Raw genomic sequence first — 46,943 nt, forward strand, 5'->3', positions numbered from 1 at the left:
ATTCCGGGGTTACTCAAGGCTTTAGAAGACTCTTATGAGTATGTTCGTTGGAACGCAGCCGTGGCTTTAGCTAAAATTGGCTCAGAAACAGCCATTGCGTGGTTACTCAAGGCTTTAGAAAACTCTTATGAGTATGTTCGTATGTACGCAGCCGTGGCTTTAGCTAAAATTGGCACAGAAACAGCGATTCCGGGGTTACTCAAGGCTTTAGAAGACTCTAATAAGGATGTTCGTTGGAACGCAGCCGAGGCTTTGGCTAAGATTGGCTCGGAAACAGCTATTCCGGGGTTACTCAAGGCTTTAGAAGACTCTAATGAGTATGTTCGTATGTACGCAGCCGTGGCTTTAGCTAAAATTGGCTCAGAAACAGCCATTGCGGGGTTACTCAAGGCTTTAGAAGACTCTAATAAAGATGTTCGTATGTACGCAGCCTTCGCTTTGGGTGAAATTGGACTAGAAGAAGCTATTCCCGCCTTAATCAATGCCTTATCCGATGCAGAAGATAGCGTTCGTTTCAGTGCCACCGATGCAATCGGTAAAATTGGTTCTCGTTATGCCTTAACCTAAAATGGCAATCAGTCCTGACAATTTACCTTGAGATTCACATTGAAAACCTTCATCGTGCCAAGCTTCTAAATCAACGGAATTTAAGGGAATGACTTGCCAACAGCGGGGATAGATTAATTGTCCCACAAAAGCCCAAATTATACTTCTAGTCACATCTAACCCAGTTTTTAGCTTTGATTCGTGATTACCGGGGATACCAATTTCTCGGACTGCATCGATTTCTACTGCTATACCATGGGATTGCAAGTGAATTTCTGCTAACCATTTAGCGCGGGGTAAATGAGTAGGAGAGGTGACAACTTTTACTTTATGTACTCCCCATTGTTTTAAAATTGGCACGGCAAAGAAAAAATTGCCGAAGGTAGAATCAGCACACTTTTCTAACCAGACGTTAGTTTTTGGCGCTTTTGCCCGTTCAAATAGTAATAAAATACAGGGGTCTTTCGAGCCTTGGGAAATTAAAATCGGTATATCGGGGTATTGCTGGGCTAGATTGGCTACATAAATTTCCCGACGAATGCTGCCCCCCAAAACTAAGATGGCATCAATGGGTTTTTGTTGATTAATTGGCCAGCGGATGGCTAAATTAATCGCTAAATTAAGGATAATAAACCCAAAAACCAGAATCGGAGTTATTTTTAACCATCTTTGCCAATTTCGGTGTTTACGGGCAACATTTTTCGTTTTTTTCGCCATTGTTAGAGACGGTGTAACAATTGTGCTTTGATAATTTTTTCTGCGGGGTTGAGTTTGACTAATTGTGAACCTGTCCCGTCTTTACCCGTAACTGTCACAGTCTCTACCTCTAAGGGTAGTTTTCGATTCTGATTGGTACTTAATAACACTATACTCCCCTCCCGGGCCGCTACCATGGCCGCTAAACTATCCTGTTTGTTGACGAATTGTAAAGCGGGTGAACCAAGATCGCCTAATTGTGATAGACGTAAATTCTCGATCGCCAGTCTTTTCCCGTAACCTAATCCCGAAATCAGCAGCAGATTTTCCCGATGAGGGAGAGAAACACAGCCGGCTAGATTTTCCCCGTAGCGCAATCGCAAAATTGCTAAACCCTGGGCAGATTTACCCATAATTGGCAATAATTCCTCGCGCACGGGATAACGCAACACCCGACCGCTACTGGTGGCGATCGCCAAGTCCAGACCCTCGTGAGTAAAAATAGCACCATATAGGCGATCGTCTTCTTTCAATTTCATGAGGGACAAACCCCGACTACCAACCCCCTCTAATTCATCGATGGAAAGCCGCTTTATTCGCCCCTGTTGACTCAGTAAAAGCAATTCTTGATTTTTTTGAGGTTCCGTCAAGAAAAATTGATTTAACACGGCTTCTGAATCTTGTTGGGCGGTTTTGGTCAGCAGACGGTCGATTAACACCGGTTGATTGTCTTTTGGAGGAACTTCCCGGGTAGCAATCGGGTAAGCTTTAGCATTATCGAGGATAACTAGGAAATTTTCCCGTTTTTCGATCGCCTGTTGATAGATAATTAAACCTCGGTCCGGCGCTCGCTCTTCTGGTGTCGTCCAACTAATTTTATCTTCGGCATCAAGCAATAAAATCGCATTTTCTGGGGGTTCTTGGGGCGTAAATAGGCTTAAACTCGGTGCATTCTCACTCTCAGACTTTTTCTTAACTTTATTCTCCTGTTTTTTAACTTCTGCCTCGAAAGAGGGTGTGGGGTGTGGGGTGTGGGGTGTGGGGAAGGAAACCTCTTTCATCTGTGGGGGTGAAAAATTTTTCATCGGGACTGACTCCTGCTTTTTAACCACAGAATCCTGTTTCTTCCCTGCTGACTGCTCCTTTGTCCCCGCTCCCTTCTGACTGCTCCCTGCTCCCGACTTTCCAGTGCGAATTTTTGTCCGTCTGCTATCGGCGAATTTTTTCTTTAAAGAGCGCAATTCTTTTTTCAGAGACTTGAGAAACTCCTGACGGTTATGGAGGAGGGTTTCCAACTGTTGAATTTTTGTTTGTAATTCCGTCGCTTCCGTCTCTAATTTTTGTCTTTCCAAACCGGTTAGACGACGTAGGGGCATAGCCAAGATAGAATCAGCTTGAGCGTCACTAATGCCCAATTCTGCCTGAAAACGGTACTTAGCCGTCGTACCATCGGGGGCATTTTTGAGAATATCCACCACTCGATCGATATTCTGCAAAGCTAATAATAAACCCTCGACTAGGTGTAAGCGATCGCTGGCCTGTTGCAACTCATCGCCATACTGACGGGTGAGAGTTGTTTCTCGAAAGCGCAAGAATTCCTGTAAAACTTGTTTTAAAGATAACTGCCGGGGTTGATTATCGACCAAAGCGAGGATAATCGCCCCAAAATTAGTCTGTAGGGCCGTTTGTTGGTATAAAGCCGCCAAAACCTGCTGCGGTTGACTTTCCCGCTTTAATTCAATCACCACCCGAATGCCTTCGCGATTGCTTTCATCGCGGATATCGGCAATTCCCTCCAATTTCCCTAAATTAACTAATTCGGCGATTTTTTCAATCCATGCCGCCTTATTCACCTGAAAAGGCAACTCAGTAACCACAATTGCCGTCCTTTCCCTTCGGCGCTTGCCCTCAATGATAATTGTTTCAGTTTTCGCCACTCCGCGCACGGGAATAATCCCCCTACCGGTGCGATAAGCCTCCCGAATGCCGGTATCATCTAAAATCTCGCCTCCCGTGGGAAAATCGGGCCCGGGGATAATTTCTACTAACTTTTCCTCGCTTAAATCGGGATTATCAATCAAAGCGATTAAACCTTCCACCACTTCCCCTAAATTATGGGGAGGAATATTAGTCGCCATCCCCACCGCAATACCTGAACAACCATTAAGAATGAGTATCGGTAACTGAGCGGGTAAAACAACGGGTTCCTGTTGAGAATTATCAAAATTACTGTTGAAATTAACGATAGCTTCGCTAATTCCCCCCAAAACCGCTTGATCACCGATGCCGGCCAAACGGGTTTCTGTATAACGCATGGCTGCTGGGGGGTCGTTATCGATCGAACCAAAGTTACCATGGCCCGATAAAAGTGGGTAACGACTGGAAAAATCCTGTACCATACGAACCAGTGCCTCGTACACTGACTGATCGCCATGGGGATGATATTTACCCAAGACATCCCCCACCACCCGCGCACATTTGCGAAAAGGGCGATCGGGGGTTAAACCCAGTTCGTGCATAGCGTATAATATGCGACGATGTACTGGTTTTAAGCCATCCCGTACATCCGGCAACGCTCGCCCCACGATCACACTCATGGCATATTCTAGATAGGAGCGTTCCATCTCTTGGTGTAAAGCCGTGGGTATAATTTGACCACTAGCTAAGAAATCCAGTTGTTTGGCCATGAGTCTCTCGTTTTCAATCTGTCTAGCTGTGAATCATAAGGCATTTTGCCCGTTTTGACCTTGTTTATCCCTGAGCATCCCTATGACGACTGTTTTGATTGTAGAAGACGACCCGATTAATTTTCGCGTTTTTGCCAAAATTTTGACCAAACGAGGTGGTCTAGAGGTTAAAGGGACTGAAGACGTGGAGGAAGTGCTTCGTATTGCTCGGGACAAGGAAGCGGACGTGATCTTAATGGATGTCTCCCTCTCCCATAGTGTCTATGAAGGGAAAGCGGTAGATGGTATTAAAATCAGCCAAATTCTCAAAGCTAACCCCGAAACCGCCGATTTACCTGTTATTCTCGTCACCGCTCACGCTATGGAGGGCGATCGAGAGAATTTTCTCAAGCAGAGTCAGGCCGATGGTTATATTTCTAAACCCGTGGTTGATCACCAAGCTTTTGTTGATCAAATTTTGGCGATCGTTGATCGGGAGTCGGTGTAAGCTTTGAGTCTTCTTTTGTTAGTATATCAGTATTTATCTAGACCGGTGGCTTTGAGTTTACCCCCAACAGCTATCTCCCTAATCCTCCACTCTGCCATAGATGGCGTAGGCTCGATCGAGCGACCAGGCCCACATCTGATCCCCTAGGGAAAAATGCCACCATTCCCCCTTATGTCGGCTAAATCCCGCCTCCTCCATCACTTTAGCCAATAAAACTCGTTTTTGATGATAACTCTGTTCTCGCGGGCTTTTTGCGGGGATATAATAATCGGGATGCGATCGCTCTCCGATCTCATCGATTTCTCCCCCCATGTCGATGGCTTGTCCCTTCTCGTCAACTAGGGTAATATCGATCGCCGCTCCGGTACTATGGGGAGGCGGGGTGGCGGCATTATCGCTGGGAACCGCCCAAATAGTGTAAACTTCTGTTAAAATCCCTTGACTTTCTGCCTCCGATAGTTTCTCTTTGGCTAATCCTCTTGTGTCTAGGAGAGTCTGAAAACTGTAATCGACCATAAATTGTTGCACTTCCAGCGGTCGATAGGCATCAAAAATCAAAATTTGCCAACCAGGTTGATAGACTTGCAGACGGTTTTGAGCCTCAATCAGAGCATTTAACACCCCTTGTCGCAAAAAATAGGGAGATTTACCCCGATAATTAGCCCCTAATTTCTCGTAAGCGTGGGGAGAAGGTATAACAAACTTATCTGCGGGTATAGGTACTAGGGGTTCCCCGCATTCACGAATAGGAATTTTTTGGTAGGGTTTCATCGCGTCGTCGGGAAACAGTAATTTTATTGATTGTCAACTCGAAAGACTAGATAGGGGAAATGCGGCCGGGAAAATCCAGGGACGTTTACGGGTAAAATAAACCCGTTATTCCTCCTCCTCATCGGTTGTAGGGAATTTCATGCTGGCCCAAGTTAACTGTTTTTGCGGGTCTTTTTCCGGTTCACTAAAACTCTCTTTTAGTTGTTCTTTCACCTGAGCAATATTGCCACTTTGAGCGGCATTCTTTAGATCATAGACATAACGGGCATTTTCGATCGCTTCCTCTTTACTACGAGAACTAGATTCAAAGCATTTTTCTAGATCTTTGTAAATACCCTTGCGAGAGATTTTGAGAAAATATTGACGTTCCGTATCGATCAGTTTAGCCAATAATTCTAGGTGCATGGAATCCTCGGCACAGATATCCGCGAGTATATCCCATTCTTCACTCCCCAAAAGATTATTATCCGCTCCCGGTCGCGGGTCTTGAAAAGTTTCTCCAGTCACTTGTTTATAAATCTTCGGTAATTGGTCATCAAATTCGTGCTTTTCTTCCCTCCAAATCCGGCGAATTTCGCTGAGTTCCTCCGTGGTAATTAGGGTAATATCTTTCATGTCCTCCGGTGCATTAGTACGCACGCTCTCCTGAGCCTCTAATACCCGTCTTAGCCAATATTCTCGCCATTGTTTAGTATAAGGGCCCGGTATGGGTTCGATCGATATTTCTCCATTTAAGTTTCTTTCAAATAATTGTACTTTCCCAACAAGACGACGAAAATCCCGTTTTGGTCGGTCATCTTCTATATCTAATTCGTTGCGAAGGTCTAAAAGCGGTTGCAACCATTCTTTTTCTTGGTCATTCTGTATCATTGCCTCCATCGATTTATCTTTATTTACCAACGTACACACCCAACAACCTAAGCGCGAATCTCCACAGCTAGGGGTTGAGGTGTCCACCACTAAGGGACATTCATTATCCGCAGTCGCTCCCCGATACATTGCTAATAATTCTTTGTTATCTCCTCCCCAGGGATTTTCCCACTGCATTAAGTACATCCATACTTCATCAGTACGCCAATCTTCTAGAGGGCTATAAATAATTGCATTGGGAAGGCTACCACTATAGCGTAATGGTTTACTAATATTCTCCTTGAGATTAAGTTGTTCTTGAAAACTATTAATTTCATATTTATTCATTGTTGAAGCACGTTTATTACTCTCAGCCTTTCTTGTACCAAGCATAAGAATAACTTCACCATTTTCTCGAATTTGCTGACGAATAAAATGATTTGTTGGTGTTATCTTCAGTCTTTCAGTACACCAGCGAAATCCCTGGCGAGGTGCAGGATAGCCTTTACCAATTAAACAAGTCCAAAAAGTATCTTTTATTTCTGGGTGTAATAAATAAGGTTCTACAGGCATCTGCTGCATTTTAGCTTCATTTTTCATTCTGGCTAAAGATTGTTTAACCCAAGTAGATACAAGAGGATTTTCAACTTGAGTATCTGTAGTCATTACATAAATTTTTTTATGACGCTCCTCAATGGAAAGCTTGCTGATTGCATTCCAAATTAATTGAACAACAGCACTACTATCTTTTCCTCCTGAGTAACCTATAACAAATGGAATACTGTTAGAAAGATATAAACTTTGAATTTCTTTTATAATTATTTCAATGTCTATAACAAAGTCATCAACGGTTCTAGAAGGAAAAATACTTATCTGTGTTGGCTCGCCAAAAATAACATTATTTATCATAAATTCAACCTTTAAATATATTATCTCTATGCCATTTTACGGATTCAAGATTGGGCAGATATTTGTTATTATCAGGCAGTAAAAGATTCTCGCCATGAAAATCTTTTATAGACTTTGCGTTCGGTGAAACTTCTTCAAAATCTTTTGTGATAATAATTTTGTATTGATCATCAATTGTGAATAATCCTTGATCAAATGCCCAATGATGATTTTTACAAAGAGATAAACCATTGTTTATCTGGTTGTCATAGAATTTAGCAAAAGGTTTAATATGTGCGCCATCGACAATACTTTGTGTCAAGGAGTGAATTACTTTAAGACCGCAAAAAGAGCATTGATAATTATATATATAAACGACTGCTTTACGAAAGAAAGCACTTCTTATTAAAGATTTTCGTAAATAGAATTTTTTCTCCTGTTCTACATTATCAAATAATGATAATTCTTCCCTAGTTACATCTTGCAAGTTATTATTAATAGTCAATATTTCACTAATTTCTTTTTGAGATGATGAAAACCATACTGATATTAAAGTATCTATTAATTCTTGACGATAATTTTGATATTGAAGCAAATCATATAATTCCTCATCTAAAAAGGCATATTCTACAGCTAATTTGAGTTTTTTCATTGACTTTGGCTGTAGCCCATTAAAATCTGGCTTTAATCTTAAATACCAGAATCTTTCGCTTTGTAAATGGAAAAATGGATAATGAAAACCTCCATCATATTGAGACGATAAAACATTCCAGTATTTATTAAATGTATTAATTAATTCATCAGAAACAAAAATTTTATTTTCTGTGATTAATCCCTGTGAAATTAGATCGATAACTGATAAAAGTAAAATTGGTTTATATTGAGCATTACCTCTTTTTTTACTAACATTCAAAGAAGCGAATCTTTCACAATAATATTTTAAATTGCGGAGGGGAAGACTATCGACCATAGGGGGGGGAGATATGCGGGTAAAAAAAGGAAACTATTACCAGCATACAGAAAAACATCCCAGCGAGAGGGAAAAATATAGAAAGCCTACAGAGGTCGTCATAATAACATCAATCGAGCGCAGCTAACGAGCGATCGCATACTACCGAACTTATGTACTATGATCAACCCTTAATGCAACTTTAAAAACCCACTTCCCACTCCCCCCTAGACCTTTTAAACAGGATTTAGCATCACTTTCCCGGGTTGAGGGTCGAAATCCCGTTAGGGATTAAAGAGTAACTCCACCGTCCACGGGTAAAACCACACCTGTCATATAGGGGTTGATAATCAAACTCAATACTGCTAGGGCGACTTCTTCGGGTTGCCCTAAATGTTCGACAGGTAGAGCAGAAACCGCCCATTTGCTCAGGTCGGAGCGTTCCGAATCACTTTGACTGCTCCAGATACTTGTATCTTCTATTAATCCGGGGGCAACAACGTTAACGCGAACAGGAGCGAGTTCTAGGGCGAGGGCGCGTCCAAATACTGCTACGGCACTATTAGCGGCGGCTATGACAGAAATTCCGCCCATTTTGGAATATTTGAAGATAGTGACGCTTGATGTCAGGGTAATAGAACCGTCCTTGGCCAAAGTTTTCAGGGAGCCACGCACTGCTAAAAAGGTGGCCCAGAATTTATCCATACCTCCCTGGGCCGTTTCTGTGGTCATTTCAGTTAATAAGGCTCGCGGCATATTTCTGTCTCCCAGAGAGGTTACTACTAAATGGTCAAAGTTGCCAATTTCTGCAAAAAAGGCATTAACAGAATCTTCTTCTAAAAAATTAACAGTTTTGGCTTCAATCTCCCCGGAAATTAGGGCAACAGCCGCAGCTAATTTCTCTTGAGAAGCATGGGAAAGCACCACTTTTGCCCCCAGGGAGAGCAATTTTTCGGCAATCGCTAGGTCAATCCCGGAGCTTGCACCAATAATAACGACTTTTTTACCCGATAAGGAATCAAACATTTTTTTGTCTCCAAAAATTTCAGAAAAACTTACAGCTATTACAGCATATTGACTGGCTTTTGGGCAGCAACTAACCAATAAGTTATGGACGAGGAACTTAGCAAATTATCCAGAGGCTTAATGTTTAAATTATAGGTTTCTTCGTCTAATTTTCCTGATTGCAATTCCTCTGTTAACCAAGACTTAAGATAGCGAAAATGTCTGAACCAGCACTCCTCCGTCACCTCGACAAATTGAACATCTTTAAACCCTGCCTGTTGATAAAGATTTTGATACTCTGCAATATCTTTGACCCTGTTTGCTTGGGGAACTGTCCAATCCCCTAAAAGTTCTGTTGTGGCAAAACTCAGATCTGAGAGAATTAAGGTTCCCCCCGGCTTTAATACTCGCCAAGCTTCTTGTAGGAATTGCTGTCTAGTATTAAAATAAAAAGCCGCTTCTACACAAATAATTTGCTCAAAAGAATCATCGGCAAAATCCATCTCTACTGCGTCCATTAACAGAAATTTACCCTCGGGAAAATTCAAGAGACTTCTGGCAATTTGTGTGGGAGAAATGTTAATGCCTACAATTGCTGTCAATGGGTAATATTTGAGAAGATAATGGGTAGTTGCTCCTAAACCACAGCCAACGTCAAGAATTGTTCCCTGTTTGTTGGGAATAAATTCTAAAAGTTTCTCCATCAGAGTAGAGGATGCTTCCTGTTGATCTTGGGTATGGGAGAGCCAATAACCGACATTAAAAAACTCTCTTTCACCATAAAACTCTCGAATCGAAGGACTACAAATTAAATCATCGAATCTAGCAATCCATTCATTTTTATCCATTTTTAAACTCACTTAACTCTTTCGGCAAAAAACTACATTAGTTTAACACGATTTGGCTTAGTAGAGCGGGAAGTGGGAAGTGAGAAGTGGGTTATAGCAATGCTTGCCAAACTCCTGTTAAGGCACTAGATATTGACCGCGTGGCTGAGGCGATAGAAAAAAAGGAGCCACAGCTTTTTGCTTAGATACCGATAAATTTCCCTTAGAGGTTCAACTAACAGCCCAATTTAATGGTAAAAAAAGTTTTTATCAATTAACCTATAACCATCAATCTATATTATCATATCTGGTGAGGGACAGAAGTTATCGCTTTTGAATTAGGAATGGGGAGCGGGGGACAGGGAAGAAAATCGTCGCACCTCATGACTCTGAATACCGCTATAAGTGTCACCCATGAAAGTGCGGGTAAGGTGAGTATTTGACTTGAGTAAGACGGCAATATATGTTACTATCACAGGGTAATCGCAGCTATCTTGAAAAAGCTGCCACTCAAAACTAGGAATGACCATGAATTATCCTAATAGCGAACAAAGTAAAGCAATCCCCTTCTTTGCTCGTTTTTTATCGGCGGACCAAGACGAGGCTCCGACCCCCGATTCCCCCCCCGATTCTGAACCCGCTCCCGTTTGGACTTGGAAATGGCCTTCTGACTGGGAAGATAGTTAATTAATTTCAAGATTGCTTTCAGTAATTCAGACAGAAATAAACCACCGCCATAAGTCAAGCAGGAGTAAGATTTATGGCGGTTTTTTGTTGTATTTAGGGTTTGCTAAACAAGTCAATTGGCTGGTGGAGACAGCCGGGTAGAGGAGGGAGAAAGTGCTTAGTTAAGTTAAAACTACTCTTCAGCAATTTCGACTTCTTTGGGAGCAACGGGTTCTTCGGCAGTAATTTCGACTTCAATAGCCTTTTTCAGGTTAAGTTTTAGAACTTGAGAAATTGGTAAACCTTCCACCTCATTGATGAGATATTCTTGAGTTTCTGTTTCACGACGTTTGAGATAGACCGTTTTAAGCAGTGCCTCAATGCCATAACCTGTCACAATGTCGCCAATAATGGTAGAGATGCCTAAGACCCCAAGTCCACCAATTAGTCCCAGCGGACCGCCTAACCCTAAAAGTGCGTAAATTGCAGGATAGGCAGTAGTGCTGGATGCGGCAATAGCAATAATGAAAATAATGCCGGGGAGTCCCAGAGAAGCAAGTTTTTGAACAACTTCATCTAGAGAAATTCCCCAGGAGACAAGTTTTTTGTTGATTTCTGTGGGATTAATTCCGAGAAAATCATTGGGAATGGCCGTTTCAGTAGTTTCCGTCATTGATGAGACTCCTAAAATCACTAAGTTGGATTGGTTGGTCGGGATTTCAGTCATATAAAATCCATGGTAAGGCAAAAGAATACAAATCGGCTGTCTAGCAATCAGATGCCTTGCAGCATTCTACATTAGTCTTACCGTTCACACAACTTGTAGAAAATCGTCAGTTCTTAGATTAAATCCTGTTTAAAAGATAGAGGAGATTGGGGAGAAACAATTGATAAGTAGTCTTGCAAAATAAATTTCCTAGTGAAGATAGGCACTCATGCAAGAGGCAAAAGGCAAAAGCTTTATCGAAATGTGTAACTAATTTTGCTTAGGTACTTAACTGGGTTTTTCAAGTTGGATTGGGAGTTAATCATAGTCTTAAAAACGGGTTTGGTATCACATCTCAAGGCAAACTTTTAACTCTTCGGCTAAAATCTGGACATGGGGTTCCACCATAATCGAGACATGATTTCCTAGGACGAAATGAATCTCAACTGGCTCTGTAGAAAATTCACTCCAGCCTAAAGAGGAATCCTCGCAATCTCCAGCTATTAAATCTTTATTTGGATCATCAGATAATTCCTCACTGGCCCGTATAATCGTAATTTTACCAGGATAAATCTGTTTAGGGAGATAATCAATCAGACATAAACAGCTAGTTTTATAGGCTTGGACAATTTTTTCAAGCTGCCTAGTTTCCGCATTGGGAGGAAGCATATTAGCCAGTTTAAAAAAGTTTAAGGCGTATTTTAATTGTTCCTCCACTGTTAAGAGTTGAAGAGTTTCATGGGAAATATCGATGGTTTTATCTAAATAAACTTCGATACCTTTGCTGACTTCAGCTAACCATCGCACATGATCCCAATTAATATAATCAAGCAAAATTTGTTTGTCTTTATAAGTGGGTGCTGAAGAATCAATGATTGCTAGTAATGCCACTTGTTGACCCTGATTAACCAACTGTTGAGCGATTTCAAAAGCCACATTACCACCGTAGGAATGTCCTCCCAAAAAGTAGGGTCCTTGGGGTTGTAAATCCTGCATGGCTTTAAGGTAAATACTGGCTATATCCTCAATACGAGTGATTTCTCCAAACTGTTGATAGAGATCATTTTCAAAACTATAGAAAGGTTGATCTTTTCCTAAATAACGTCCTAAATGGTAAAAATAAAATGGTCGTCCCCCGGCGCCTGGAACACAGAAGAAAGGTGGCTTTGAACCCTGGGGTTGAATGGGAACCAAACAAGACTGGTTAGAGGAATCTGAATCGGTTTGGATAATGGTCGCTAACTGTTCAATAGTTGGGTTTTGAAACAGTGTGGTTACGGCAATTTCCTTGCCTAACTGTTCTTTAATTTGGGTGATTAAATAAGGAGCTAAAAGGGAATGACCACCGAGGTCAAAAAAGTTATCCTGCACGCTAATTTTGTCAATCTTTAGCACTTTTGACCAGATTTGCACGAGGTTTAATTCTAACTGATTACGCGCTTCAATAAATCTGTCTGAATCACTGGTATTACTAGGAGCTTTTAACCCACGACGATCAATTTTTCCGTTAGCTGTTAAAGGCAAAAACTCCAGCAGCACAAAGGCACTCGGAACCATGTAACCAGGCAATTTATGGCTAAGAAATTGACGCAAATCGTCACTTGTTAGCTTTACTCCTAGCTTAGGCACAATATAGGCAACTAACTGTTTTTCCCCCGGATTATCTTCACGAACAATCACACAAGAAGACTGTACCATCTCATTGTGACTAAGTACCGCCTCAATTTCTCCCAATTCAATGCGGAAGCCGCGAATTTTTACTTGATTGTCAATCCGTCCTACATATTCAATATTACCATCGGGTAAATAACGCGCTAAATCTCCTGTTTTATAGAGACGAGAATCTGGGTAATTACTTAAAGGATTAGGGATAAATTTTTCTTGGGTTAATTCGGGACGGTTAAGATAACCTTTGGCTAATCCTGCACCAGCAATATGTAATTCTCCGACTACACCAATCGGGACAGGTTGGAGATAGTTATCTAAAATGTAAACCTGTGTGTTGGAGATTGGACAACCAATGGGAATTGACTTTATTGTTGCCTCTAGTTGTGTAGGAATAGGATAGCAACAGGTAAAAGTTGTACTTTCTGTTGGTCCATATCCATTAATAATTTGCGTCAATGGCAAAGTTTCCAGTGCTTTATGAACATGAGCAGCCGAAAGTGCTTCTCCACCAATTAGTAGCTGTTTAATTCCTGATAAAGCTTGGGAATTATTGTCAATAATCGTATTGAACAAAGCAGCCGTTAGCCATAAAATAGTAATGCCATGTTTGTCTATTGCATTTCTTAAACTTGTAGCGGTAGGAATATCTTCCGTAAAAATCACACATCTCGCACCATGTAATAAAGCACCCCAAATCTCAAAGGTAGAAGCGTCAAAAGCAATGGGAGCCATTTGTAAAAATCTTTGTGTTGCATCTAGATGTGCGTAATTTACGCCCAACAAAAGACGATTAACGCTACGATGAATAACCTCAACACCTTTAGGTTTACCTGTAGAACCAGAAGTATAAATGACGTAGGCTAAATTATCCGCAGAAACCGCGCTGTTAAGATTCTCCTGACTTGCTTGATTAATTTGTTGCCAATCTTTGTCTAAACAGACAACAATAGCCTGATGATTTGGCAAGGAAGTCTGTAAAGATTCGCAGGTTAATATTATTTTAACTTGGGTATCTTGGAGCATAAAGCTAATGCGTTCCTTGGGATAATCGGGGTCAATCGGAACATAAGCACCACCGACTTTAAGAATAGCTAATAATCCCACAATCATCTCTAAAGAACGTTCTAGACAAATCCCCACTAATTCCTTAGGTTTTACGCCTAATTTTTGCAGGTAATGAGCTAATTGATTAGCTCGATTATTTAATTCTGAATAGGTTAAGGATTCATGGTCAAAGACCACTGCTATATTATTAGGAGTCCGTTCTACTTGTTCTTCAAATAACTTATGAATACATTTGTTATTGGGATAATCTGTTTGAGTTTCGTTCCACAATGATAACAATTGATAACGTTCTTCATCACTTAACATCGGTAACTCAAAAATTCCCGTTTTGGGATTATCTGCGATCGCAGTTAAGAGATTCTGAAAATGTTGCCCCATTTGCTTAATAGTGCGAGCGGCAAACAAATCCGTACTATAACACCAAACCGCCTCTAACCTATCAGCAACCTCCCAAAAATTAACCTCTAAATCAAATCGCGCTTTAAGCTCAACAGATAAAGGCAAACTCTCCATCTTTAAGCCAGATAAACTTGCCTCAGATTGGGGAGTATTTTGCAGTGAGAACATTACCTGTATCAAAGGATTATGACTTAAATCTCGGTTTAATTGTAATTTTTCTACTAACATTTCAAAAGGCAAATCTTGATGGGCATAAGCTGATAAAGTCGTTTGCTTTACTCGTTCTAATAACTCCAGAAAACTCGGATTTCCCGACATATCACCCCTTAAAGCCAAAGTATTGGCAAAAAAGCCCATTAATTTCTCAATTGCCGAACTATTACGATTAGCGATGGGAGAACCCACCAAAACATCTAATTGACCACTATAACGAGAAATTAGGACAAAAAAAGCCGCCAGTAAAGTCATAAATAGTGTTGCTCCTGACTCCTGACTTAACCGTTTGAGGCGTTGCGTTAAGTCTTGATTCAGTCGAAAAACCTGCCCATCACCCCGGAAACTAGGAATTGGGGGACGGGGATAATCCGTCGGCAATTCTAAAATAGTAGGTGCATCTTGTAACTGTTTTTGCCAGTAATTAAGTTGACGTTCCAGGACTTCACCGGTGAGCCATTGACGTTGCCATACGGCAAAATCGGCGTATTGAATCGATAATTTAGCGAGAGGGGAAGGCAACCCCTGGACAAAGGCCGCATAAAGTTGAGATAATTCATCAAAGAAGATGCTCAAAGACCAACCATCGTAAATAATATGGTGCATCTTCAACAGCAATACATACTCTTGAGAACCCAGTTTAATTAACTTAAATTGGACTAATGATTCCTTGGCTAGATTAAAGGGTTTTAAGGAGAAAGCAATCGCTATTTCTTGCAGATGTTCTGTCTGTTCATTCTTTGATAAACCTTGTAAATCTTCCAGGGGTAAACTGACGGGTGAAGGGGGAGCAATGCGCTGAATGGGTTGCCCTTCTACCATGGGAAAAGTGGTTCTTAAAATTTCGTGACGGCGAATCAGTTCACTGAGACTTTGTTCTAAAGCTAATAGATTGAGGTTTCCTTCTAACCGCAAAGCTTCCAACAGATTATAGGAATGACTATCGGGAGAAAGTTGCTGCAGAAACCAGAGTCGTTGTTGAGCAAAAGAGAGGGGTAAATCCTGATCCCGTGACCCGGGAATAATCTCTAAATCAACAGTATTAGTTGGGATTTTTGCCGCCTTTAAAAAGTCCAAAATTTCAGTTTTTTGGGCAGCGATTTCTTCTTTAATTTCTGGGGTCATAACCCCTTTGGGAGCCTGAAAACGAAGTTTTTCGCCTTCCAGCCATAGTTTAATGTCTAAACCCTTTAAATAGGCTAAAAATTCTCCTACTTTCACTTACCAATTGCCTCCCAAAGTTGTTGTTTAATTAGGTCTAAATTACGAGGTTCACTCTTAGGAGCAAAAAGTCCATCAGATTCCCATTTACTAGCATTTAGACTAATTGCCCAGGCATTTAACCAAGAATTAGAGCTAACTTTTGGTAACATTTCTGGCATAGTATCTTCTAGAGCTAGGTGAAACATAACTTGAGCTACCTCCTCTAACAATTTTAAGCTACTGAGATAGTTTTCAATGATTTCTGACTCGGTTTGGTTGTATCTTAAATTTCGTGATCGCAGTTCCTCGACAAAAGGAATTGCTAAATAGTCAATAAATTCAAAATTAACCCGATGTAAAGATTGATTCGCCCAATCCTTAAATAACTGCTGCATTCGATAGGAAAGGGGGAAAAATTTGCTATTGATCTGTTGAACTTTCGTTCTAAATTCTTGGTCAAGGTAGATAGAATTAAACATCATCAAACCACTAAATGTCCAGCCTGACAACGTATCCCAGATAAATTTTGTTGCCATCACCATGCCATTACCCAGACAATTGTAGGCGTTTTGAATATTCAAGGTTACTCCATCGCTATAGCTTAGATAAAAGCAATTTGCATCTTTGACTTTTTCCTGCGTCAGTTTACCTTCTAGATCAAGGGTAATCAACTGAGTTGTTAAGGAATTACCAAAGCCAATATTATCGGTACCTGGAGAATAAAAAGGATCGGGAAATGTCCCTGCTTCACCGACACAAGCCCAACGATTGTAGGAAAATACTTGTTTAGATGAGTAGCTATATTTGGGCATTTTCCTAAAGTCTTCCGGTTTTTTATCGGCTAAGTGAAAAGCCAAAGTCGGCTCATTTTTCTGTAACCATTGGTAAGCCAGTTCGTAGTTATAATAATTCTTTAAAGGATGAATATCTTGGCGAGCGACAATACCAATACTGGTATGACCTGTGGATAGAGGAATTGTCCAAACCCAGTAACCTTCACCGCATAAATGATTGGTAGAATAGTAACGGTTTTTATTGGGAACACGATTATGCCATTTTTCTTCACTACTAGGGACAAAATCGCTGATATCAAAGCGACCCTCAATCCGAAACCAAACAGCACCAAATTGAGCATTATTAGGTTTATCTAAGCCTAATTTTTTTTGCAGAAAACGACGGCGACTCATTGCATCAACCACCCATCTAGCTTGAATGAGTTTAGTTTTTTTATGATTTCCTTTTTCTTGAGTATAAACAACTTTATGATGTTGCTGTAACCCAACGGCGAGTTCAATCTCATTAACTGAACAATTTTCGCGTAATTCTACTCCTGCTTCGAGATTAAAGGCGCGTAAATCATTCTCTAATTTACCCCGATCAATTTGATAGGAATTAGGAAGATGAAACTCTGATAAACCTAGTTCGGGTCTATCTTGAAAATGAGTAGCACTATTGTTAAAGAAATATCGCAATCCTAGTTTAACTAAATGTTGCTTTTCAAGGTAATCTGTTAATTGAAGCGTATTGGCTAAATAGAAAGCACCCACTTCAACTGTTGACTCTCCCACTTTAAAACTGGCTTCTGGTAAAGGACGAGCTATTTTATCGAGAACAATGACAGAAATATTCGGCTTTTGCAGTTTTAACTGTCTTGCTAAGGTTAAACCAGCTAATCCACCGCCACAAATGACGACATCATAAACTTCTGCTTCACTTAAATCCTCAGCTTTTTGGCGCAATAAAGCAATTAATTGCTCTTTCCGCTCTTTTAACTTTCCCAATAATTCTGGGGTCATTACTCCTTGGGGTGAACGATAGCGTAGTTTATCATTTTCAACCCATAGATTAATTTGTAAACTGTTGAGATAAGCTAAAAATTCAACTGTTTTCATAGTTCTCCTTCCTCATAATCTTCTAAGGTTTCAGTCATAGATGTTTCTCCCGGTGCAACGCTAAGAACTTCAATGATTTCGGCTAAATTAGCGATAGTTGGGTATTCCAGCAGATTTTGTAAAGACAATTCCACCGAGAAAAGATCGCGGGAACGAGAGATAACCTGAGTTGCTAACAAGGAATGTCCTCCCAATTCAAAGAAATTATCCTTAATTCCAATACGTTCGACTCCCAAAACTTCACTCCAAATTTGAGACATTTGAGTTTCAATCGGGGTACGAGGTGCTAGAAATCCCGTAGCCAAATTGCGCGTAGCTGTATCGGGTGTAGGCAAAGCTCGCCGATCTACTTTACCATTAGGAGTCAAAGGTAGGGTATTAAGCAAAACAAAAGCCTGGGGAACCATATAACTAGGTAGCTTTTGTTGGACAAATTCCCGCACCTGTGGCACCAACTTCTGGACTAATTTACCGTATAGGGGATTATTCGTATAATCAGTCCAGGATTTGGGAATAATCGTCCCATCATCCCAAAAATTGGGGTATGGTTGTTGATCAACTTTACTTATTATCGGTTCTAAGATGGCATTCTGGCGACAGAAAACTACATCGAAAGAACCATCTTGACTACCTTCCCACCAACTGAGATGAACAGTGTAACCTAACTGTTCTCCCAGTTGCCACATTTGCTCAGGATTAATCCCTATCCCGGTATTTTTTCCTAACAATTGCCGCAATTCTCCCACCGTTGTTACCCCAGGAGGATTTTCTAAACAGTCTAAAATTTGTAGCGCCTTTTGTAATCGTTGATTTGGCACATCCCTGATACCTAAATATTCTGGTTGTTCCAGTTTCAGTTTATCTTGTAGTTGCCCTAAAGAAAACCGATCTCGTTGCCAATTTAGCCAAGGAATTGTCGTTTTTTGAACATCAGTATCCAGATGTAAAGTAACATCATAGCGGAATTGGGTTAACTCATTTTGAGCCTGACCCCGTTTCGGTGCAATTTCTACCCAAGAAATTCGCGGAAAACGTTGTTTAAGAGCGATAAAGAACTGAGGTTCAATTAGCAATTCTTCTTCGGTAGCTACACTTTGATTCACCTGTTTTTGCCATTGTTCAAGGGGTTTATTAGCTTCAGCGCGAGCTAACTGTACCGCGGCGTGGTAAGGCTCTAGTAAGGGCAAACTACGGATATCACCTAAGAAAATTTGACCCTGATCCGCAATCGTCTTGACTGCTCCTGCGATAACTTGTAATAGATAATCGACACTAGGGAAATACTGAACAACAGAGTTAATTACTACTCGATCAAAAGTAGCTTGGGGAATACCGGTAAAATCATCGGCTGTTCGGTGTAATAATTTTACTTTGCCCTCTAAACCCTCAATTGTGCTACATAAATGTTCTAGGTTATTAATGGTAGCAGAGGAATAATCGGCTCCCCAATATTCCTGACAATGTTTCGCCACACGGAATAGCAATAATCCACTTCCGCAACCAATTTCTAATACTCGTTGCGGTGGTTGATTTCCTAAAATTCGGCTCACCGTCTGATCAACCCATTCCTGCATTTCTGCTGCCGGAATAGCTTGTCCAGTATAACTACTATTCCAACCACTAATATTAAAAGTGGGGTCCTCGGTTTGAGGTTGGGGTTTACTGTAGGATTCTTCGTAAATTTTTTGCCAATCACTAACATATTCACTCTGCCATTGAGCAAGCTGTTCAGGCAATACTTGATCCTTGAGAGCCGGAACTAAGTAGGCTACTAAATTAGTATTAAGCTGGTCATGATCATGATCACTTGTCTGATCAGCGCGAGCTATCACAACCGCTTCTTGTACTAGGGGATGTTGGCTCAAAACTGCTTCAATTTCCCCTAATTCGAGACGGAAACCCCTTACTTTAACCTGATTGTCAATTCGTCCCAGATATTCAATTCTTCCATCAGGTAAATAACGAGCTAAATCTCCTGTTTTGTATAATTTTGACCATTGATTGCCCCCCTTATTAAGGGGGGTTGGGGGGATCAGACCCTGCTCCTCAAAAGGACTAGGAATAAATTTCTCTTGTGTCAATTCTGGACGATTCAAATAACCTCTGGCTACCCCTGCTCCTCCGATGTGTAATTCCCCGGGTACACCAATAGGAACCGGTTGTAAATGAGAATCTAAAATATAAACTTGGACATAAGGAATTGGCCGACCAATAGTTATTTTTTCATCAACCGGCGTACATTTAGCTATCGTTGCACAAACACTTCCCTCCGTTGGGCCATAACCATTAAAGAAATTTCGTCCTTGTGACCATTTTTTCACCAATTCAGGAGAACAGGCTTCCCCTGCAACAATAATAGTTTGCAGAGAGGAAAGATTGTCCCACGGTAGCACTGCTAAAGCTGATGGCGGTAGAGTAATATGAGTAATCTTATTATCTCGTAATTGCTTGATTAAGGGTAGGCCGGGCATTAAATTGTCTTTATTTGCCAAATAAAGTGTAGCGCCTGCTCCCAAAGCCATCAAAACTTCTGAAATACAGGCATCAAAACTAAAAGAAGCAAATTGAAGCACTCGACTCTGAGAAGACACAGCAAAAGTATCAATTTGTGCTAGAGCAAGGTTACACAAACCCTGATGTTCAACCATCACCCCTTTAGGTTTACCCGTAGAACCAGAAGTATAAATCACATTAGCTAAATTAGAAGCTGTCACTTTCCCTGTCAAATTATCCCGGTTCATTGGTTTAATTTCTTCCCAAGTTTCAGCTAAAAATACAGTTTTAGCTTGATGATTAGGGAGTTTATCAATCAGTGAACTTTGGGTTAGTAATAAGGGTACTTGACTATCCTCTAACATAAATTGTAGGCGTTCTTGAGGATATTCGGGGTCAAGGGGGAGATAGGCCCCACCTGCTTTAAGGATGCCAAATAATGCCACAATCATGTCTAAAGAGCGCTCTACACATAAACCGACTATTACCTCGGTTTCTACGCCTAAAGAGCGTAAATAGTGAGCTAGTTGATTGGCCCGACTATTTAATTCTGCATACGTCAACTGTTGACTTTCAAAAACTACTGCTACTGCATCAGGGGTACGCTCTGCTTGTTCCTCGATCAATTGATGAATACACTTGTTATAGGAGTAATCAGCTTTTGTCTCATTCCACCCTTCTAATAGTTGATAATTTTCCTCTGGAGTTAATAAGGGAAGCAAGGCCACTGATTGCTGGGTATTTTCCACAATTGCCGCTAATAAATTCTTAAAATGATTCATCATACGGACAATAGTTTCAGCAGCAAATAAATCCCTGTTATAAGAGCAAAAACCGCCCAATCCTTCCGGTGCATCCCACAGGTAAACTTCTAGGTCAACCCTGACTGAATCAAGTCCCGATGGTATCTCCTCAATGTTTAGTCCGGGTAAATCCCAGGGAGAACTAGGAGCATTCTGAAGGGCAAAAACTATCTGTGTTAAAGGATTACGATCTAAATGACGCTCAATTTGTAATTTTTCGACTAACATCTCGAAGGGTAAATCTTGATGGTCGTAAGCGTCTTGAGTCGTTTGTCTGACTTGCGTGAGAAAATCCTCAAAGTTCGGGTCTTGAGATAAATCAAATCTTAACACTAAAGTATTGACAAAAAAGCCGATTAACCCTTCAATTTCGGTGCGGTTACGATTAGCAATTGGTGAACCAATTACCACATCTGTTTGTTGACTATAACGAGATAGTAACACAGCAAAACCCGCTAGTAATGTCATAAAGAGAGTGCTACCGGACTCTTGACTGAGTTTTTTCAATTGTTGCGTTAGTTGACTATCTAGTTGCAGTCGCTCCGTCCCACCGCGAAAACTTTGGATTGCTGGCCGGGGACGGTCTGTGGGAAGTTGGTGTAGTAGGGGAACCCCAGTTAATTGTTGCTTCCAGTAGCTTAATTGACGGTCTAATACTTCATTGGTTAACCATTGACGCTGCCACACGGCAAAGTCAGCATACTGTATTGATAAATCAGGTAAATCTGCTTTTGTCCCGGTGCAGAAACTTCGATAATAGGCTGATAATTCGTCGATTAAAACACCTACTGACCAACCATCGGCTGCGATATGATGAATGGCTAATAATAGGACATATTCATCTGTCTTGACTTGCCATAATTTGACTCGTAATACTGAACCATTAGCTAAATCAAAGGGTTCGGAGGCCGCTTCTATCAACAGTTGCTCTACTTGCAGAGGCTGGCTTTGTACTACGGGTAAGGTAAAGTTGACATTGGATGCGATCGCTTGTATTGGTTGATTATCTTTGAGTTTAAACTGAGTCCGTAGGGGTTCATGGCGTTGAATAATTGCTTGGAAAGCTTTTTCTAAGGCTTTAATATTGAGATTTCCGCGCAAACGCATCGTTAAATCAATAGTATAAGCACCACTTTCTCCTTCTAATTGATTCACAAACCAGAGACGTTCTTGCGCCCAGGATAAGGGAATATCATCCTCTCGATTAACGGGTACAATTGATGGTAGCTTTAACCCTAAACCTGTTTGCAGTTCTTTTAAAATTACCGCACTTAACTGAGCAATGGTTGGGGATTCAAACAGATAACGTAGGGGTAAAGCAATTTCAAAAGCTTCCTGACACCGAGAGATAACCTGGGTAGCTAAGAGGGAATGTCCCCCCAGTTCAAAGAAATTATCCTCAATACTGACTCGTTCTAATTTCAGTACCTCGGCCCAAATCTGCGCTATTTTTTCTTCAATGGGATTACGGGGAGCGATATATTCACCTTGGCTCTGTAAATCGGGAACAGGTAAAGCACGACGGTCGATTTTGCCATTAGGAGTTAAGGGGAAAGTATCAAGCAAAACAAAAGCCGTTGGGACCATATAATCAGGTAATTTTGCTCGCAAAAATTGCCGTATTTCGTTAATTGTCAGGTTGATTTCGGGTTGCAGTACAACGTAAGCAACTAGACGTTTATCCCCTAGATTATCTTCACGAACAATCACACAAGAAGACTGTACCGCCTGATTTTGACTAAGTACAGCCTCAATTTCTCCCAATTCAATACGGAAGCCGCGAATTTTTACTTGATTGTCAATCCGTCCTACATATTCAATATTACCATCAGGTAAATAACGCGCTAAGTCTCCCGTTTTATATAATTTACTCTTTCCTGTTTTGTCAAAGGGGTTAGCAATAAATTTTTCTTGGGTTAATTCGGGACGGTTAAGATAACCTTTGGCTAATCCTGCACCAGCAATATGTAATTCTCCTACTACACCAATCGGGACAGGTTGCAGATTTTTATCCAGCAAATAGATTTGGGTATTGGCAATCGCTTTGCCAATGGGAATAGTTGTCGCTGTAGAAGCTACTTTTTCCACTAAATACCAGCAAGAAAACGTTGTATTTTCCGTTGGTCCATAGACATGAAGCAACCGTTGTGGCGCACCTTTTTCTAGTACCTCTTCTACCCATTTTGGTTCAACTGCTTCACCCCCAAATAGTAAGCAGCGTAAGTTACTAAAAGCTTGGGGAACTAAATTGGCTAACTGATTAAAAAGTGCTGTGGTTAAAAATAAGACACTAATCTGATTTTCCTTTAAGCTTAGTGCCAATTCTTGGGGTGAGAGCAAAACTGATTTAGCGATAATAATAATCTTAGCACCGTTAAGTAAAGCCCCCCAAATTTCAAAAGTAGCGGCATCAAAAGCAATATTAGACGCTTGCACAACGCGGTCATCAGGAGTAAACTGGATGTAGTTGGTATTTAATACCAGTCGATTAACTGCCTGATGAGTGACGATAACACCCTTGGGTATTCCTGTAGAACCAGAAGTATAAATGACGTAGGCTAAATTATCCGCAGAAACTGTGCTGTTAAGATTCTCCTGACTTGCTTGATTAATTTGTTGCCAATCTTTATCTAAACAGACAACAATAGCCTGATGATTTGGCAAGGAAGTCTCTAAAGATTCGCAGGTTAACAGTATTTTAACCTGGGTATCTTGGAGCATAAAGCTAATGCGTTCTTGGGGATAATCGGGGTCAATCGGAACATAAGCTCCACCGACTTTAAGAATAGCTAATAATCCCACAATCATCTCTAAAGAACGTTCTAGACAAATCCCCACTAATTCCTTAGGTTTTACTCCTAATTTTTGCAAATAATGGGCTAATTGATTAGCACGACAATTTAACTCATTGTAGGTTAATTGTTGGTTGTCAAAGACTACGGCAATTGCATCGGGAGTCCTTTTTACCTGTTCCTCAAATAATTGATGAATACACTTATACTCAGGATAGTCAACTTGAGTATTGTTCCACTCAATTAATAACTGATTAGTTTCGCTTTCTGTCAATAAGGGTAATTGGGAAATCCGCTCTTGAGGATTGGCTACAATCCCCTCTAATAAGTTAATAAAATGCCATGATAGTCGTTCAATAGTGCTACTGTCAAACAAATCAGTATTATATTCCCAGACACCTTTTAAGCCATCATCCATGTTAACCATGGCTAAGGTTAAATCAAATTTAGCTGTGGTATTTTCCGGTGGCAAATCTGTCACCGTTAATCCCGTCATTGCAATCTCAGACTTGGGTGTATTTTGCAGTACAAAAGCGACTTGAAATAGGGGAGTATGGCTCAAATCCCGTTCCGGTTGCAACGCTTCGACTAACATTTCAAAGGGTAAGTCTTGATGCGCGTAAGCATCCATGGTCACTTCCCGAACACGGGTTAATAACTGACTAAAACTCGGATTATCTGATAAATCCGTCCGCATCACTAAAGTATTCACAAAGAAGCCGATTAAACCCTCAATTTCGCTGCGATTACGGTTAGCAATGGGAGTTCCTACTAAAATATCACCGGAACCTGTATAACGATACAGTAAAGCATCAAAAGCAGCCAACAGCGTCATAAATAATGTCACCCCTTGTTGGTGACTCAATTCAGTCAAAGCTTGGCTAAGTTTGGGGGAAAGGGAAAATTCTTGCTGAGTACCGACAAAGCTTTGCACCGCAGGTCGAGGATGGTCTGTGGGAAGAGATAATAAAGGGGGTGCAGCTGTTAGTTGATTTTGCCAGTAATTTAATTGACTTTGCAGGACATCCCCTTGTAACCATTGTTTTTGCCAGAGTGCAAAATCTCCATACTGAATCGGTAAGGGAGCTAAATTTGCGGGTTGATTCTGCACATAAGCATTATATAAGCTGGTCAATTCGTGAATCAACACTTCGATTGACCAACCATCACTAATAATGTGGTGCATACACACTAACAAGAGATGTTCCGTCTCAGATAGCACCACTAAAGTGATTCTGATTAAGGATTCTTTGGCTAAATCAAAGGGTTGAGTCGCTTGTTTTTGCTTTAATTGCTGTGTTTTTTCTGCTTGTTCATGGATGGGTAAATCTTGTAAATCAACGACCGATATTGTCTCCCTTGTTGTTTGAATAACCTGAGTCGGTTGTCCATCAATCGTGACAAAATTAGTCCGTAATACTTCATGGCGATCGCAAATTTCTTGTAAACTTTGTTCTAAGGCCTTTTGATTGAGGTTGCCTCGGAAATGCAACACCATCGGTATATTATATAAAGCGCTATTTGGTTGCAATTGATCTAAAAACCATAAACGCTGTTGAGCAAAAGATAGAGGTAATTCTGTATCCTTAGTTCTCGGTAAAATGGGGGGTAATGTTAGAGTGAGATTTTGCTGCTGTAGTTGTCCAATAAGATGCGCTAATTCGGCTACCGTAGCTGCACCAAATAAACTCCGCAAAGGTAGTTCTATTTTAAATAAACTCCGAATCCGCGAGACTAATTGAGTTGCGAGGAGAGAATGGCCGCCAATTTCAAAGAAATTATCATAAATTCCCACTTGCTCTACTTTGAGTATTTCTGTCCAAATTTGCACCAACATCTCTTCAATTCCATTGCGTGGTGCTACATATTGATCCCGGCGATTCCCTATCTTATCTGGTGCGGGTAAAGCGCGACGATCTACCTTACGATTAGTAGTAAGGGGTAAAGATTCCAGAAAAACAAAAGCTTGAGGAACCATATATAGAGGCAATTTACTGGACAGAAACTGACGCAGTTCACTAATCATCGGTATCCGTTCGTAATGAGCTACTATGTAGGCGACTAAATATTTATCCCCCGGAGTATCTTCGCGAATAATCACACAAGATGTTTGTACATCAATATTTTGGTTAAGTACCGCTTCAATTTCTCCTAACTCAATACGGAATCCGCGAATTTTAACCTGATTGTCAATCCGGCCAAAACATTCAATATTACCATCGGGTAAATAACGCGCTAAATCTCCCGTTTTATACAACCGATTGAAAGCTGCATTAGCAAAGGGATTGTTAATAAATTTTTCAGCAGTTAATTCGGGACGATTCAGATAACCCCGCGCTAAACGAACACCGCATAAATGCAATTCTCCCTTAACTCCAATGGGTACAGGTTGCAGATTTTGATCCAGGATATATGCTTTTGTGTTAGCAATGGGACGACCAATCAGCACCGAATTGATTTTCTCTGACTGATAATCTAGCAAGTCATGAACTATGGCGGTTACAGACGCTTCTGTGGGTCCATAGACGTTGATACATTGAACCCGTTTTCCGACCATTTGTCGCCAAATATTGACGGTTTCTGGTAACACTGCATCCCCTCCCACAGCGACAACCCGCAGACTGGATGGTACAGTAGCTAATGATTGGGAAACGGCGAGCGCCCATTCATGCCAATAGGCGGGGGTAATATTTAAAACGGTGAGCCTTTCTTGTTCGATAAAATTGGCAAAATCAGTCAAAGTTGCAAACATTTGCCCTGGTCTTAAAACCACTGTGCCACCTTTTAACCAGGTGGGAAAAATTTCTTCCGCAGCGACATCAAAACCAAAGGAAGCAAACTGTAAAACGCGATCAGATTCTGTTAAACCGAATACTTCACTAATGCCCCAACTATGATTAACTAAGGCTGCGTGAGTTAACATCACTCCTTTAGGTTTACCCGTTGAACCAGATGTATATAATAGGCATAGTAGATTTTCTGAAACCACTTCACTGAGGGGATTTTCTGGACTTTGAACTGTCAATATCTCCGCTAATTTATCTAAGACAATTACCCCCACATCTTCTACGGGCAAAGAATCGAGTAAACTTTCTTGAGTTAGCAGTAGAGAAATTTGGGCATCTTCTGCCATGTAAGTCAACCGTTGCTTGGGATAATCTGGGTCTAAAGGTAGATAGGCTCCTCCAGCTTTGAGAACTGCCAATAATCCGACAATAACTAACAGCGACCGCTCTAGATAAATGCCAACTAAAACTTCTGAATTTACTCCCAAAGATTGTAAATAATGAGCTAATTGATTTGCCTGAATATTTAATTCTTGATAGGTTAATTCTTGACCTTCAAATACCACTGCTACTGCATCCGGTGTTCTGGCTGCTTGTTCTTCAAATAAATGATGAACACACTGATGGAAAGGATATTCTTTTTCGGTGGCATTCCAGTCTTGTAATAATTCTTTTGCCTCTACTTCAGTTAATAGTGGTAGTTGGAAAATTTGCTGTTGTGGATTAACAACCAATGCTTCTAGTAAGGTGATGAAATTTCCTGTTAATCGCTCAATGGTACTGCGATCAAATAAATCGGTATTATATTCCCATACCCCTTGTAATCCTGCACCGGTATTCTCCATAGCCAGGGTTAGATCAAATTTGGCGGTGTCATTTTCTGTGGTGAGGGGAGTGGCAGTTAATCCTGTTAGTTCTAAGGGAGACGGAGGACTATTTTGCAGCAGAAAATCCACTTGAAATAAAGGCGCATGACTTAAATCTCGTTCAGGTTGTAGGACTTCTACTAACATTTCAAAAGGCAAATCCTGATGAGCATAGGCATCCATTGCCATTTCCCGCACTCGACCCAATAACTGATTAAAATTGGGTTTACCTGACAAGTCAATTCGCAAGACCAAAGTATTGACAAAAAAGCCGATTAAACCTTCAATTTCCCTGCGATTACGGTTAGCAATGGGAGTACCAATTAAGATGTCTTCCTGTTCTGTATAACGGTAAAGTAAGACAGCATAAGCTGTTAGCAGGGTCATAAATAAGGTGACACCCTGTTCCTGGGTTAATTGGGTCAGTTTTTCGGTTAATTCTAGGGAAAGGCTAAAAGGTAGATGTCCCCCAGCAAAACTTTGTTGATTGGGTCGAGGTCTATCTGTTGGTAAAGATAGAAGGGCCGGTGCGTCTGCTAACTGTTTTTGCCAGTAGTCTAGTTGCTGTTGCAATACCTCTCCCTGCAGCCATTGTCTTTGCCAAAGGGTAAAATCTCCATACTGGATAGATAGGGTATTTAGAGGCGAAGATAAACCCTGAATATAGGCATTATAGAGGGCGGTTAGTTCCTGAAGAAATACTCCCATTGACCAGCCATCACTGACAATGTGGTGCATACAGACTAATAAGAGGTGTTCCGTTTCAGATAACACCACTAAAGTGATTCTGATTAAGGGTTCACTTGCTAAGTCAAAGGGTTGAATCGCTTGGTTTTGTGTTAACTCTTGGGAGGCAATTACTTTTTCACTGCTAGATAAATGCTGTAAATCAACTACCGTAACTGTCCAGGTTCGTGTTTGTATAATCTGGGTAGCGATACCATCAACGGTAATAAAGTTGGTGCGTAAAGCTTCGTGGCGATCGCAAATTTCTTCTAAACTCTGGATTAAGATTTGTGAGTTTAAAGTTCCCTCTAAACGCAAGGCTAGGGGGATATTATAAAAAGAACTATTCGACTCAAATTCAGCCAAAAACCAAAGACGAGTCTGAGCAAAAGATAAGGGTAATTCTGCTGCTTTGTCCCTGGGTAAAATCGGCAGTTCAGTAATTTGTTCTTGCTGCGAAATACGTTTTATTACCTGTGCTAATTCGGCGATTGTCTGTGCAACAAATAACTCCCGTAAGGGCATTTCTACCTGAAAAGCCTCACGGATGCGCGAAATTAGTTGAGTTGCTAATAATGAATGTCCACCCAACTCAAAGAAGTTGTCGTGAATCCCCACCTGTGCAACTTTTAACACTTTTGCCCAAATCGAGGATAATATCTCCTCAATCGGGTTACGCGGCGCGATATACTGCTCTTGGCTTTGGAATTCGGGAGTCGGTAAAGCACGGTAATCAGTCTTACCATTAGGCGTTAAGGGTAGGGATTCCAAAATAACAAAAGCACTAGGAATCATATACTCTGGTAACTTAGCTTTCAGGAATTGCCGCAGTTCAGTAACATTAAGCGAATTTTCCTCTTTTTGGGGGGAAATAATCTCTACTTGGGGAATAATATAGGCGACTAAACGTTTCTGATTTGTCTCATCTTCCCAGGCAATAACAACAGCCGTTTTTACCGCACTGTGCTGACTAAGAACAGTTTCAATTTCCCCCAATTCAATGCGGAAACCGCGAATTTTTACTTGATTGTCAATCCGTCCTAAATACTCAATATTACCATCGGGTAAATACCGACATAAATCCCCAGTTTTATATAGACGTTCCCCTTGTAACTGTCCCCCATTCTCTAAATAAATAAATTTCTCTTGAGTTAATTCGGGACGATTAAAATAACCCCTAGCTAACCCGACACCGCCAATATGTAATTCTCCGGCTACCCCCACAGGAACAGGTTGTAAGAAAGCATCAAGAATATAAACCTGAGTATTACTGAGGGGTCGCCCAATGGGAACATTGGTTATAGTTGGTGAAGTAAATTCGGAGAAAGTCGCCGCAATGGTTGCTTCTGTTGGTCCGTAACCATTGAATAGTCGAGGAAGAGGGGAATATTGACCCGTAATTGTTTGCCATTGCTGTACTTTTGCCGGTTGAATGGCTTCCCCGCCAATGAAAATTACTTTAATCTTTGAGAGAATTGGCAGGGTATCAGGGGTTAATTCAGAGGCTAATTGATGCCAATAGGCAGTAGGAAGACTCAAAACTGTTAATTGCCATTTTTGACAACATTGCCAAAAATCCTCACTAGAGCGCAACATATCTTCTGTTCGCAATACCAAGGTCGCACCCGATAACAAACTAACAAAGATTTCTTCAACGGAAACATCAAAGCAGATAGAAGAAAATTGTAGAATTCGATCATCTGCTGTAATACCATACTCTCGAATAAGAGTCAGGATATAGTTGACTACTGAGCGATGTTCAATCATTACCCCTTTGGGTTGACCTGTGGAGCCAGAGGTGTAGATAATATAGGCTAAATTGTGCTGCTCAACTGCTACCAAAGGTTTAACTGTACTCTGTTTGGCGATTATTGACCAGTCTTGATCTAAACAGATAGTGTTCGGTGGAAATTGGGGAAGTTGCTCAACAAATTTAGATTGGGTCAAGAGAATACTAAGTTGAGTATCTTCAAGAAGATAGGCAATTCGCTCTGGGGGATAATCAATATCTAAAGGAATATATGCTCCCCCAGCTTTAATTATTCCCAGGATTCCGATGATCATATCTAGGGAACGTTCAACAAAAATCCCGACTAAACTATCAGCTTTTACTCCCAAAGATTGTAGGTAATGTGCCAATTGATTAGCACGATTATTTAATTCTTGATAGGTAAAAAATTCATTTTCTAATTTAACTGCGATCGCTTGTGGATTCTGTTTTACTTGTTGTTCAAACAACTGATGCAGACACAAATCATTTTTGTAGTCAATTTCAGTCTGATTCCAAGTAAATAATAACTGATTACTCTCACTTTCTGTTAGTAATGGTAATTGACTAATTACTTGTTCTGGATTAGCAATAATCCCGGTTAATAGGTTAACAAAATGCCCTGATAGTTGCTCAATTGTGCTTTGATTAAATAAATCTGTATTATATTCCCAAATTGCAGTTAATCCAGCTTCTTTTACCTGTATAGATAAACTTAAATCAAACTTAGCCGTCTTAGATTCTAAAGGCTGAATAGTAGCTTTTATTCCCTCTAAATCTATTTGATTGAGAACTTGAGTATCTAGGCCAAACATTACCTGAAATAAAGGAGTATAACTCATATTTCTTTCAGGTTGTATGGCCTCTACTAACATCTCAAAAGGTAAATCTTGATGGTCGTAAGCATCCGTTGCTGTCTCTCGTACCTGTTTTAATAACTCGGTAAAACTGGGATTTCCTGCTAAATCTGTTCTTAAGACTAAGGTATTGACAAAAAAGCCGATCAACCCATTCAGTTCACTACGAGTACGGTTGGCGATGGGAGTACCAACCAAAATATCTGTTTGTCCCGTATAGCGATAGAGTAGTACCTTAAATGCGGTCAGGAGGGTCATAAATAAGGTGACACCTTGTTCACGACTCAGCCTATTTAACCCCTGACTAAGTTCTGGGGAAAGAATACCATTGATCCGATCTCCCTCAAAACGTTGTTCCGGAGGCCTTGGACGATCTGTCGGTAGATGTAATAAGGCGGGTGCTGCTGCTAACTGTTTTTGCCAGTAATTTAACTGATTTTGTCGGATTTCTCCCTGTAAATACTCCCTCTGCCAAATTGCAAAGTCGGCATACTGGATCGGTAACTCTGGTAAAAGAGGCTCTAAACCTTTAGTATAGGCATTATAAAGGGTTGTCAATTCCTCAATAAATACCCCCATTGACCAACCATCAGAGACAATATGGTGCAGACAAATCAGCAAGAAATATTCTGTGTCTGATAACTTGAGTAGGGTGGCTCTAATTAGGGAGTCATTGGCTAAATCAAAGGGTTGATGGCTGTGAATTTCTAGCCATTTTTTTATTTCCTGCTCTTCTCGATATTTTGGGCTGTCTTTCCCATTGACAAGCGTTAATTTCCAATTGCTTTCTGGTTTGATTATTTGTACAGGATTTCCTTCAATAGTCGTGAAATTGGTGCGGAGGGCTTCATGACGTTGAATAATTTTTTGTAAACTTTTTTCGAGGATATCTGCCTGAAGATCCCCCGCTAAATGCAAGGCAAGAGGAACGTTATAGAAAGAACTGTTGGGTTCTAATTGATCTAGGAACCATAAACGCTGTTGGGCATAAGATAGGGGTAATTCTTCAAAATTCATTTTCTTTTTCTTGGTAAAATGGTGGGAACAGGGGAATCCGGTGTTTGCTGTTTTAACTGTTCAATCCCTTGGGCTAATTCAGCGAGGGTTGCTGTGTTGAATAACTGACGTAGGGGAAGCTCAATTTTCAGGCGATCGCGGATCTGTGCTACTAATTTAGTGGCTAGTAGGGAATGTCCTCCCAGTTCAAAGAAGTTATCATTGATGCCCACTTTCTCTACTTTTAGAATTTCTGACCAAACATTTACTAATATATCCTCAATCGGGTTACGCGGCGCAACATATTTTTCTGATGGTTCGCTACTAGATTCTGATGGGGGTAAAGCACGACGGTCTATTTTACCATTAGCAGTAAGGGGTAAGGCATCTAAAATAACGAAAGCATTAGGAACCATGTAACTGGGTAATTTAGCTTTCAGAAATTGCCGTATTTCGTTAATGGTAATCGTTTTTTCCGATTGTGGCACAATGTATGCCACAAGACGTTTATCTCCTGTTGTATCATCCCTCACTATTACTACTGTTTCCCAAATCTGGGGATGAGATGCTAATAATGCTTCGATTTCCCCCAACTCAATCCGAAAACCCCGAATCTTAACTTGATTGTCAATGCGTCCTAAATATTCTAATTCTCCCTTAGGTAAATAACGCGCTAAGTCTCCCGTTTTATACAATTTGTTGGAATTTTCAAAAGGACTAGGAATAAACCTTTCTGTTGTTAATTCAGGACGATTGAGATAACCTTTTGTTACTCCTGCACCCCCCACATACATCTCCCCGGGTACACCAACCGGTACAAGTTGTAAATATTGGTCTAGTAAATATACCTGTAAGTCGGGAATGGGACAACCAATCACACTAGCTGTACTATCCAAGTCGGTCATACTTAATGGTCGATAGGTGACATGAACGGTAGTTTCCGTAATTCCGTACATATTAACTAATTGGGGGCATTGGTCGCCATGTCGGTTAAACCAAGGCTGTAAACTGTTAATTTCTAAAGCTTCTCCTCCAAAAATAACTAAACGTAAGCTTAAATCGTTATCTGTTGTCGATGAACGATCCCCCCTAACCCCCCTTGATAAGGGGGGAAAACTTCCTTTTAAGGATTCTTCAACTTGAATTAACTGACGGAAAGCGGTAGGAGTTTGATTGAGAATTGTGACTTTTTCTTGACATAATAGCTGATAAAATGCTTCGGGAGAACGCGTCACTAAGTAGGGGACAACTACTAAGCATCCACCATATAACAAAGCTCCCCACATTTCCCACACCGAAAAGTCAAAAGCGTAGGAATGAAATAGACTCCAGACATCTTGACTATTAAAATTATACCAAGCATCTGTAGCGGCAAATAATCGCACGACATTGGAGTGATTGACTAACACCCCTTTCGGTTTACCTGTGGAACCGGAAGTGTAGATAACATAAGCTAAGTTATCTGGGGTGACGGTGTTTTCTAGATTTGAATGGCTGTTTTCGGCAATTTTTTCCCAGTCGGTATCTAAATAAATAATCTGCGCTTGATGTTGAGGTAGAGTTTCTCCTAGCTTTTGTTGCGTTAACAGCACTGATAATTGAGCATCTTCTAACATGAAGCTTAACCGTTCAATCGGATATTCAGGGTCAAGAGGAACATAAGCACCACCCGCTTTTAATATCCCCAATAAACCCACAATCATCTCTAAAGAACGTTCAAGACAAATCCCCACTAATTGATCAGGTTTTACTCCCAAAGACTGTAAATAATGTGCTAAATGATTAGCTCGATTATTTAATTCATTGTAGGTTAATTGTTGATCTGAATATACAACTGCTACCGCTTCGGGTGTGCGTTTTACCTGCTCTTCAAATAACTGATGAAGACACTTAGTAACTGGGTAATCAACCTGCGGATTATGACCGTCTATTAATAATTGATTTTTCTCAAATTCTGTCAGCAGAGGTAATTGAGAAACTCGCGCCTCTGGATTGGCGACAATTCCCTCCAGTAAGGTTTGAAAATGCCCCAATAGGCGAGTAATTGTCCCATCATCAAATCGGTTAGTATCATAGCTAATTCGCACCTGTAATTGCTCCCCAGGGAGCGCAATTAATGTTAGAGGATAATTAGTTTGTTGAGAAACCTGAATATTTTCCAGATAAAAACTATCATTACCTAAGACCGCAGTAGCGTCAACTGGATAATTTTCAAAAACAACTATACTGTCAAATAAAGATGCACTTCTAGGGATTTCACTCCAAGTTTGAATCTCTGCTAATGAACTATATGAGTATTGATTAGACTCAACTAACTGAGCTTGTAAATCTTTCAATAAAGTCAGTGCTGAGGTGTCCGGTTTAACTTGGATTCGCATGGGCAAGGTATTAATAAATAATCCCACCATTGCTTCAATACCAGCAATAGATGTCTCACGACCAGATACAGTCGCACCAAATACTATGTCTGTTTCTTGGCTATAGCGCGATAGCAATAATCCCCAAGTTGCTTGCACTAAATTATTCAGTGTCAAGCGATTTTTCCTAACAAAAGACTGGCAGGCGGCTGTGGTTGAAGCGGGGAACTGAATTTGCTGTTTTTTATAGACGTTGCTATTTTTAGAATTTGATGATCTTTCTATTACCAAAGGAGTAGGAGCAGTAAAACCTTGCAGTTTTTGTTGCCAAAATTCCTCGGCTGGTTTTTGTTCCTGTTGCTGTAGCCAAGCAATATATTGGCGATAGCTGACAACAGGTTGATCAGTGCTAATCTGATTTTGAGAAATTTCTTGATAAATCTTTAAAAAATCTTTAATCACTAAAGATAAAGACCAACCATCAAGTAATAAATGATGACTACTCCAAACAAATTGATAGGTATTTTTATCCAACTTGATCAGATTTAGGCGCATTAATGGAGCTTCAGACAATTCTAGGGATTTTTGCTGATCACTCTCCAAAAAAACTGCTAATTCCTGTTCTTGCTGTTGTGCGGTTAAATGTTGCCAATCATAAGTAGCGACTCTCACAGTTACTTGTCGATAGACTACTTGTACAGGTTGGCTCAATGCTTCCCAAATAAAAGCTGTACGGAAAACGACATACTTTTCTACTAACCTTTGCCAAGCTTGCTCAAATATTGTTGTATCGACATTGCCCTTTAAATTACAACTGAATTGGACGAAATATACATCTGCATCTGGCTCATACAAGCTATGAAACAACATCCCCTGTTGCATCGGCGATAGGGGATAAATATCGGCTACATTTTGTCTATTTGTGCTATTCATCTGGGAGTTCATCGTTACAGTTGAGCTAATATTTGTTCTAGTTCTATTTGGTCGATTTCTAATAAGGGGAAATCTTGGGCGGTGTAATCTCCAGTATCCGCTTCAGTCGGCGGAGGATTCACTATTTCTGGTTCTATTTTTGACTCGGTGACTCTTGTTGCTACTGTGGCTAATTCGGCGATATTTTGATGGGTAAATAATTGTTTGGGGGTTAACTCTAATCCTGCTTTTCTCGCTCTAGTAATGATTTGAATAGTCAGGATGGAATCGCCCCCCAGTTCAAAGAAGTTATCATAGATACCTACTGGCTCTACTCGCAAAACTTGTGACCAGATTTTAGCTAATATTTCTTCTTCTAGGTTACGAGGAGCAACAAAATTCAATTCTATCTCTCCACACAAGTTGGTTTCAGGTAAAGCGCGACGGTCAATTTTACCATTAGGTGTTAGGGGTAATGATTCCATGATTACGAAAGCACTGGGAATCATATAATCTGGTAGCTTTTCTTTTAAGAATTGTCGTAATTCATTGGGGGTTGGTGTTGTCTCTTTTTGAGGGACAATGTAGGCAACTAAACGTTTATTTCCTGATGTATCTTCCTGGTCAATAATAACCGATGATTGTACTTGAGAATGTTGTTTTAATACTGTTTCAATTTCCCCTAATTCAATACGGAATCCTCGTATTTTTACTTGATTATCAATCCGTCCTAAATACTCAATATTACCGTCAGGTAAATAACGCGCTAAGTCTCCTGTTTTATAGAGACGAGAATCTGGGTAATTACTAAAAGGATTAGGAATAAATTTTTCTTGTGTTAATTCTGGACGGTTAAGATAACCTCTTGCTAATCCTGCTCCACCTATATGTAATTCTCCTGGAATACCTACAGGTAATGATTGAAGATTGGAGTCTAAAATGTAGATTTGTGTATTAGAAATTGGACGACCAATGGGGATACGTTGTCCATACATTTCTCTCTGACAATTCCAAAAAGTTACATCAATACAACATTCTGTCGGTCCATAGAGATTGCACAAATTTACATTTAGTTGGCTCAATAATTTCTCTTGCAAAGCCACTGGCAAGATTTCACCACCACAGAAGACTCGTTTGAGTAACTGACAATTTTCGATTCCTCCCTGTTCTAAAAGCATTTGCAGTAAGGATGGCACAAGTTGAACAGTAGTTACTTGCTGTTGGGCAATTGTTTTTAAGAGGTAATCGCTGTCGGTATGACCCCCTGGTTGAGCTATTAACAACTGTCCACCTACTAATAAAGGAGCGTAAAATTCCCAAACTGACGCATCAAAACTAAAGGGAGTTTTTTGCAGAACTCTATCCGTTTTAGTTAGGGGGAATGTTTCTTGCATCCAGAACATATGATTGGACAGGTTACTGTGGGAAAGCATTACCCCCTTCGGTTGACCAGTAGAACCTGATGTATAAATAACATAAGCTAAATTAGTTGCTTGTACATCAGTAATTGGATTATCCTGACTGAACTGAGAAATTAACTCCCAGTCAGCATCTAAACAAATAAGTTGTGCTTGATGTTCAGGTAATTTATTAATCAATTTCTGTTGAGTTAGTAACACTTTAACAGCAGCATCTTCTAACATAAAAATAATCCGTTCAATCGGATAATCAGGGTCAAGAGGGACATAAGCCCCACTCGCTTTAAGAATGCCTAATAATCCCACAATCATCTCTAAAGAACGTTCTACACAAATCCCTACTAAAGTATCAGGTTTTACCCCCAAAGATTGCAAATAATGTGCTAACTGATTAGCTCGACAATTTAACTCATTATAGGTTAATTGTTGACCTTCAAATACTACTGCAACAGCATGAGGTGTCCGTTCAACTTGTTTCTCCAACAACTGATGAATACACTTATCTAATGGGTACTCAGCCTGAGTATTGTTCCACTCAAAAAGTAACTGCTGTTGCTCAACTTCTGTGAGCATTGGTAATTGGGAAATACGCTGCTGTGGGTTAAGCACAATAGAGTTGAGCAGTCTTTCAAAATGCTTGGCCATGCGCTCAATAGTAGCAGCGTCAAATAAGTCAGTGTTGTATTGCCAACATAGCTTAATCACTCCTTTCGCTTCTCTCACCATTAAACTCAAATCCAAGTGTCCGCCCTGTTGTCCGAACAAGTGTGGCTCCATTGGCAACACTGATTTTTGCAGATGCAAGGAATTATTTTTTGGTTCACACCAAGTTTGTGCTTGCCAAGCAAAACTAACTTGAGAGAAAGGCGAACGGCTGGGATCGCGTTGTGGCTGGAGTTTTTCTGCTAACAGAGAAAATGGGTAATCTTGATGATTTTGAGCTTGGCTAACTATTTTGCTGACTTGAGCAAGAAGTTCTGTAAATGTGGCATTCTCCTGGACAGAAACTCTTAAAACGGTCAGGTTAGAAAAGTAGCCGACAATCTCTTTAAACTCTTTACCCGGCCGTCCTCTCATCGGGCTGCATAAGAGGATATCTGTTTGATTGGTGTAGCGGTAAAGTTGGACGTAAAATGCTGTAAGCAGAATCCGATAAAGGCTGGTTCCAGATGCTAAAGCTAGATGCTTGAGTTTTTCAATTAACTGTTCATCTAGCTTGACAATGTATGAGGCTCCCTCATAAGTCTTGACTGGGGGGCGGGGTTTGTCTGGGAGCAAATTCAAAATTGGCAATTCGCCAGCTAATTGTTTTTGCCAATATTGCCACAGTTTTTCTCCCCTATTACCCGATAGCATTGCTGCTTGCCATTGGACAAAATTTGCATAGGTTTTATTTTCATTCCAAGAATCTGGGGCTGTTTCTGTCTGCTGTTGACTAAATTGCTCCACTTCCTCTGGATATAAAGCTTGAAATTCACTCAGCAGTAAATCATAGGACCACATATCGCCAGCAATGTGGTGCATTGTCAGCAAGAGAATGTGTTCTTCTGCTGAACGAGTAAATAAATTCACCCGCAAAACTGAATCTTTTTCTAAGTTAAAAGGGTGGTCAGCAATAGCATAGATTTTTTCTACTAATTGCTCTTCCCTCCAGTCGCTGGCATCTATTACCTCAACCTGAAAATTCTCTTGCTGGTTAACCTGCTGTACCGGTTTGCCCTCATAACTGGTATATGTGGTTCTCAGAATCGGGTGCTTTTCAATAATTTTTTGCCATACACGATTGACAACAGGAATCTTTAAATAAGAATAAATTTTTGCAGTAATAAATATATTATAAGCAACGCTTTCTGAAGCAATCTGGTAGATTAACCACATTGCTTCTTGACCACGTGAAAGTCCAGATGAACTTGGGTAAATTGTTTTCATATTTCTACTCATGACTCTCCCGCATTTGTGATAAAAAAATGTTATCTAGGGGAAGGCGTATGCTTTATGCCCCTACAGAAACCGAATTTGCCCCGCTATAGGGGCGCAAGGAAGCCGAGTACAAAATGTAACATAAATCGAACATTTTTCACCATGATATCGCGAGGTCTGTTATCGCTTTGAGGGAACGGGGAACAGGAAACGGGGAAGAAAATCGGCGCACCTCATTGCTTTGAAACCTGTATCCTGAAATCTTATCATAGAAAAAAAATTTGTCATGGTCAACGAAATTCGGTAATATGTGGTATTCTGAGAAGCGCTCACTAGCTTTAGCTATCAAAACAATGGTTACTTGTAGTAAGATAACGAGGGTTAAAGAAGCAGTAGCAAGGGTGGGTGAGAAAGCCATCGCTTTATACTGACAGATAAAGCGACGGGAGTATGTTAGCACAACTCAAGCACAATAACCTTAAAATTGTCGGGGAGCATTATATTTTCGCCAATTGCCTTCTACACAGGGGAAGGTTTCTCCTGAAACTAGAACCCAACAGACAACCCCAGAATAAACTCCGCCAATCCAGCCAAAATCTAAAATCATTCCAGCAAAATGTCCACAACTCAAATATAAATGCTATATGTCCGCCAAAGTCTCTCAAGATCGATCGACGACTAATATTATCTCCGATGTCAGCAAATTTTGGCACAGTGTCAAGCTGATCGCTGCTCCCTATTGGTATCCTACTGAATCGGGGGGAAGGACTTTTGCCGATGTGATTCAAGCTTGGGCCATGCTCATCCTACTAATCGGGGTAATCCTAGGGGTTGTAGGCTTAAATGCCTTCAATAGCTTTGTTAGTAATTACTTAGTTGATGTCATTCTTGAAAAAAATGATTTTGATAAATTTGTCAAAACTTTGGTAGTTTTCGCGGTTGGACTGCTCTTTGTCACCCTTTTGGTTGGCTTGCTTAAATTTCTCAGGAAAAGAATCGCCCTGGATTGGTATGCTTGGCTCAATGACTGGATTCTCACAAAATATTTGCATAATCGCGCCTATTACAGAATTAATTTTAAATCCGATATCGACAACCCAGATCAGCGTTTATCCCAGGAAATTGAGCCGATTACCAGTAAAGCTCTCTCCTTTTTTGCAGTTTCCCTAGAAAATGTCCTAGATATGATCACTTTTTTAGTGATTCTCTGGTCAATTTCTTCCTCTGTCGCCATTATTTTAGTCGTTTGGACAATTCTCGGTAACGTCATTGCTATCTATTTTAACCAAGCTCTAAATAAAATTACTCAAGAAGAATTAGAACTTAAGGCTAACTACAATTATGCTCTAACCCACATTCGTAATCATGCGGAGTCGATCGCTTTCTTTGAGGGAGAAAATCAGGAATTAAATATTATTCAGCGGAGATTTAATAAACTCTTAGACAGTGCTAAACGTAAAATTGATTGGGAGAGAGGCACAGAAATTTTTAGTCGGGGCTATCAGGCGGCAATTCAAGTATTTACTTTTGTCATTTTGGGTCCTTTGTATATCAATAGTGAGGGCATTAGTTTCGGACAGGTCGGGCAAGCCTGTTTAGCGGCTAATTTGTTTGCTACGGCGCTGGCGCAATTAATTAGTGAATTTGGCACTTCGGCACAATTTAGCAGTTATGTTGAACGTCTATCGCAATTTTCCGAAGCCTTAGAAGAAGTCATTAAACAACCGGAAAATTTAAGCACGATTAAAACCATCGAAGAAACCCAATTTTCCTTTGAAGATGTCACCTTGCAAACCCCCGATTATGAACAGGTAATTGTCGAAAACCTCTCCCTTTCTGTTCAGCCTGGACAAGGTTTATTAATTGTCGGTCCGAGTGGTCGGGGTAAAAGTTCCTTGCTACGTGCGATTGCCGGTTTATGGAATGCAGGAACCGGCCGATTAGTTCGCCCCCCCCTAGAAGAAGTATTGTTTCTGCCCCAACGTCCCTATATAATATTAGGAACCTTGCGAGAACAGTTACTCTATCCCAATCGTAATCAAGAAACCAATGAGATAAAATTAAGGGAAGTTTTGCAAGAAGTCAATCTCCAAAATTTACTAAATCGAGTCAATAGCTTTGATACAGAAGAGCCTTGGGAAAACATTTTGTCCCTGGGAGAACAACAACGTTTGGCTTTTGCTAGGGTATTAATTACCCGTCCCAGTTTTACTATCCTAGATGAAGCCACAAGTGCTTTGGACTTAAACAATGAGGAAAATTTATATCGGCAATTGCAAAAAACTCACACAACTTTTATTAGTGTTGGACATCGGGAAAGTCTCTTTAACTACCATCAATGGGTTTTAGAACTCTCTAGTAATTCCCATTGGCAACTGCTTACAGTGGAGGAATATCGCCGACAAAAAGCGAAAGAAATTATTAATATTTCTGTCGATAATTCTCAAACTAGACTTGAAGATTTACCGAATCAGGAAACCGAGGTCAATCCTAAAATCAATTCTGCCGAGGAACCCCCCCCCGAATCGCCAACGACAACAATCTTAACAGAAGTCGAAGAAGGACTTTCCCATGCACAAATGAAGGAATTAAGCGACTATTCTCTCAGTAGCATTAGAAGCAAAGCCAGTCAGGGAAAATCAATTACGGGGAAAGATGGACTGACCTATCGCTATGACAAAGACCCTAAAATCTTAAAATGGCTAAGAGTTTAGCCGATGAGAGATGGTTCAAAAAACAACGTTAAAACATTACACCAACTTAGCTACAAAAAAAATGAATCAAATCCTGGTTAATCAACAACAGTTGTTCCAAGAAATCGTCCAAGATATCCAGCAAAATAAAATTGCAATTGCGGCGAAAAAACTGCGTCAACAGGAAGCAGATAACTGTGAAATTCCGGCTCAGTGGCTTCTGAAAACAGCAGAGGCTTTAGAAACCGATGACTGGAGCATTTTATCAGAAGATTTCATTAATCTGAATTTTATCGATAAAAATGGTTATTTTCTGATGATTGCTCCCTATAGCATCAATCGTCAGGGGAAGCAACAAGTCACTTTGAGTGCGATTTACGGAAAAATTCATAAAAATAGTGAACCTTCTATTGAACAACTAGAAAGGTTAATTCGTGAAAAATTTGGCAGTTTAGGACAACCGATTCCCAGAAATTTGTCCTTTACTGAAATTGCTAGTTGTGGTACAGTTAGCGGAGAAAAGGGGGAGGCTTTTATCGTTCCTCATAGGTGGACTTTTCCCAATAGTGTTCAGGGGCCAGCTTTAAATAATGCCAGTGAGCAAAAAAGACGCTTTTCCGGTTCTAGCTACGAATGTATCCGAAAAATTTTTGAGCCAGAAACGGCCGATTTACTATTAGGACCCCTAGAGGATCAAATTAATGGTGAACGCTATCGCCATCTCGATACCCAATTCCATGAAGCAGGTCATGCTAGTGGGTTGGGATTTGACTTGAAACTCAAAAATAAACTGTTTCAAAACTATACCTATGCCGGAGTCGAGGAGTGGCGCTCAGATAGTTTAGGCTTTGAATTTGCCGACTGTGCTTTACCTGCCGAAGAAGCGGGAAAATTAGTCGCTGTTAATTTCTGCATTCGCTTTGGTTTAGATGCTCACCGTTTAGGGGGTTTAGAAAAAGATGTGGATGTCCACGCTAGTTTGATCAGTTTGGAATATCTCTTGCAAAATGATGCTATTTATCTCACAAAAAATGGTCAATTTGCCCTGCGTAATGTCAGTTATCCAGGCTTACTAAAAGCGGTGGAAATGCACCGAACAAAAGCTTTATCTCTAACGCGAAGGGAGTTGAATCTAAATAGTCCAACAGGTCTTTTTGCTCTGTATAAAGTAGAGATTCATCCCGCAACCCAATTAATTTTTCAGGGACTAATTGTAGAGCGCTGCCGAGGAATTTGGTCAGAGTTACAATAAGTACCTAGGGTTTGCTGATAACCGTCCCGGGGAGGGATGTCAGTCAGCCATGTGCATCCCTCCAAGTACTAGGTCTCTACTACTTGATGGCGATAGGGATTGGGGTCAACTCCTCTGAGTTTCTCGCCACAGCAAGTGCCGGCCCTGGAATATTAGTCGTTGACTCCTACACATTTATTTATATATATCACTAGATAACTAAAATGTGTTAAGCTAGGCGGTAGCATTCTGGGAAATCACGACAGATAAATCAGTCTCTTATTAGTCAGAATCCCTGAACCCCTGATTACCTCTTTCTCCCCTAGGTGATTACAAAACCAATGGCTGAACAACGCTCTGTACTAAAATTTAATGGCATCGATGATCACATGGAGCTATCCCACGGATTTCTTGACATCGATCAGAGTATTACCATTACATTTTGGGCAAAAGGGGAAAATAATTTATCCACAGAAACCACTCTTTTAGAAGCTGTTAATCAGGAAAATAAACGCGTTCTACATATTACCTTGCCCTGGGGCGATCCCGTGAAACCTGCGATTTTTTGGGACGCGGGAAATGAAGAAGGTTTCGATCGAATTGAAAAAAAAGTCAAGCTTAAAGATTATAGTGATTGGACTCACTGGGCCTTTGTCAAAAATGCGACCACAGGCCGAATGTTGATCTATCGCAATGGGATCATTTGGCATCGTGGCAACGGTCATAACCGGGCCTTAACGGGGATTGAAAAAATCATCTTGGGAGCCTCTGTTAATCTCTACCATTATTGGCAAGGTTGTCTTGCAGAACTTTCTGTTTGGAATCAAGCGCGTAGCCAAGAAGAAATCCAAGAAGCGATGTATCAATCTCCCTTAGTTGATGACCTTGGTTTAGTCACTTATTTATCACTCAATGGCAGTGCCGAGGATCAAACAAGTTATAGCAATCATGGTATTCTTTATGGGACAACCTGGCAACTAGATAGTCTTCCCTCCAAACCGACCTCGATCCCTAAATCAAAAACTCAGACTAGCAGTAAAGCTAGAAGGAGTGCGAAAAGGATAACAATGGTCAACGAAATTTTTAACTCCCTTGAAGAAGAAGAAGTGATTGAACAGGATGCTCCATCTGAAAATCAAGAACCTTCCCGGGAAGATAATTCAGAATCAATTATAATTGCCGAAGAAGCTGCCCTTGCCAGCAATGAAATTGAGGAGATTACTGAAACAGCAATTTCTCAACTGGATAGCCTCACTTATTCAAACCAGAAAAAACGGTTAATTATTTGTTGTGATGGTTCTTGGGAAGACTCTGCCAGTGCTTACCCCACCAATGTGGTTAAATTCGCCGAATCTATTAAGTATATTGCCGAGGATCAAACCCCCCAAATCGTCTTTCTGTCAGGTTCTGGCACCCCCGAAGATAACGAATTTATTAAAAGTTTAGGGAATGAAACTTTTGGCTGGGGCCTCGATCGAATGATTCAAGATGCCTATCGTTTTCTTGTCCTTAACTACAATCCCACAACCGAGGATGAAATTTATTTGTTAGGTTTTAGTCGAGGAGCATATATCGTTCGATGTTTGGCCAGTTTTATCGATAAATGTGGAATCCTAAAACGCTCTAAGATTAAAGAAATTCCCCTAGCTTATCAACTCTATCGAGACCACACCGTTAGTTCCGATAGTGCCAAAGCTCAACAATTTCGTGCCGCTAATGCTAAAAAAATTGAGACAGAAAAGGAAGATTTTCAAGATCGTATTCCAGTCAAGATGTTAGGTTGTTGGGATACAGTTGGCAATTTTGGTATTCCCGATTTAACTCCTTGGTTTCCCCTGGCTAAGTTTTATCATAAAAAATATGAATTTAGTAATACAAAATTAAGTCCGATTATCCAGAATGCTTTTCATGCTGTTGCCATTGATGAAAAACGTAAAAACTTCCCTTCCACTCCGATAAAAGCCAATCCCGAAAATCCCGAACAAGTTGTCAAAGAAGTTTTATTTGTCGGTGAACATACCTGTCTAGGTGGTGGCAAAAAAGAATATCAAGGACTTTCCGACTACCCGTTACAATGGATGATTAATCAAGCCAAAAAATTGGGATTAGAGTTTAATTCAACTACCTCTGAATCCGAGGAATTCCAAATTAAACCAGACCCGACCATCAAGTTCGATAATACTGTTAAAGGATTGTCGGCCTTGGGAGGTGAGCAATGGCGATATTTCAATACAAAAGTTGTCACTGTTCATCACAGTGTGGTAAAACGATTAAAGGCTTTTTCCGATTATCGTCCCAAAAGTCTTGAACCTTTTCTTCAAGCTTTACTTGATGGCGATCAACAGACAGATTAACCTTGCTTTAAAATTAAACTAATCCTTCGCTAGAAATTTGAGGTTATTTTTATGGAACTCGATAACATTATCAAAAAAGTGGCAGGTACTTATTTAGCTTCGGCTATTATTGCTGTCATCGTGCTAATTTTCACCCTCGGACAACCCTTTGTAGTTTTTCTGGGTATTGGAGCGATGGGGTTGGTTACTGTACTAGGAGATGCGATTGCTCAGTACGGAATTGAAGCGGTTCTGAATGCTTTTTACACTGAGCGAAGTAAAAAAGAATCCCTGGAAACACTTTTGGCTGAAATTGATGCTTTACCTCTGACTGATGACCTGAAATTAAAAACAAAAAAATACTTGACTGACCATCAAGAACAGACAGTAAAGCAGCAAGAAACGGTAACTGAGCCAACGACTGAAAGTCCTCAAACAGTTGTTATTGAAAATGAACCAGTTATTGAAAATGAACCAGTTATTGAAAATGAACCGGTTGTTGTCGAAGTTGAAAATGTTTAATTAGGTATTGCTCCCTCTTGCAAGAGATGGGGGCAGCGGATGATTATTGCTAAGTATTGAGGAATTTTTTGGTCTAAGATAGCTATGCTAAATAGGAACTCTCAACATCTGATGACCTATAAAAAAATTGCCATTTATGAGCAAAGCTATCAACTTCCTGTTTTTAAAAATAGATACTTAAAAAATTTTCAGAAAATCATCAAAGAACGTCGGAAATTAATTCAAGAAGGAGTTCGCTACCATTACTATTTTGGTAAGATTATTAAACGAAAAGAAAAAATTACTCAACAAGAAATCTTGATCGAGACTCAGTTATTAATTAAAGACTATAATTTATTAATTAATGGACTAGAAATCTATCAGGACGGATATTATCGTTTTTTACTCCAACTCAGTGACAATCTCAAAATTTTATTTTCCCAAAAATATCAAGAATTGAAAATATTAGACTACGAGAGAATAAAGTTAGAAATTAAAAATAATAATAATCAAAATATTCTCAATCAACTCAAGCTAGAAAAACAGGAAAATTTTCGGTCAATTTTGCTACTGGGAAAAACATCTTTTTTGATGTTGAGAAAAACTAAATTACTAGGGGAAGGAGTTCAGAAATTAGCCGAGGATACTCAAAAGCAGAAAAAAATTGTGCAAGCAATTATTCAAGAACTCAAAATTTATGAGGAATTAAATCATTATCAACTCAAATCTCAACGAGTTCGCCAAGAAATTGCTGATCTTGCCCAAAATGCGATTAATTTTGAAAACTACTTACAGGACTATTTTGCTCCTTTTCAATTATTAATAGAAGAAGTGATTAAGGTGGATGAAGAATTTTATGCAACAGTTGGAGAAATTAAGTATTTGGTAGATAATATTTTCCCACCTCAGCCTGCTCTCTTAGAAACGTCAGATTCAGCAATAAATTCTGAGTTTTTGCTAAATTTTCTGGCGACTGGTTACGAGAAAGAAGCAAGGTTAAAAGAGGCTTTTTCCTCTGATCAATTTAATGATTACTTATTCAATGAAAGTGAATGGTCAGAACAATTTATTTCTCTAGAAAAAACCATCAATAAATTATCTGCTCATTTAGCAGAACAAGAGGCTTGTCAAAAAGACACTATCCCAAAAACTCCCCTGGCAATAGTTGTCTCTCAATTCACTCAAAACAGTCTTCACAAATCTTCTACTTCTAAAAATCCCCAGACTTCCCCAAATATCTTAACTCAAGAATCGGCTGATATTGATTATAATCAATTACAAGATTTGCTAAGAAAGCAACAGTGGCAAGCGGCCGATCGCCAAACAACCCAACTACTATTAAAAATTTTGGGTAGAACCTACTGGAATGAGGTTTATCCTCAAGATATTGCTCAATTACCTTGTTCGGATCTGAAAAAAATTGATCAACTTTGGCTTCATTATAGTAATGGTCATTTCGGTTTTAGTATTCAGCAAGCCATTTTCTCTAGTCTCGGTGGTTTAGTGGATTATGAAACCCAAAAGAAACTTGGCGATCGCCTGGGTTGGCGGAAGGAAGGTCAATGGCTCAATTATGAGCAACTAAACTTTGAATTAGAGCCGAATTCTCCCCTCGGTCATTTACCCGTTCATTGGTTGATTTTTGAAGAAAATCTTTGTTACCCATCTGCGGAAGCTTCTGACAATCAAAACTCCGTGGCTTTCTGGAGAGTTGGCAATTGGTTATTGTGGCAACTTCACCTCGTTTTAAGCAAAATTCAAGCCTGTGGAATTATTCCTCTGTCTGACTTTTAAAGCGATTATCTAAGCTGTTGACTATCTAAATTACTCGTTAATTGACATACTCCCACCGTCAAGCTACGCTGTGACGGGGGATTCTTGACCCATCGCTGTTAGAAATTCCTTGTTCAACGAGACAGCTTAGATTCTCAATGTCTCCACTGAAAATCTTTCTTGCCGGACTCTTCCAAGGCG

23 protein-coding genes and 1 pseudogene are annotated in these 46,943 nt (G+C 40.3%); 9 read left to right on the forward strand and 15 right to left on the reverse strand.

Annotation, left to right across the window (positions count from 1 at the left end):
• Positions 1-567 (forward strand): HEAT repeat domain-containing protein (locus IM322_RS07185; protein WP_287713164.1); only part of this gene is annotated, 567 nt, incomplete at its 5' end.
• On the opposite strand, the gene IM322_RS07190 is transcribed toward IM322_RS07185, so the two are convergent.
• On the reverse strand, positions 559-1,263 hold the full coding sequence (locus IM322_RS07190) for a YdcF family protein (RefSeq protein ID WP_287672339.1): 705 nt from the start codon (positions 1,261-1,263) through the stop codon (positions 559-561). The genes IM322_RS07185 and IM322_RS07190 overlap by 9 nt on opposite strands.
• A 2-nt stretch (positions 1,264-1,265) precedes the next feature.
• Positions 1,266-3,929, reverse strand: a complete 2,664-nt coding sequence (locus IM322_RS07195; protein ID WP_287672340.1) for a DNA gyrase/topoisomerase IV subunit A — start codon at positions 3,927-3,929, stop codon at positions 1,266-1,268.
• 82 nt (positions 3,930-4,011) lie between these two features.
• Between IM322_RS07195 and IM322_RS07200 the strand changes: the two genes are divergently transcribed.
• Positions 4,012-4,416 (forward strand): response regulator, encoded by a 405-nt coding sequence (locus tag IM322_RS07200; protein ID WP_286823950.1) that lies wholly within the window; start codon positions 4,012-4,014, stop codon positions 4,414-4,416.
• 78 nt (positions 4,417-4,494) lie between these two features.
• Here IM322_RS07200 and IM322_RS07205 read toward each other — a convergent pair whose 3' ends face one another.
• The 5 genes from IM322_RS07205 to IM322_RS07225 form a co-directional block, all read right to left on the reverse strand.
• Positions 4,495-5,187 carry a M15 family metallopeptidase gene (locus IM322_RS07205; RefSeq protein WP_287672343.1) on the reverse strand — a complete coding sequence of 231 codons (693 nt, stop codon included), beginning with the start codon at positions 5,185-5,187 and terminating at the stop codon, positions 4,495-4,497.
• A 105-nt stretch (positions 5,188-5,292) separates the two neighbouring features.
• Entirely contained in the window at positions 5,293-6,945 is a 1,653-nt protein-coding gene (gene dndC / locus IM322_RS07210; protein WP_287672345.1) for a DNA phosphorothioation system sulfurtransferase DndC, read from the reverse strand.
• Positions 6,946-6,949: 4 nt separating this feature from the next.
• The gene (locus tag IM322_RS07215) at positions 6,950-7,894 is read right to left on the reverse strand and encodes an HNH endonuclease (RefSeq protein WP_287672347.1); all 945 of its coding nucleotides are present in this window, start codon (positions 7,892-7,894) and stop codon (positions 6,950-6,952) included.
• Positions 7,895-8,164: 270 nt separating this feature from the next.
• Positions 8,165-8,899, reverse strand: coding sequence for an SDR family oxidoreductase (locus IM322_RS07220; protein ID WP_287077730.1), 735 nt, complete (start codon positions 8,897-8,899; stop codon positions 8,165-8,167).
• 38 nt (positions 8,900-8,937) lie between these two features.
• A complete protein-coding gene (locus tag IM322_RS07225) occupies positions 8,938-9,726 on the reverse strand; it encodes a class I SAM-dependent methyltransferase (protein ID WP_287077731.1) in 789 nt (262 codons plus the stop codon).
• 86 nt (positions 9,727-9,812) lie between these two features.
• On the opposite strand from IM322_RS07225, the pseudogene IM322_RS23240 reads away from it, so the two are divergent.
• Positions 9,813-10,021, forward strand: a pseudogene (locus tag IM322_RS23240) (MvdC/MvdD family ATP grasp protein); the annotation flags it as partial.
• A 22-nt stretch (positions 10,022-10,043) separates the two neighbouring features.
• Here IM322_RS23240 and IM322_RS07230 read toward each other — a convergent pair.
• Positions 10,044-10,235 (reverse strand): hypothetical protein, encoded by a 192-nt coding sequence (locus IM322_RS07230; protein ID WP_287077732.1) that lies wholly within the window; start codon positions 10,233-10,235, stop codon positions 10,044-10,046.
• Here IM322_RS07230 and IM322_RS07235 point away from each other — a divergent pair.
• Entirely contained in the window at positions 10,234-10,392 is a 159-nt protein-coding gene (locus IM322_RS07235; RefSeq protein WP_002750786.1) for a microviridin/marinostatin family tricyclic proteinase inhibitor, read from the forward strand. The genes IM322_RS07230 and IM322_RS07235 overlap by 2 nt on opposite strands.
• A 172-nt stretch (positions 10,393-10,564) precedes the next feature.
• Here IM322_RS07235 and IM322_RS07240 read toward each other — a convergent pair whose 3' ends face one another.
• The 7 genes from IM322_RS07240 to IM322_RS07270 form a co-directional block, all read right to left on the reverse strand.
• Entirely contained in the window at positions 10,565-11,044 is a 480-nt protein-coding gene (locus tag IM322_RS07240) for a hypothetical protein (protein ID WP_287672349.1), read from the reverse strand.
• A gap of 381 nt (positions 11,045-11,425) precedes the next feature.
• On the reverse strand, positions 11,426-15,643 hold the full coding sequence (locus IM322_RS07245) for a non-ribosomal peptide synthetase (RefSeq protein WP_287699172.1): 4,218 nt from the start codon (positions 15,641-15,643) through the stop codon (positions 11,426-11,428).
• On the reverse strand, positions 15,640-17,517 hold the full coding sequence (locus tag IM322_RS07250; RefSeq protein ID WP_002777035.1) for a TubC N-terminal docking domain-related protein: 1,878 nt from the start codon (positions 17,515-17,517) through the stop codon (positions 15,640-15,642). The genes IM322_RS07245 and IM322_RS07250 overlap by 4 nt, the downstream gene beginning before the upstream one ends.
• Positions 17,514-31,625, reverse strand: coding sequence for a non-ribosomal peptide synthase/polyketide synthase (locus IM322_RS07255; protein WP_287699171.1), 14,112 nt, complete (start codon positions 31,623-31,625; stop codon positions 17,514-17,516). Before IM322_RS07255 ends, IM322_RS07250 begins: the two co-directional genes overlap by 4 nt.
• The gene (locus IM322_RS07260; RefSeq protein WP_287672353.1) at positions 31,622-34,894 is read right to left on the reverse strand and encodes a non-ribosomal peptide synthetase; all 3,273 of its coding nucleotides are present in this window, start codon (positions 34,892-34,894) and stop codon (positions 31,622-31,624) included. Before IM322_RS07260 ends, IM322_RS07255 begins: the two co-directional genes overlap by 4 nt.
• Before the next feature lie 14 nt (positions 34,895-34,908).
• Positions 34,909-38,220, reverse strand: coding sequence for a non-ribosomal peptide synthetase (locus tag IM322_RS07265; protein WP_287672355.1), 3,312 nt, complete (start codon positions 38,218-38,220; stop codon positions 34,909-34,911).
• 469 nt (positions 38,221-38,689) lie between these two features.
• Positions 38,690-38,818 carry a hypothetical protein gene (locus IM322_RS07270; protein WP_287672357.1) on the reverse strand — a complete coding sequence of 43 codons (129 nt, stop codon included), beginning with the start codon at positions 38,816-38,818 and terminating at the stop codon, positions 38,690-38,692.
• Positions 38,819-38,855: 37 nt separating this feature from the next.
• Between IM322_RS07270 and IM322_RS07275 the strand changes: the two genes are divergently transcribed.
• The 5 genes from IM322_RS07275 (at position 38,856) to IM322_RS07295 (ending at position 46,763) form a co-directional block, all read left to right on the forward strand.
• On the forward strand, positions 38,856-40,925 hold the full coding sequence (locus IM322_RS07275) for an ABC transporter ATP-binding protein/permease (protein WP_287672358.1): 2,070 nt from the start codon (positions 38,856-38,858) through the stop codon (positions 40,923-40,925).
• Between the two features lie 61 nt (positions 40,926-40,986).
• The gene (locus IM322_RS07280; RefSeq protein ID WP_287672360.1) at positions 40,987-42,156 is read left to right on the forward strand and encodes a DUF6014 family protein; all 1,170 of its coding nucleotides are present in this window, start codon (positions 40,987-40,989) and stop codon (positions 42,154-42,156) included.
• 320 nt (positions 42,157-42,476) lie between these two features.
• Complete coding sequence (locus tag IM322_RS07285) at positions 42,477-44,489, forward strand: phospholipase effector Tle1 domain-containing protein (protein ID WP_287672362.1); 2,013 nt, start codon at positions 42,477-42,479, stop codon at positions 44,487-44,489.
• A gap of 51 nt (positions 44,490-44,540) precedes the next feature.
• Positions 44,541-44,990: a hypothetical protein gene (locus tag IM322_RS07290; protein WP_287672364.1), complete on the forward strand. Its 450-nt coding sequence runs from the start codon at positions 44,541-44,543 to the stop codon at positions 44,988-44,990.
• Positions 44,991-45,101: 111 nt separating this feature from the next.
• Positions 45,102-46,763, forward strand: a complete 1,662-nt coding sequence (locus IM322_RS07295; RefSeq protein ID WP_287672365.1) for a GUN4 domain-containing protein — start codon at positions 45,102-45,104, stop codon at positions 46,761-46,763.
• Positions 46,764-46,943: the final 180 nt, after the last annotated feature.

This window comes from Microcystis sp. M109S1 (assembly GCF_020247025.1).
GTDB lineage: Bacteria > Cyanobacteriota > Cyanobacteriia > Cyanobacteriales > Microcystaceae > Microcystis.

Excerpts from the sequence above, each read along its gene's own strand:
- IM322_RS07190 (WP_287672339.1), bottom strand. The coding sequence starts at position 1,263 with ATGGCGAAAAAAACGAAAAATGTTGCCCGTAAACACCGAAATTGGCAA.
- IM322_RS07195 (WP_287672340.1), bottom strand. The coding sequence starts at position 3,929 with ATGGCCAAACAACTGGATTTCTTAGCTAGTGGTCAAATTATACCCACG.
- IM322_RS07200 (WP_286823950.1), top strand. The coding sequence starts at position 4,012 with ATGACGACTGTTTTGATTGTAGAAGACGACCCGATTAATTTTCGCGTT.
- IM322_RS07205 (WP_287672343.1), bottom strand. The coding sequence starts at position 5,187 with ATGAAACCCTACCAAAAAATTCCTATTCGTGAATGCGGGGAACCCCTA.
- dndC (WP_287672345.1), bottom strand. The coding sequence starts at position 6,945 with ATGATAAATAATGTTATTTTTGGCGAGCCAACACAGATAAGTATTTTT.
- IM322_RS07215 (WP_287672347.1), bottom strand. The coding sequence starts at position 7,894 with ATGGTCGATAGTCTTCCCCTCCGCAATTTAAAATATTATTGTGAAAGA.
- IM322_RS07220 (WP_287077730.1), bottom strand. The coding sequence starts at position 8,899 with ATGTTTGATTCCTTATCGGGTAAAAAAGTCGTTATTATTGGTGCAAGC.
- IM322_RS07225 (WP_287077731.1), bottom strand. The coding sequence starts at position 9,726 with ATGGATAAAAATGAATGGATTGCTAGATTCGATGATTTAATTTGTAGT.
- IM322_RS07235 (WP_002750786.1), top strand. The coding sequence starts at position 10,234 with ATGAATTATCCTAATAGCGAACAAAGTAAAGCAATCCCCTTCTTTGCT.
- IM322_RS07230 (WP_287077732.1), bottom strand. The coding sequence starts at position 10,235 with ATGGTCATTCCTAGTTTTGAGTGGCAGCTTTTTCAAGATAGCTGCGAT.
- IM322_RS07240 (WP_287672349.1), bottom strand. The coding sequence starts at position 11,044 with ATGACGGAAACTACTGAAACGGCCATTCCCAATGATTTTCTCGGAATT.
- IM322_RS07250 (WP_002777035.1), bottom strand. The coding sequence starts at position 17,517 with ATGAAAACAGTTGAATTTTTAGCTTATCTCAACAGTTTACAAATTAAT.
- IM322_RS07255 (WP_287699171.1), bottom strand. The coding sequence starts at position 31,625 with ATGAATTTTGAAGAATTACCCCTATCTTATGCCCAACAGCGTTTATGG.
- IM322_RS07260 (WP_287672353.1), bottom strand. The coding sequence starts at position 34,894 with ATGAATAGCACAAATAGACAAAATGTAGCCGATATTTATCCCCTATCG.
- IM322_RS07265 (WP_287672355.1), bottom strand. The coding sequence starts at position 38,220 with ATGAAAACAATTTACCCAAGTTCATCTGGACTTTCACGTGGTCAAGAA.
- IM322_RS07270 (WP_287672357.1), bottom strand. The coding sequence starts at position 38,818 with ATGATTTTAGATTTTGGCTGGATTGGCGGAGTTTATTCTGGGGTTGTC.
- IM322_RS07275 (WP_287672358.1), top strand. The coding sequence starts at position 38,856 with ATGTCCGCCAAAGTCTCTCAAGATCGATCGACGACTAATATTATCTCC.
- IM322_RS07280 (WP_287672360.1), top strand. The coding sequence starts at position 40,987 with ATGAATCAAATCCTGGTTAATCAACAACAGTTGTTCCAAGAAATCGTC.
- IM322_RS07285 (WP_287672362.1), top strand. The coding sequence starts at position 42,477 with ATGGCTGAACAACGCTCTGTACTAAAATTTAATGGCATCGATGATCAC.
- IM322_RS07290 (WP_287672364.1), top strand. The coding sequence starts at position 44,541 with ATGGAACTCGATAACATTATCAAAAAAGTGGCAGGTACTTATTTAGCT.
- IM322_RS07295 (WP_287672365.1), top strand. The coding sequence starts at position 45,102 with ATGACCTATAAAAAAATTGCCATTTATGAGCAAAGCTATCAACTTCCT.